At 60.0% G+C, this 50,611-nt stretch carries 67 protein-coding genes and 1 tRNA gene (1 of these 68 only partly in view); 27 read left to right on the forward strand and 41 right to left on the reverse strand.

What is annotated here, in order from left to right; genetic code table 11:
• The 3 genes from OKC30_RS02105 to OKC30_RS02115 all read right to left on the reverse strand — a co-directional run.
• Positions 1 to 1,517 carry the 5' end (the start) of a PLxRFG domain-containing protein gene (locus OKC30_RS02105; RefSeq protein ID WP_270809517.1) on the reverse strand. The gene continues 11,857 nt to the left of window position 1, outside the view, so 1,517 of the gene's 13,374 nt are visible here — the first part of the coding sequence; its start codon is at positions 1,515 to 1,517; the stop codon falls past the left edge of the window.
• A gap of 106 nt (positions 1,518 to 1,623) precedes the next feature.
• Complete coding sequence (locus OKC30_RS02110; protein ID WP_164882981.1) at positions 1,624 to 1,767, reverse strand: hypothetical protein; 144 nt, start codon at positions 1,765 to 1,767, stop codon at positions 1,624 to 1,626.
• Positions 1,764 to 2,561 (reverse strand): antA/AntB antirepressor family protein, encoded by a 798-nt coding sequence (locus OKC30_RS02115; RefSeq protein WP_223918177.1) that lies wholly within the window; start codon positions 2,559 to 2,561, stop codon positions 1,764 to 1,766. Before OKC30_RS02115 ends, OKC30_RS02110 begins: the two co-directional genes overlap by 4 nt.
• Before the next feature lie 345 nt (positions 2,562 to 2,906).
• Between OKC30_RS02115 and OKC30_RS02120 the strand changes: the two genes are divergently transcribed.
• A complete protein-coding gene (locus tag OKC30_RS02120) occupies positions 2,907 to 3,281 on the forward strand; it encodes an Arc family DNA-binding protein (protein ID WP_223918178.1) in 375 nt (124 codons plus the stop codon).
• An 11-nt stretch (positions 3,282 to 3,292) separates the two neighbouring features.
• On the opposite strand, the gene OKC30_RS02125 is transcribed toward OKC30_RS02120, so the two are convergent.
• The 38 genes from OKC30_RS02125 to OKC30_RS02310 form a co-directional block, all read right to left on the reverse strand.
• Positions 3,293 to 4,804 carry a hypothetical protein gene (locus OKC30_RS02125; protein WP_270809518.1) on the reverse strand — a complete coding sequence of 504 codons (1,512 nt, stop codon included), beginning with the start codon at positions 4,802 to 4,804 and terminating at the stop codon, positions 3,293 to 3,295.
• Positions 4,805 to 4,813: 9 nt separating this feature from the next.
• On the reverse strand, positions 4,814 to 5,071 hold the full coding sequence (locus OKC30_RS02130; protein WP_053288653.1) for a hypothetical protein: 258 nt from the start codon (positions 5,069 to 5,071) through the stop codon (positions 4,814 to 4,816).
• Positions 5,071 to 5,451 (reverse strand): hypothetical protein, encoded by a 381-nt coding sequence (locus OKC30_RS02135; RefSeq protein ID WP_103858409.1) that lies wholly within the window; start codon positions 5,449 to 5,451, stop codon positions 5,071 to 5,073. Before OKC30_RS02135 ends, OKC30_RS02130 begins: the two co-directional genes overlap by 1 nt.
• 2 nt (positions 5,452 to 5,453) lie before the next feature.
• Positions 5,454 to 6,131 carry a hypothetical protein gene (locus OKC30_RS02140; protein ID WP_270809519.1) on the reverse strand — a complete coding sequence of 226 codons (678 nt, stop codon included), beginning with the start codon at positions 6,129 to 6,131 and terminating at the stop codon, positions 5,454 to 5,456.
• 8 nt (positions 6,132 to 6,139) lie between these two features.
• Entirely contained in the window at positions 6,140 to 6,508 is a 369-nt protein-coding gene (locus OKC30_RS02145) for a hypothetical protein (RefSeq protein ID WP_270669960.1), read from the reverse strand.
• The gene (locus OKC30_RS02150; RefSeq protein ID WP_270809520.1) at positions 6,501 to 10,271 is read right to left on the reverse strand and encodes a phage tail tip fiber protein; all 3,771 of its coding nucleotides are present in this window, start codon (positions 10,269 to 10,271) and stop codon (positions 6,501 to 6,503) included. The genes OKC30_RS02145 and OKC30_RS02150 overlap by 8 nt, the downstream gene beginning before the upstream one ends.
• Positions 10,271 to 11,932 (reverse strand): hypothetical protein, encoded by a 1,662-nt coding sequence (locus tag OKC30_RS02155; protein WP_270809522.1) that lies wholly within the window; start codon positions 11,930 to 11,932, stop codon positions 10,271 to 10,273. Before OKC30_RS02155 ends, OKC30_RS02150 begins: the two co-directional genes overlap by 1 nt.
• A gap of 103 nt (positions 11,933 to 12,035) precedes the next feature.
• Positions 12,036 to 12,317: a hypothetical protein gene (locus OKC30_RS02160; RefSeq protein ID WP_128297337.1), complete on the reverse strand. Its 282-nt coding sequence runs from the start codon at positions 12,315 to 12,317 to the stop codon at positions 12,036 to 12,038.
• 84 nt (positions 12,318 to 12,401) lie between these two features.
• Complete coding sequence (locus OKC30_RS02165; RefSeq protein ID WP_270809523.1) at positions 12,402 to 13,955, reverse strand: hypothetical protein; 1,554 nt, start codon at positions 13,953 to 13,955, stop codon at positions 12,402 to 12,404.
• Between the two features lie 9 nt (positions 13,956 to 13,964).
• Positions 13,965 to 14,642, reverse strand: coding sequence for a phage adaptor protein (locus tag OKC30_RS02170; RefSeq protein ID WP_270809524.1), 678 nt, complete (start codon positions 14,640 to 14,642; stop codon positions 13,965 to 13,967).
• A 12-nt stretch (positions 14,643 to 14,654) separates the two neighbouring features.
• Positions 14,655 to 15,236 carry a hypothetical protein gene (locus OKC30_RS02175; RefSeq protein ID WP_270665487.1) on the reverse strand — a complete coding sequence of 194 codons (582 nt, stop codon included), beginning with the start codon at positions 15,234 to 15,236 and terminating at the stop codon, positions 14,655 to 14,657.
• Position 15,237: 1 nt separating this feature from the next.
• Complete coding sequence (locus OKC30_RS02180; protein WP_270809525.1) at positions 15,238 to 15,675, reverse strand: hypothetical protein; 438 nt, start codon at positions 15,673 to 15,675, stop codon at positions 15,238 to 15,240.
• Positions 15,676 to 15,741: 66 nt separating this feature from the next.
• Positions 15,742 to 16,131 (reverse strand): hypothetical protein, encoded by a 390-nt coding sequence (locus OKC30_RS02185; protein ID WP_270809526.1) that lies wholly within the window; start codon positions 16,129 to 16,131, stop codon positions 15,742 to 15,744.
• Between the two features lie 68 nt (positions 16,132 to 16,199).
• Positions 16,200 to 17,417 (reverse strand): phage capsid family protein, encoded by a 1,218-nt coding sequence (locus tag OKC30_RS02190; protein WP_270809527.1) that lies wholly within the window; start codon positions 17,415 to 17,417, stop codon positions 16,200 to 16,202.
• A gap of 71 nt (positions 17,418 to 17,488) precedes the next feature.
• A complete protein-coding gene (locus OKC30_RS02195) occupies positions 17,489 to 18,406 on the reverse strand; it encodes a hypothetical protein (RefSeq protein ID WP_270809528.1) in 918 nt (305 codons plus the stop codon).
• 131 nt (positions 18,407 to 18,537) lie between these two features.
• Positions 18,538 to 18,873, reverse strand: coding sequence for a Gp49 family protein (locus OKC30_RS02200; RefSeq protein ID WP_270809529.1), 336 nt, complete (start codon positions 18,871 to 18,873; stop codon positions 18,538 to 18,540).
• Between the two features lie 167 nt (positions 18,874 to 19,040).
• A complete protein-coding gene (locus OKC30_RS02205; RefSeq protein ID WP_270809530.1) occupies positions 19,041 to 21,629 on the reverse strand; it encodes a portal protein in 2,589 nt (862 codons plus the stop codon).
• On the reverse strand, positions 21,629 to 23,329 hold the full coding sequence (locus OKC30_RS02210) for a terminase (protein WP_270809531.1): 1,701 nt from the start codon (positions 23,327 to 23,329) through the stop codon (positions 21,629 to 21,631). Before OKC30_RS02210 ends, OKC30_RS02205 begins: the two co-directional genes overlap by 1 nt.
• On the reverse strand, positions 23,326 to 24,216 hold the full coding sequence (locus OKC30_RS02215) for a terminase (RefSeq protein ID WP_270809532.1): 891 nt from the start codon (positions 24,214 to 24,216) through the stop codon (positions 23,326 to 23,328). The genes OKC30_RS02210 and OKC30_RS02215 overlap by 4 nt, the downstream gene beginning before the upstream one ends.
• Positions 24,217 to 24,449: 233 nt before the next feature.
• On the reverse strand, positions 24,450 to 24,680 hold the full coding sequence (locus OKC30_RS02220) for a hypothetical protein (RefSeq protein WP_043163259.1): 231 nt from the start codon (positions 24,678 to 24,680) through the stop codon (positions 24,450 to 24,452).
• A gap of 1 nt (position 24,681) precedes the next feature.
• Positions 24,682 to 24,906, reverse strand: coding sequence for a hypothetical protein (locus tag OKC30_RS02225; protein WP_201035354.1), 225 nt, complete (start codon positions 24,904 to 24,906; stop codon positions 24,682 to 24,684).
• A gap of 53 nt (positions 24,907 to 24,959) precedes the next feature.
• Positions 24,960 to 25,442: a TIGR02594 family protein gene (locus OKC30_RS02230; protein WP_042880549.1), complete on the reverse strand. Its 483-nt coding sequence runs from the start codon at positions 25,440 to 25,442 to the stop codon at positions 24,960 to 24,962.
• Positions 25,442 to 25,756, reverse strand: coding sequence for a phage holin family protein (locus OKC30_RS02235; RefSeq protein ID WP_270669949.1), 315 nt, complete (start codon positions 25,754 to 25,756; stop codon positions 25,442 to 25,444). The genes OKC30_RS02230 and OKC30_RS02235 overlap by 1 nt, the downstream gene beginning before the upstream one ends.
• 168 nt (positions 25,757 to 25,924) lie before the next feature.
• On the reverse strand, positions 25,925 to 26,626 hold the full coding sequence (locus OKC30_RS02240) for a TIGR02642 family protein (protein ID WP_270669948.1): 702 nt from the start codon (positions 26,624 to 26,626) through the stop codon (positions 25,925 to 25,927).
• A complete protein-coding gene (locus tag OKC30_RS02245; RefSeq protein ID WP_139751064.1) occupies positions 26,623 to 27,045 on the reverse strand; it encodes a hypothetical protein in 423 nt (140 codons plus the stop codon). The genes OKC30_RS02240 and OKC30_RS02245 overlap by 4 nt, the downstream gene beginning before the upstream one ends.
• On the reverse strand, positions 27,042 to 27,371 hold the full coding sequence (locus tag OKC30_RS02250; RefSeq protein WP_042062766.1) for a nuclease domain-containing protein: 330 nt from the start codon (positions 27,369 to 27,371) through the stop codon (positions 27,042 to 27,044). Before OKC30_RS02250 ends, OKC30_RS02245 begins: the two co-directional genes overlap by 4 nt.
• A complete protein-coding gene (locus OKC30_RS02255) occupies positions 27,368 to 27,961 on the reverse strand; it encodes a DUF1367 family protein (RefSeq protein ID WP_053288673.1) in 594 nt (197 codons plus the stop codon). Before OKC30_RS02255 ends, OKC30_RS02250 begins: the two co-directional genes overlap by 4 nt.
• Positions 27,962 to 27,963: 2 nt before the next feature.
• Positions 27,964 to 28,638 carry a GIY-YIG nuclease family protein gene (locus OKC30_RS02260; RefSeq protein WP_270809533.1) on the reverse strand — a complete coding sequence of 225 codons (675 nt, stop codon included), beginning with the start codon at positions 28,636 to 28,638 and terminating at the stop codon, positions 27,964 to 27,966.
• The gene (locus OKC30_RS02265) at positions 28,635 to 28,928 is read right to left on the reverse strand and encodes a hypothetical protein (protein WP_270809534.1); all 294 of its coding nucleotides are present in this window, start codon (positions 28,926 to 28,928) and stop codon (positions 28,635 to 28,637) included. Before OKC30_RS02265 ends, OKC30_RS02260 begins: the two co-directional genes overlap by 4 nt.
• A 76-nt stretch (positions 28,929 to 29,004) precedes the next feature.
• Complete coding sequence (locus OKC30_RS02270) at positions 29,005 to 29,316, reverse strand: hypothetical protein (RefSeq protein ID WP_270809535.1); 312 nt, start codon at positions 29,314 to 29,316, stop codon at positions 29,005 to 29,007.
• Positions 29,309 to 30,721, reverse strand: a complete 1,413-nt coding sequence (locus tag OKC30_RS02275; RefSeq protein ID WP_223945634.1) for a replicative DNA helicase — start codon at positions 30,719 to 30,721, stop codon at positions 29,309 to 29,311. Before OKC30_RS02275 ends, OKC30_RS02270 begins: the two co-directional genes overlap by 8 nt.
• Complete coding sequence (locus OKC30_RS02280) at positions 30,711 to 31,484, reverse strand: replication protein (RefSeq protein WP_270809536.1); 774 nt, start codon at positions 31,482 to 31,484, stop codon at positions 30,711 to 30,713. The genes OKC30_RS02275 and OKC30_RS02280 overlap by 11 nt, the downstream gene beginning before the upstream one ends.
• A 61-nt stretch (positions 31,485 to 31,545) precedes the next feature.
• Positions 31,546 to 31,677 carry an adenylate cyclase gene (locus OKC30_RS02285; protein ID WP_149152961.1) on the reverse strand — a complete coding sequence of 44 codons (132 nt, stop codon included), beginning with the start codon at positions 31,675 to 31,677 and terminating at the stop codon, positions 31,546 to 31,548.
• The gene (locus OKC30_RS02290) at positions 31,670 to 31,825 is read right to left on the reverse strand and encodes a hypothetical protein (protein WP_270809538.1); all 156 of its coding nucleotides are present in this window, start codon (positions 31,823 to 31,825) and stop codon (positions 31,670 to 31,672) included. The genes OKC30_RS02285 and OKC30_RS02290 overlap by 8 nt, the downstream gene beginning before the upstream one ends.
• Positions 31,826 to 31,875: 50 nt before the next feature.
• Positions 31,876 to 32,094 carry a hypothetical protein gene (locus OKC30_RS02295; protein WP_270668435.1) on the reverse strand — a complete coding sequence of 73 codons (219 nt, stop codon included), beginning with the start codon at positions 32,092 to 32,094 and terminating at the stop codon, positions 31,876 to 31,878.
• Positions 32,095 to 32,098: 4 nt separating this feature from the next.
• On the reverse strand, positions 32,099 to 32,488 hold the full coding sequence (locus OKC30_RS02300) for a hypothetical protein (RefSeq protein ID WP_333562784.1): 390 nt from the start codon (positions 32,486 to 32,488) through the stop codon (positions 32,099 to 32,101).
• Positions 32,489 to 32,543: 55 nt separating this feature from the next.
• Positions 32,544 to 33,344, reverse strand: a complete 801-nt coding sequence (locus OKC30_RS02305; RefSeq protein ID WP_270809539.1) for a phage antirepressor — start codon at positions 33,342 to 33,344, stop codon at positions 32,544 to 32,546.
• Positions 33,345 to 33,377: 33 nt separating this feature from the next.
• Entirely contained in the window at positions 33,378 to 33,584 is a 207-nt protein-coding gene (locus OKC30_RS02310; RefSeq protein ID WP_043129257.1) for a Cro/CI family transcriptional regulator, read from the reverse strand.
• A 138-nt stretch (positions 33,585 to 33,722) separates the two neighbouring features.
• Here OKC30_RS02310 and OKC30_RS02315 point away from each other — a divergent pair, with 138 nt between their 5' ends.
• The 26 genes from OKC30_RS02315 (at position 33,723) to OKC30_RS02440 (ending at position 50,468) form a co-directional block, all read left to right on the forward strand.
• Positions 33,723 to 34,337, forward strand: coding sequence for a helix-turn-helix domain-containing protein (locus tag OKC30_RS02315; protein WP_223940122.1), 615 nt, complete (start codon positions 33,723 to 33,725; stop codon positions 34,335 to 34,337).
• A gap of 174 nt (positions 34,338 to 34,511) precedes the next feature.
• Positions 34,512 to 34,586 (forward strand) — tRNA-Pro (locus OKC30_RS02320).
• Positions 34,587 to 34,817: 231 nt separating this feature from the next.
• A complete protein-coding gene (locus OKC30_RS02325) occupies positions 34,818 to 35,063 on the forward strand; it encodes a hypothetical protein (protein ID WP_171274209.1) in 246 nt (81 codons plus the stop codon).
• A gap of 312 nt (positions 35,064 to 35,375) precedes the next feature.
• Positions 35,376 to 35,867, forward strand: a complete 492-nt coding sequence (locus tag OKC30_RS02330; protein ID WP_270792861.1) for a hypothetical protein — start codon at positions 35,376 to 35,378, stop codon at positions 35,865 to 35,867.
• A 76-nt stretch (positions 35,868 to 35,943) separates the two neighbouring features.
• On the forward strand, positions 35,944 to 36,135 hold the full coding sequence (locus OKC30_RS02335) for a PA3496 family putative envelope integrity protein (protein WP_270809540.1): 192 nt from the start codon (positions 35,944 to 35,946) through the stop codon (positions 36,133 to 36,135).
• A gap of 2 nt (positions 36,136 to 36,137) precedes the next feature.
• Positions 36,138 to 36,506, forward strand: coding sequence for a hypothetical protein (locus OKC30_RS02340; RefSeq protein ID WP_270809541.1), 369 nt, complete (start codon positions 36,138 to 36,140; stop codon positions 36,504 to 36,506).
• Entirely contained in the window at positions 36,503 to 37,018 is a 516-nt protein-coding gene (locus OKC30_RS02345) for a hypothetical protein (protein ID WP_270809542.1), read from the forward strand. Before OKC30_RS02340 ends, OKC30_RS02345 begins: the two co-directional genes overlap by 4 nt.
• On the forward strand, positions 37,015 to 37,857 hold the full coding sequence (locus OKC30_RS02350) for a PD-(D/E)XK nuclease-like domain-containing protein (protein WP_270809543.1): 843 nt from the start codon (positions 37,015 to 37,017) through the stop codon (positions 37,855 to 37,857). Before OKC30_RS02345 ends, OKC30_RS02350 begins: the two co-directional genes overlap by 4 nt.
• Entirely contained in the window at positions 37,854 to 38,837 is a 984-nt protein-coding gene (bet, locus tag OKC30_RS02355) for a phage recombination protein Bet (RefSeq protein ID WP_270809544.1), read from the forward strand. The genes OKC30_RS02350 and bet overlap by 4 nt, the downstream gene beginning before the upstream one ends.
• Positions 38,838 to 38,885: 48 nt before the next feature.
• The gene (locus OKC30_RS02360) at positions 38,886 to 39,974 is read left to right on the forward strand and encodes a hypothetical protein (protein ID WP_270809545.1); all 1,089 of its coding nucleotides are present in this window, start codon (positions 38,886 to 38,888) and stop codon (positions 39,972 to 39,974) included.
• A gap of 49 nt (positions 39,975 to 40,023) precedes the next feature.
• Entirely contained in the window at positions 40,024 to 41,064 is a 1,041-nt protein-coding gene (locus OKC30_RS02365; RefSeq protein ID WP_210556673.1) for a hypothetical protein, read from the forward strand.
• Positions 41,061 to 41,645 (forward strand): MT-A70 family methyltransferase, encoded by a 585-nt coding sequence (locus OKC30_RS02370; RefSeq protein WP_182969265.1) that lies wholly within the window; start codon positions 41,061 to 41,063, stop codon positions 41,643 to 41,645. The genes OKC30_RS02365 and OKC30_RS02370 overlap by 4 nt, the downstream gene beginning before the upstream one ends.
• A 59-nt stretch (positions 41,646 to 41,704) precedes the next feature.
• On the forward strand, positions 41,705 to 41,884 hold the full coding sequence (locus OKC30_RS02375; protein ID WP_234676704.1) for a hypothetical protein: 180 nt from the start codon (positions 41,705 to 41,707) through the stop codon (positions 41,882 to 41,884).
• A 20-nt stretch (positions 41,885 to 41,904) separates the two neighbouring features.
• On the forward strand, positions 41,905 to 42,816 hold the full coding sequence (gene rdgC / locus OKC30_RS02380) for a recombination-associated protein RdgC (RefSeq protein ID WP_270809547.1): 912 nt from the start codon (positions 41,905 to 41,907) through the stop codon (positions 42,814 to 42,816).
• A complete protein-coding gene (locus OKC30_RS02385) occupies positions 42,813 to 43,157 on the forward strand; it encodes a hypothetical protein (RefSeq protein WP_270809549.1) in 345 nt (114 codons plus the stop codon). Before rdgC ends, OKC30_RS02385 begins: the two co-directional genes overlap by 4 nt.
• Positions 43,154 to 43,396: a hypothetical protein gene (locus tag OKC30_RS02390; RefSeq protein WP_270663279.1), complete on the forward strand. Its 243-nt coding sequence runs from the start codon at positions 43,154 to 43,156 to the stop codon at positions 43,394 to 43,396. Before OKC30_RS02385 ends, OKC30_RS02390 begins: the two co-directional genes overlap by 4 nt.
• Before the next feature lie 5 nt (positions 43,397 to 43,401).
• Complete coding sequence (locus OKC30_RS02395) at positions 43,402 to 43,827, forward strand: YkgJ family cysteine cluster protein (RefSeq protein ID WP_270663282.1); 426 nt, start codon at positions 43,402 to 43,404, stop codon at positions 43,825 to 43,827.
• Positions 43,824 to 44,183, forward strand: a complete 360-nt coding sequence (locus tag OKC30_RS02400) for a hypothetical protein (RefSeq protein ID WP_270809550.1) — start codon at positions 43,824 to 43,826, stop codon at positions 44,181 to 44,183. Before OKC30_RS02395 ends, OKC30_RS02400 begins: the two co-directional genes overlap by 4 nt.
• Positions 44,147 to 44,365, forward strand: a complete 219-nt coding sequence (locus OKC30_RS02405; RefSeq protein ID WP_201984767.1) for a hypothetical protein — start codon at positions 44,147 to 44,149, stop codon at positions 44,363 to 44,365. The genes OKC30_RS02400 and OKC30_RS02405 overlap by 37 nt, the downstream gene beginning before the upstream one ends.
• 44 nt (positions 44,366 to 44,409) lie before the next feature.
• Entirely contained in the window at positions 44,410 to 44,721 is a 312-nt protein-coding gene (locus OKC30_RS02410) for a DUF4406 domain-containing protein (protein ID WP_270809551.1), read from the forward strand.
• Positions 44,722 to 44,857: 136 nt separating this feature from the next.
• The gene (locus tag OKC30_RS02415; protein ID WP_270809552.1) at positions 44,858 to 45,259 is read left to right on the forward strand and encodes a hypothetical protein; all 402 of its coding nucleotides are present in this window, start codon (positions 44,858 to 44,860) and stop codon (positions 45,257 to 45,259) included.
• The gene (locus OKC30_RS02420; protein ID WP_201035328.1) at positions 45,225 to 45,428 is read left to right on the forward strand and encodes a hypothetical protein; all 204 of its coding nucleotides are present in this window, start codon (positions 45,225 to 45,227) and stop codon (positions 45,426 to 45,428) included. The genes OKC30_RS02415 and OKC30_RS02420 overlap by 35 nt, the downstream gene beginning before the upstream one ends.
• Positions 45,416 to 46,714: a site-specific integrase gene (locus OKC30_RS02425; RefSeq protein ID WP_201035327.1), complete on the forward strand. Its 1,299-nt coding sequence runs from the start codon at positions 45,416 to 45,418 to the stop codon at positions 46,712 to 46,714. The genes OKC30_RS02420 and OKC30_RS02425 overlap by 13 nt, the downstream gene beginning before the upstream one ends.
• 34 nt (positions 46,715 to 46,748) lie before the next feature.
• A complete protein-coding gene (ettA, locus tag OKC30_RS02430; RefSeq protein WP_119197361.1) occupies positions 46,749 to 48,416 on the forward strand; it encodes an energy-dependent translational throttle protein EttA in 1,668 nt (555 codons plus the stop codon).
• 111 nt (positions 48,417 to 48,527) lie between these two features.
• Positions 48,528 to 48,857 (forward strand): hypothetical protein, encoded by a 330-nt coding sequence (locus OKC30_RS02435; protein WP_039040029.1) that lies wholly within the window; start codon positions 48,528 to 48,530, stop codon positions 48,855 to 48,857.
• A 255-nt stretch (positions 48,858 to 49,112) separates the two neighbouring features.
• On the forward strand, positions 49,113 to 50,468 hold the full coding sequence (locus OKC30_RS02440) for an NCS2 family permease (RefSeq protein WP_010673214.1): 1,356 nt from the start codon (positions 49,113 to 49,115) through the stop codon (positions 50,466 to 50,468).
• Positions 50,469 to 50,611 lie beyond the last annotated feature (143 nt).

A 50,611-nucleotide genomic window follows, 5' to 3' on the forward strand; every position in this document is an offset into this window, starting at 1 on the left:
GCGGGGATTGCAATGCCATCACCATCGGTGATGTAGGGCATATCGGCCTGCTCGGCCCATGACGCCAGCGCATCAACATCACCCTTCACGCGCAAGATACCGCGCTGATCACGTTCAAACACACCGGGGAACTGGCTGGCGCTGGGGCCGAGCGGATTCAGCTCCCCCTCGGCCTGCGAGGCGGAGAGCGCCTGCTCGCCGTCTTCCAGTGGAGCAGATGCAAAGTTCGGATCCACTGCCGGACCAGCAGCGTCCTCCGTCACCAGCGCGGAAGGCTCTGCAACCGGATCGGTCCCAACGCCATCTTCCTGGCTGGCATGCTTACCGCCTCGCGCCCCACCGACAGCACCTACCGCACCGCCAGTGCCCATACCGATCAGGCCACCCTCGATCGCGCTCGACATGACCCCCTTCATCGGGTCGATATCAGCGGCGGCCACCTCGTTGAGAGATTCGTTGACGGCGTACTGTTGGACACCCTCTTCCAGGGTCTCACCAACTCCCTCACCTACTGCCCCCTTGCCTGCCCCTTTCAGCACACCACCTGCTGCAGCCTTGCCAGCCAGCATCTTGAACAGCATGGCGTCGCCCATCATGGAGCCCATGGCGGCAGCTCCCCACACCTTGGCGTCGCTCATAGTGGCTCGGCTGGCCAAGTTGGCCGTTTCCTCACGGGCCAGCCCCAGCTTTTCCTCATCAGAGAGATGGGCGGTCTGTTGATCCTGGTCGATGCGAGTGAACGCCTGGCGGAAGGTGTCGCTGCCCGCCAGCTCGTCAAAGCTCATTCCCAGCACAGTGTCGCGGGTGTTCACCCCGGCACTGCCCACCGATCCGGTCGTCCCGGTGGTCACAGCGGCGCCGGTGGCAATTTTGGATACTGCCTTGGCGGCGACCGCTTCGGCTACCTCCTGGGTCGCGCCACGCTTGACCATGGATGCAGTGACAGCCCGGCCGATAGAGGCTTTGGCGGCCACCCCAGTCACCCCGCCAGCGGCGAGTGTCGGTAGCAAAGAGCCAACGCCCTGCGCCATTTTCATCGCCCAGACATCGATATCCCCTGCGCCATCCCCCAGGGTCAACCGGCCTTCTGGCGTTTCATCGACCAGTCGGCGTCCCAGTGCCTCCTTGGCGTCAGCACTCATCCCATCATTCAGAGACTCTGCCCCAGATGCGGCCAGATCGCCTGCACCTGCGACCACATCCAGCAACGGGCTCAGCTTATTGGCCATATTGGCACGAGCCTGTTCCAGGTAGTCGCCCCCCTGCTTCCCGGCATTCTCTTTGCCGAAGTTGCTTGCCTGCCGTGCGAGCTCACCAATGCCACCGACAAGCTCCAACGCGCCAGCGCCTACCGCCTTGGGATAATCACTCCATTCTGTGTCGAGGTCTCGCTTTGGGGCCGCAGCTGCGGGCGGTGATGAAAGCTGACTGTTGATGCCATCCCAGAACTGCTTTCCTCGAGAGTCAGATTGCAGCGGTTGTGGCAGGGATGCGTCACGGAGACTGTACTTGTCCATTCGAGTGGCCTCGGCTGTATTCAAAAGAAAAGCCCCGAGCGGCGAACCGTTCGGGGCTTTTGAGATGGGGCGATCAGCATGCAGACTGACCGACGATGGAGAGATGCTAACGCTGGGCGGGTGAATATTCAACCGGCATCATGCGCTCGATCCGATTGGCAATCAGCCTGCGATCCTCTGGGGTCAGGTCAATAGCATCCAGATCGCCGAGCAAGGCGGTCAGCTCGTCTTGCAGCTGGGTTGCACTCATGCCGCCACCTCCAGCTTGAAACGCTCTATCACACTGACCGGATACGCCTTCACCGTGCCGTAGTTAGGGTCTTCAATGTCGATGATGTCGCCAGCCAATCCCATCTCCAGCGCAATCTTCTTGAGCCGGTTGGCGGTCTGGCGTCGGTTGCCACCCTCATCGATATAGAACTGCTCCAGCCCTGCACCCTTCACGCTCTTGTGCTTGGTGCCAACTCCCAATTGCTCTTTGAGCGCTTCGTTCTCACGTTTGGTATGGCCCAGCTTGGCCATTACGGACGCCTCTCGGCTGCTGGAGATGCAAGCCTTGGTGCGGATCGCCTCGTCTCGCTCACGCTGCACCGCTTCACGCCGCTTAACCTCCCCCATCAACAGGGCCAGTTGATCGCTATTCATGGTAGAAGCGACCAGCATGGGATTGTTGTTCGGTGACTTTGCCACGCGCTCGCACTGGATAAAGTATTGGCGAGCCTGCTTCCCCTTCGCGTTGCGCTCAACCATGGACAGCTCTTTGGCCATGTCCAATGTGAGGGAGTACTCCCGCTGTGGCCTGCCTCCTGATGAGTTTTCGCCAGTTTTGGCGAAAACTACATAGTCCACATGTTCCACAAAACCATACAGGGAAATGCGATCTTTGATCCAGTTGGAGAAATCCTTCCCAACCTCCAGAAACGCATGAAGATCACGGGCGTTGATGGTCTGCACCAGATCATCACCGACCTGGCTCTGGTTAACAGGGATCAGCGCCACTTGGCTGTCAGTATCAGAAGCGTTACACTTCTCGTGTAAATTCATACACAGGTCCTCAACTTGGTTTGATTTACATTCCTCGGCCTTAGCTGCTCGAACAGCTGAGGCCGAATTCTTTCTGGCATCATGCCACTGTGCGTTCATTACTTTCTCTCTCCCGCTCCATCTCGCTATAGAGGATGGAGAGCACCTCCTTGGTCAGGCTTACGCCGTTATCAACAGCTCTGTGCCCTAGCCACCGCTTTAGATCCTCCGGTAGACGTATCGACGTGGGTGGGATTTGATTGCTCACTCTGCGCTCCTTAATCAAGTGATAGTACCGTACTACCATTGATAGCGTAGTACCGTGCGACTATATTCGTCAACGCGTTTTTTGATGGTGATTTGCAGATGGCAAGAAAAGACCCGCAGTTCAACGTTCGCATGCCGCAAGATTTGAAGGATATGATTGAGGCATCAGCCAAGGACAACCAGAGATCCATTAATGCGGAAATCGTGCACCACCTGCGCAATGCCATGGTGTCTGCTGGGTACGTTGCAGAACCGGCAAGCGGCAAGGTGGACACGATTCTTGAAGCTGTTCACCTAAACCCCGGCATTGTGGATCTCAGGCCAAGACCATCCTCCTATCATGAATATCTGCTATCACAGACCAGACTGGGCGCACTGTCGGACAAGGATGACCTGATAGAACGAACCGAGCAGTTACTTGCCGATATCAGAGATATGCTCGGGAAGAGATCAACCGAAGATGAGGGGCATTGAGCCCCTCTATATCATTTCCTTGCCTGGGCCAGGCTCATCGCCTGATAGGCCGCCGCCCCATCTGGTGCCTTGTTGAGCGTCGGCTGTCCATTAGTAAATGGTGCAATAACCGCATTAACGGCCGCCTCTTCTGCTGCGCGGTAGTTGTGCGGTTTATTTTTACCCCCTTCCATATTGCGCACCTTCTCAGCAGACACCGCCGCTTGCTTGGCTGCCTCCTCTTTCGCAACAGCTTGGCGCCAAAGCTCAAAGGCCGTGTTCATCTTGGCCGGGGAATCCAGCAGACTGCTCAGTTTGCCATGTTGGTTGGCCTCCTTGACGAACTGAAGGCGCTCGGGATCGCCCCCGGTCCACGCCTTGAGTGGCGCCTCCTGCTTTGGCTCATCCGTTTTTGTGGTCAGGCCGTAGGTGTCAGCCAGCGCCGCCTTGCTCTGTTCAAGCTGGGCATCCAGCGCATCGAGCTGCAGGTCTTTATCCTCCGCATTGCTGGAGGAGATCCGGGCGCGGTTCTGGCCGTGCTGCTTCTCAAGGTCAGCAACAGCCTTCTTGTATCCCGCCTGATCCGGGCCTGCCGTCAGGCCAAGCGATGCGCGCAGCTGGTCGGCGTTACCGATCATGTGCTTGGCCAGGGCCGCCCGCTGGTAGGCTGGCTTCAGGAAGTCGTTGATGGGGATCACCTTGGGTTGATCGTCAGGCGCCGAGGTGCGGTTATTGGTGACCGGACGAACGGCCTTACCGCCATCGTCATAGGTGACCTCCACCCCCAACACTACGCCACGCCCGTCCGGGGTGATCATGATGTTGTTCAGCTGCTTGCCGGTGATGGTCTTGCCGCTCTCAGGGTCAATGTCGCCGACCCCTTTACTGACTTCATCCTGGTAGAGGGTGCCGGCCGCCTTGATGAAGTCAGGGTTGTTGACGGCGGCATGCCCCTCGGGAGTGGTCGGGTCAAGTTTGCCATCTTGCGCCTGGCGCACCAGGTTGCCCGCGTAGGTGACAAAAGTCTTGCCCGCCTCGGCATAATCCTGCTGCAGGTAGCGCTCCGGGTTAAAGGAGCCAGCCCGCGGATCCCGCACCACGTTCCAGAACTGCTGGCCAGGGTCTTTGCCCTCGGCCACCGCCTGCCAGCCGGACTGGATAATCGGCAGGTTCTCCTGCTGGAAAAGCTGCTTGTCCCGCAGTGTCTTTTGCCACTCATACTCCTGCTGCTGCCGAGCTTCCTGTGCCGCCGCTCGCCGCTCAGCAGCACCGGCTCGCGCCTCTGACGCCTTCATCTGCCGCTCGGTGAGGGTGACCTGCTTTTCATACCTGGCATCCGCCAGCTTATCGCGCCCCTCGCGGTACGCCAGCTCGCTCTGGTAGCGCTCATCTGCCACTTTCTGCCGCTCCTGCTCGTTCTGCCACATGGCATCACGCAGGCTCATGGCCTTATCCATCCGCTCATCTTCTTTCTGGCCACGTTGATAACGGTCCATGGTGTTGAAGCCAGCCAGAAAACCTTCCGCCAATCCCGATACGCTCATCATGCCTCCTTAAAACAAGCTGTCTGCCAGAAAACCAACCCCAGCACCTGCCAGTGCGCCCAGAGGGCCGCCGAGTGAACCCGCCATGCCCAACATGGCGCCCATCGATGCGCCAGTGCCGATGGTGCTCAGGGTTTGCCCCTTGCGAGCGGTCTTGAGACTCTTGTTGGCAGCCTCCATCTCCGACTCTCTGTTGGCCGCATCGCGCAGGCCTGCCAGACCTTGCTGGCGAGTCTGACCGCCGATATCCAAAATGCCGTACCCCATCACACACCCCCTCCGGTTTTAATTGCCTCACGCAGCCCCGCATCCGCGCCGGTCAGGATCCCCATTTGCCGGGTCTGCTCCTGTTCACGCAGGCCGTTCTCGGTGCCTGCCGTCATCAGCGCCATGCGCAGCCCCTGGCTGTTATCATTGGCATTGCTGCTGGTGCCCAGCCCCATCCGCGCATTGCGGTTGGCCGTAGCCTGCTGAGCTGAGCGGAGCGCGTTGGCGTTGTTCTCATCCACCCGTCCAAGTTGCTCCCGCAGAAGCTGACCGTTGGTGGCCAGTTCCATCAGTTCCTGCTGCTTGGGGTAGAAGCGCGTCTTCCAGTCCTGGTACTGCTCTCGGGTGATTTTGGCGTAAGTGTCTGCGGCGTAACCCATGGTTACCTACCTCCCAAATACGTTTTTGCGTTGGGGTTATAGACGCGGTTATCAGCGAGCGTCTTGGTGCTATCGAGATGTGATGCAACATCACTGTTGCTGGTAACCGCCGGCGCTTTCAGGCTGGCCAGCCCATACGAGGTGGCGGCTCCTGCCAGAGTCCCCACCAAGCCAGCTGTCGCCTGCTGGCTTTGATAAGAGCTCTGTGCATCACTGGTTGCCTTGCGCAGGCTGGTCGTGGCCACATCCCCCATACCCGCCAGGGACTCCGCTTTCTGCCCGGCGCCAATGCTCACCACATCCTTGAGCCCAGCAACATACTTGTCCTGCTGGCTGGATTGGGCCCGGTTGGCGGTGTCCGTCTGGCTCAATGCCTGGTCAGTTGCCAGGCCTTCCATTGCCTCCTGGTACCGGCCACTGGTCGGGTCTGCCCCACTGGCCGCCATGGAGTCAGCCAGCCCGGCGCGCGCCTCACCAAAGGATTGAGCAGTGCCAAGCGCTGCCGTGCCTGCCAGTTTGTCGAACTCCCCCTCGCTGTTGAGGTCATCCACCTTCTCCATGAAGAGGTCCTCATACTGCTGCAGGTCGTTCTTGTAGAGATCCCACTGCTCCATGGCCACACTGGCCGCAGCCTTCTGAGCCTCGGTCTCCTTGATTTCGTTCGAGCCACCCTTGCCCATCGCTCACCTCACAAGTTGATCTGAAACACATAGAGCCCATCAGCATCATCCGGCTGACGGACCCATCCCATTCTTGGCGCAACCTTGAGCCACCCCTTACGCGCCGAGTGGAAGCGCAGCCAGCGCGCCCCAATCAGGCGTGCCAGGCGCTTCACTTCCGGCAGGTGCCGCTCAGGTGCCCCACCATCCCCCCACCCCACCCAGACCAGGACACCGATCACGCCATCTTCTGCCTGTGGCTTGAGCACAAACCCGTCATCGCCACGCACAAATAAAAACGCCATCCTGTTTCGGATGGCGTCTTGTAGTTCGGCGGATAGCCTTGGGTTGCCTGTGTCGCTGGCGATGCGGTTGATGTAACCGATAGGGTTACGCAAAGGTCCCGCTACCAGCCTTGGTCACGAGTGCTACAGCCCCGGCCACGCTGACCTTGGTGTACCCCGTCCCGCAGATGAATCGAACGGTCACGTCAGCTCTTGTACCCTTGTGGATAGCGTAATAGAGCGCAGGGAAGGCAACGTCAGAGTCGCCTGAACCGGTGGCTGACACATTGAAGGTGGACACAACTGCGCCGTTTACGATGAATGACACTGTTGCTGACACAGTGCGATCCACGTCCGATTTATCCCCGCCGCCGCCCGTCGTGTACCCCTTCACCATGACGTTGATGCCGTTGATCACCAAATCTCTATCCATGGTAGAGACAGCCGGTACAGAGAACACAATGTCTGTAGACCCAGATATTGTCCGATTCAGGGATTTAGCCGCGACAACGTCGCCAATCATCTTCTCTGCGTAGATGGTGCCTCTGACCGTGCAGTTCTCCTGAATCACGACGTTGCTAAAGTTACCGGAAGTCGCGTTAACCTTGCCTGTAAATGTACCCGAGTCTGCGTAGAGGCTGTTCGTCCTCAATGTGCCATCGGCATAGATGATGGTGTTCCACCCCTCGCCCCAGCCACTATAGGGACCACCCTTACCAAAACCAGCAGCTCCGCCAGCCATAAAGGCATTGCCCATATCGATGGAACCGCCCGAGATCGCAGGCGCCGACATGCTGACACCAGCTTTGATGTAGTCGGCGGTGATCTTCTCTGACTGGATGATCTGGATGGTGGCCTTTCGGATGATGGCCTCGGCAATCACGGCCTGCCCGTTGTCGATGGCAAACAGCGGCGCCATGGGCGTTGAGCTATTCGGGTTGAATACGAACACCTGAGAGGCAGAGATAGCCACCTGACTCGTGCCGTCAGAGTTTGCAATCAACCCTATCCCGGCAGTGATCTGGCCCGCGCTGGCTTTCGCCGTCCACATGGCCTGGGCACCATTTTGCAAGTCGGCAATAGCTTGGCTCTGGAGTTGAACGGCGGCGGCATTGGCTGCAATCCTCGGGTCGTCAGTGGCAACCCAAGCAGTACCACTGTAACGGTACGGCCTGTTGTTGCTGGCAGTATCAAACCACAGGTCGCCAGTCCCCATCCCAGACCCGGGGGCCGTTGCTTGGAAGAACGTTTTATTCTTGCTGCCCGCAACGGCAGACACTGTATTAATCTGACTGCCGAGGGCTTCATATGCCGTTGCCCGAGCCAACTGCTCATTGGTGATCTGCGCCTTCAGATCTGCCGTTTCGGCATCAAACTCTGCGGTCAGTTGTTCAACTGTCCTGGCCTGCGCCTCCTGCTGATTCGCCAGCGTGCTCTGCTGCTGGAGGATGACACCGCGAGCCTTTCGGTTCTCCCGGTCGCGTTCATCCCCGGTCAGGGCACCTTCAACCTGGCTGATGGCACCGATACCGATCTCCGACTCCATCTTGTCTTGGTGTTGGCTGAGCGACTCCTCATTGTTCACCACGGCCTGCCGGAGCTCGGTGATGCTGGCCGAGTTCTCTCCGACCGTCACATCAAGGGTGCTGATCCGCTCCCCCAGCGCTCGGTCTGCATCTGCCAGGGCTTTGCTCGATTCAGCGAGAGATGCAGACAGTGCCGTATCGGCATCCTTGAACGCCGCATCAACAGTACTGATCTGCTGGGCAAGCGCCTCATCTTCTGTTGCCCGAGCCAACTGCTCATTGGTGATCTGCGCCTTCAGATCTGCCGTTTCGGCATCAAACTCTGCGGTCAGTTGTTCAACTGTCCTGGCCTGCGCCTCCTGCTGATTCGCCAGCGTGCTCTGCTGCTGGAGGATGACACCGCGAGCCTTTCGGTTCTCCCGGTCGCGTTCATCCCCGGTCAGGGCACCTTCAACCTGGCTGATGGCACCGATACCGATCTCCGACTCCATCTTGTCTTGGCGTTGGCTGAGCGACTCCTCATTGCTCACCACGACCCGCTGCAGCTCAGTGATGCTGGCCGAGTTCTCTCCGACCTTCACATCAATGGTGCTGATCCGCTCACCAAGCGCCGAGTCTCCATCAGAGGTCACCTTCTCAACCGATGCGATCTTGGCCTGGGTGGCGGCATCCTTTGCGTCAAACTTCACTTCCATCTCGGTTGTGCGTAGCGCTTGGGCCTGCTGCTCCGTCAGGATCACTCTCTGCTCTGTACGGATGGTCCCGAATGCCTTCCTGGTCTCCCGGTCGCGCTCATCCACGGCCAGGGCACCATCGATCGCAGCAGATGCGTTGTCATCGTCCAGTCCACGCTGAAGCTCCAGCTCAGCTATGATCGTGTCGAAGCGGCCAGCAGTGATGCCGCCATCATCTTCAATGATCTCCTCAAGCGCCTGGATCTTGGCCTCTGACGTCCCCGCCCTCACTTCTAGCCCACTGACCCGTTGCGCAGTGACTTGGTCGCTCTCAGCGGTGACTCGCGCCAGCTCTGTGATGTTGGCCTGAAGGGTTTCATCCCCTTCGGTGAGTTGGGCTGCCAGCCCATCAAGGCGCTGCGCCTGTGAACTCAGCTCATCGGTGTGTACCGTCAGCGCACTCTCTGCGTTGGCCAGTCGCACACCCTGGGCATCAACCTCCTGCCTGGTCGCTTTCTGGGTCAGCTCCCCTTTTGTTGCATCAAGCTCTTGCCCGATCTGGGTGACCCGCTGCTGTTCGTCTGTGAACTCCCCCCGGGTGACGGTTTGGCTCAGGCTGGCGTCCAAGCCGTTGATGCGCTGCTCTGCCTCAGTAATCCGCGACCCCTGACTGTCAACGGTGACATTGTCTGCCTTGCTGCTGATCTGGCCGGCCACGGCATCAAGATCTTGCTGCACTTCAGTAATCGAAGTGTGAAGCTCATCTCGCACCGCATTGACGGCATCCATGGTGATGCTGCCGTTTTCAGGATCGACGACAAACACCGCATCGCGGAACGAGTCGAAATCCCCCTTGTACTTGTCGAGCTTGGCATTCAGGCGATCTTGCACCAGGCCGATTTCGATGCTCGACATCCCCAGCTGCTGCTGGGCATCATCCAGCAGCTCTTGCGCTACCTTCTGGCGTTCATCCAGGCCGGCCAGCTCCTGCTCAATGCTGGGGATCTTGTCCTCGATGGCGGCAAGCTTGGGGCGGATCACCTCGATTTCATCAACCTTAGGCTTCAGGATCGCAATGTCGAGCTGGAGTTGGGGAACTTGCTCTATTGGCCGCAGCAGCGCCTGGGCCAGGTGGCTCTCCTCTATCTTCCCCTGCAGTTCGTCGAGAATGTCCTGCACATCTCGGCTGGTTGCAGCCTCAACGCCCTGTGCGCCCTGGAAGGGCCCCCTATCATCCTTGCCGTTGACAAAGCGAACCCAGTAGTAAAATGTGGCGCCTTTGCCAATGGCATCAGAGTAGAGATTGGCCGACGAGGTACCTACCAGAGTGGCCGCGGCTTGGTTGTCACTCTCCGCTCGCCAGATCTCCGCGTGTGCATGCCCCCGATACTGAGGCGGATCCCATTCCACCAGGACGGCGTGAAACGCGCCATTGGCGATCACATTGACCGGAGCGTGGGGGAACTCCATCTGGCCCGGCGGGAAAAGGTCTGGGTTCTTGCCCGGGACATAAACACCGCCAGCACCAGGACGCAACGTAGACAGCCCCAATGCCGCCAGCTCCCGGAAAGTGACTGCCTTATCAAGGCGATCGCCACGCTGCCCGGTGAGCAGCTCCACGTTCTCGGCTGTTGCGGCCTGGTCACGGCCGGCGCGATAAGCGGGTTTCTTGGCCATCAGTTCACCATCTCCGCCATGCTGCTCGCGAGAGTGATGCGGCTCACCACCGAGGTACCGAAGACCTCTATCTGCCAGAACCGGCCACGCACAGGGGGCAACCTGAACGCCCCGGGCACCAGGTTGCCAGGGGACAGCTCCATCACCTGCTCCCCGTCAACGAACAACTTGATCCCGACCAAGCCAACATCCTGAGCCAACACCCGGCAGCAATTGAAAGACGTTCCCTCTGGCACCATAAATGGCTTGGACCGCCAGACGAACTGACCATTGCTGGAGCTCCCGCCGCGCCAAATCTGCAAGCTGCGCCCCTTGGCAATGTAGAGTGAATCGCTCTCCATATCGGATACAGCCGCATCCCACCGGTTCGTCAGCTCACGCAAGTCGCCACTTTTCGGGTCAAAGATGAATGCGTGGGTGTCGGTCATGGCCACATATTTTCCCTCGTGGTGCCATGCCCGCATGGTCTCGGGCTTCATGGCGCGCCACTGCTTGCTGGTGATGACCTGCTCGGTCACCACCTGCCCACCGTTGGCGCCGATGCCGACCAGCCCGTCTGGGGAGGCATAGAGCACCACCCCATCCATGGCGACCATAGAGCGACCACTGACACAGGACTGCGGCAGTTGGCTGAGCTTCTGGGTGGTCACGGATGCCGGGCTCACGCCCTGGGCAAGATAGGGGTATCCCTTGGTCCCAATCACCAAGGTGGTGTCGATGGCAGCGATCGCCACAATGTCGTGCTCGGTGGTCAGCCGGTACTTCTCCGGCCAGGCGTAGGGAAGGTAAGGCTCGCACAGGTAGAGGGAGTTGCCAGCAAACCCCGCACACATGCCATTCGCCATTTGACACAAGCCACGCATGCCATCCGGCGGCATGGTGTAGTCGTAGGTCTCCAGCACAGCGCCCAGCTCCCCATCCTCCCGGATATCGACAAACGATGCTTGGGCAATGGGCAGCTCGGCGACCAACAGGTAATCGGCAAGGCCGCCACCTGACACCGACCGATATATCCGGCGCTTGGTGATGTTACTGTTCTGGGTTGTCGGTGGGCTCAGCATCAAGGTGACGGATGACCCGGGGATCCCGATATTCACCTTTCCGCTGACAGGGCCCGGGGGCCCCTCCTCACCCATCGTAGTAACGAAGGTATCCACGTAGAAGCGAGTTTCGTCATCTGTCAGGTCATCATCCACACCACCAACAGGTGGGGTGATGGTGCCAACCCCGACCGGAACACCTGGGGCTGGAATGCCTAATCGATACCACGCCGTCGGCTTGTTGCTGCCGCCTGTGGCTATCTGGGCATGGGTCACCTTGGGATACTCACCATCCGTGTAGTAAACCCGGCCATACGGGTCCTGAGCTATCGGGGAGCGGATGGCCTCCACCACCTTGTTCCAGGCGAACCAGTGCTGACCATAGTGAAAGAGCGTAGTGGGCACGATAGGCAACTCCACACCAGCACTGGCGTCATCCTCCAGCGGGGAGATAACGCCATGGTCAAAATGGCAGTCACGCGCAATCACCGCGACTTCATCAGACAAGAGGTGTGGCTCCACGCGCGGCATAGTCCCTCGCATGGTGACGATATCGAGTACGGGCATGGGGATCTCGGAGAGGCAGAAACGAAAAAGCCCCACTCGGGAGAGCGGGGCCATGATGGGTAAATCCTAACGCTGACAGCGCCAGGAGGCAAGGCTCACTTGGCTGGTTGCAGCAGCACGGCGACCACGCTCGCCGTGATGGGCTCGAGACGGACGATCACTCTTCCGCCCCACGGGCCACCGGGTAGCGCAGCTTGATCTCCGCCACCTTGTCGCGCCATGCCTGCTCGGCCGCTGCTGTCTTGTCGTATTGCCACTCCAAGAAAAGGGGGTCGGACTCCGCCACGTAGGCGCGCTGGCGGCGCGCCAGTTGCCCCTCTGTCAGCTCATAGTTGTGCTGGGCGAGCACGGAGGCTATGACCTCCTCACTCATGCCCAGCTCCGCCATAAAGGCCGGATCGTAGTTGTCGTGCGTTTCGCCGTCGTATAAGTAGCTCATCTATTTGCCCTCTCGAAATGTTAAACATGCCTCAACCGATTAAGCGCCACTACCGTGGCGCCAACAAAACCCAAGGCGCAAGGCTCAGGCAAAGGCGGGGCGAAACCCAATGCTCGGGTTCGTGTTCACGCGTGAACCGCTCAGATCGAGCGCAGCCAGGCCAGCGTTGGCCCCGCTGCTCCAATTGCCGCCACGATACGGGAGTCGCTCGCCGAAATTGCGCATATAGATGCGCCCCTGCGGCAATGCCCCAGCCGGCTCCAGCAGCAGCCGCTTCATCGCCTGATTGCTGACGTAGCTGCCTGATTTTGTCATTGCTCGCCACTCTACGTTGGCTGAGTTGCCTGCGTTGGCGTTGTCTCCGATGGCTCCCAGTCTGTTGTTGACTGCGTTGGACAGGATGGCCGATCCACCGGTTGGTGTTGACGCATCAAGAAACGCATCAGCGAACGCCCAGTCAACTTCGGCCTGGGTGTTGTAGGCAGAAATCTTAAAGCGCCCATCTTGCAGCAGCAATCCGTCCTGCCACTCCCAGACGTTGCCGACCAGATCCGCAATCCCGCCCAGCGTGCGAGTATGCGTCGCCTCGGACCCCATCGAGCCGGTCTGGGTTCGCCCCGAGCCGGCTGCATCACCCGGCGCTCTATTGTCGGCCCGATCGCCTACCATCCAGGTTTTGGCGTGGCTGCGACCCCAGTTGGTGTTTCCGATTGGCTCGTAGCCGTTGGCCATGCACCACAGGGCGATTGCCGCCCATTCGTGCGCCGTCATCAGATGCCAGCCTGCGCCTTTTGCACTACAGGCGTTGCGGGCGGCGGTGTGATCGAGCGAGGTGCGGGGATCTTGCCGCGGCGCGCTGACAGCGCCGGAGCCGGACGCAAGATATGCGCCGATGAATATCTCGCTCTTGATGCTGCCGCTGCCAAAATCGAACGCCGTCACATCGCCAGTGCCCATATCGGCAGTCATGCCCAGGTCGGCGTAGCTGAAGCGCGGCAGCACGAACATAGCATTGGCGTTGCCAGCGCTGTCGCGAATGATGGTCTGGCTGCCGCCGGTCGCCCGCTCCAGAGAGTAACGCTCCGAGTCAAGGATTGCGGGGCCGCCCACGCGCATCAGCTTGCCGCCGTTCTCTGAGGTCTCAGCATTAATGCTGTCCGCTGCGGCTTTAGCGCGGTCGGCTTCGACCTTGGCGCGGGCCGCCTGGCCCTCCCCTTCACTGGTCACACGCTTCCACGGGATCAGTGTTTGCTTGGTTCCATCCGGTGCAGTCACCTCAACAGTGGTGGCAGTGCTCGTCAGCAGCGCCTGGAAGGCATCGCTCTGATGCTGATAGGCGCTCAGGGTGGCCGTCAGGCGACGGGCGAACTCCGGAACGGAATCCGAAAAGGTCGTGATGATCTCGTAGGCTTTGCCCGTGGCAGTAACGCCACGGTAGGCCTGCACCAGATACAGCTCCGTGTTGGACACCACGTAGTCCACCTCGTAGAAATCCACCGAGGTACCACTGGTGATGCAAAAAAGGTGGCCCTTGGCCACCCCGTTCTTGGTGTCTGCGAAGGTTGTCCCGGTACCGGTCACCTTCTTGTTACCATTGGTGACGGCCACCGTACCGTCACGCTTCCACACTCCAGCCATGCTGCCCCCTTACTGCCCGGTCACGCGGGAGAAGCCTTCGGACTTGCGCTGCTCCAAGTTAGTATCAACCTGGGTCTTTTCACCCAGTTGCTGCAGGTAGGCGTTGTAGTGGCCGATCGCCCGATTGGAGTTGGCGCTGTATTCGGAGTCCTTCGAGAAGGCCCGGTACATGATGAAGTCGATCAGCGGGTTGATGTAAATGTCATCCAGATCGGCCAGTGCCGGCGTGCCAGCATTCTCCACATCCGTCAGCACCTTGGATTGCGGCGCCACGGAGTAGATCACATCCACTTTCACCGCGGCGGCGGGGCCTGGGTAGAGATAGAAGTTCTTGGGATCGCGGTCGTCGTAGGTGTAGGCCGCCACACTGGTGCCATCCTTGCCGGCATGCCAGTCCGGGTAACTGTCATCGAGGGCGCGGCGCGGTACGAAGCGGATCACTTTGCCGTCGGCATTGCGCAGCACCTCGATCAGCCGCAGGGCATCTGCAGGCAGGCTCTGCTTGGTGCCGGCTGCGCAGTTGAACTGCACGTTCTTGGTGTGGGCGTCAGGACGCATCAACACGATCGCTTTGGCAGCATCGTTGTAGTAGTCCAGCAGCTCCTGCTTGGGCCAACGAACCCAGGTGCGATCGTTGAGCAGGGTATTTACCCGCTTCAAGAGCGAGTCAACGGTAACGGTTGCCATGTGTGGAGTCCTTTAGAAAAAAGTGTGTTTGCGGGGCGGGTTGTGGAATTCGACTTGGGTCGGGGCGCTGTGCTCTTTGCGGAACCGGCCAGCGCGACGCCAACCTTCGACAAACTCAGTCCGGTGGTATCCTGCCCGCTTAGGGTCAGACCAAGGGCGGTCTGGCTGGGCATAGAGCAAGGCTGCGACGCCATGGGCAATGGCATCGGCGTGATCGTGGTAGAGCTGGGCTGGGAGCTCGGTGGCGTTCTTGACCGGGGCAGCCACATACCAGATCCGCGCATCGCTGAGATCAGTCAGGATGCTCAGCTCATTGGCCGACATGGCGAAGAAGTCTTGCCCGCTGACAAATGGCGCGCCCCCTTCTCCGGTCAGGTGCAGCACATTGCACGATGTCATCCCGCTGATGTTGCAGACCTCCACCAGGCTGCCGGCTGACGCGCTTGGCAGTAGTCGGTCAAGGGTCAGCAAGGCCGACTCCCGGCAGAACGTGATGGCCGCCTCTGTGACGGCCTCACCCAGCATGACTTCGAGCGGGCCGGTGATGTGCAGCCTGACAGTGGGCAGGAACTGCTCACGCGACACCATCTGCATGCTATTCCCCCTGCTCTGCCAGCTTGGCCTTCAGGGCGTCACGCACGCGCACCCGGTATTCGGGCACCTTCTCCTGCGGGCCCTGCGGCTCGATATCCAGGTCTTCCCCCTCCACCAAGGTGGCCAGTTGGGCAGAGGTCATCTTGGCCAGATCACGCTCACCGACCACCATGCTCTGCTCTTCCGCCAGGCGGGCCTGCTCGGCGGCGAGGCGCTCCTTCTCTTTGGCGGCAGCCTGGGCAGTGGTCTCCTGCCGCTCCAGCTCGCCAGCCAGTGCCTCATGGCGGATCCAGACGCTCGGGAACTCCAGCAGTTGCATGGCGATGTGACTCTCCACATCCACTGCGGTATGGCGCGGGAAGACCAGGCGGCTGCCGGTGACCGTGTCTTTCTTGCTCGGCTTGTCGCCGATGTAAACCACGGCAATCTTGTCGCTCATGGCGATGACTCCTATTTAGAAACGAAAAAGCCCGGCACGGGGCCGGGCGGACAGTGATCGGCAGCCTTACAGGTTGCCGACTACCTCGTAATGCAGTTTGAGCTTGACCGTGCCCGTCGCAGCGCCGCCGCCAACGGTGAGGGTGAGCTCCTGGTCAGGCTCGGTCATCAGGTCATCGACCGGGTAATACTTTGCCACCGCCCCCACCGTACTCTCGGCGTTGATGATGGTGGTCGTGCCGATCTTGGCGGTGATGGTGGTACTCGCGCCCAGCGCAGTGCTGAACATCGTCACACCCACCACTTTCAGGTTGGGCTCCACCTTGTCGCCGTATGCGACAACATCGCCAGCGGGTACTGCAGCCAGCTTGGCCACCAGGGTCGGAGAGATAGAGAGGTTGCCGAACGAACCGACAAACCAGCGGTACGCTCGGGCGAGCAGGGTAGTTTTGGCCATGATATGGCTCCTTGTCTGGTCAGATTTAAACAGGAGGGGGCATCAACCCCCTCGCGCGGGTGGGTGGCTTAGCGGCCGACGGCGCTGACGGCGGTATCCAACACCATGCAGCCATGGTCCTGAATGTTGCCGTTGCGCTGCTTGAAGCGGATCTTCTGCAGGCCGGATACCCAGCTGATGGAGATCTCTGTGCTGTTGCCGTGGTCGGTTTTCTCTTCGTGCATGCCGAAGGAGCCGCCCTGCTCGCCAGAGCCGAAGGCGTTGGCCAGCGCCTGACCGCCCAGCAGCACGGCGCGGTCGATGGTGGTACCAGCAACCTTGTCCACTTCCGCACCGGTTGCTGAGTTGGCTGCGCACACCTTGACGGCGCTGCCCTGGTTGAAGCGGATCGGCATGCCCTTGTAGGGCTTGACCAGGATGCCGCGCCACATCGCACCTTCACCGCGGAAGATGGGGTGGTTCCATCCCTTGCTGCGCTCAATTGAGGCCGACAGCATCGCCTGCCAGTCCTTGCCGGAGGTTGAGGTGTAGAAGTCGTGCCACTGGCGCGGGGTGACATAGAGCACGTAGAGCGGCTCGCCACCGGACGGGTCGGAGACCATGCGGATCGGCTGGATGGGGTTGGCCATCTCGGACAGGAACAGCGACATGTTGTCCACGCAACCCAGATTGAAGCGGTCAGCCGCGTCGATGCCTTCGAAGCTGGTCGCATCACCACCGAAGAAGTGGCGCTCGTAGGTTGGCGCAGTCAGCGGGTTGATCATGATGTCGGCAAATTCCGGGTCATCCGCCAGCGGCAGAATGATATCGGTCGCGGAGTAGTCGCCTCGGGCACCTGCCAGCTGGGCAAAGCCGCGCTGATCAACCAGGCGACCGTAGTAGCCATCACCCAGCAGCACGCGGGCGGTCTTGATCAGGTCGTGCTTGGTGCGGGACTGGCTCATTTTGCCGCCAGCATCAACGCCGTGACGGGTCTGATTGACCTTAAGACCGAAGTCAGCGAAGGACAGGGACTCGAGGCGCCCATCCAGCTTCTTGTCACCCATGGTAGGGCGGCCAGAGAGCTGATGGAACAGCTGCATATCAACGGTGTCGCCCGCAACCTTGGCCAGGTCGGTGATGCGCACCACTGGTGCGCCGGCGCTGGTCTGTTTGCCGCCGTTGATCTTGGCACCCTTTGGGGCCTCTTCGGTCAGCATGTTCACCAGCGAGTGAGAACGGTTGGCCGCCGTAAACAGTGCGGCCTGCAAAATCTTGTTGGCTTGCGCCGAGGTGACTTGGGTCATGGTCCTCTCCTACATGAAAACAAAAACCCCGACACGGTGGCCGGGGTTGGTTGATGTAAACGGGTGGTTGGTTAGAACCCGGATTGCTCCAGCAGCGCCTCCATTTGGGCATCCGTCATGGCGCCCATCTCGCCGATAAGTTCGGTCTGAGACATAGCGCCATAGCGCTCTACTCCGGTGGGTGCTGCATGATGGGTCTGGCCGAGTGCCGAAGGGCTGGACGGGATGAAATCAGCGGGCTTCTCTGCACCCTTGCCGGGCACCTTGGCGGGAGGCGCTTGAACCTCATCACCAAAGGCCAGCTTGGTGCGGCGCGCCGCCTCTGCGAATCGCTCATCCAGCGACTTGCCTTGCCACGCGGGATCAGCCTGGAGCTTCTCATCGACGATGATGGCGAAGTCGAAACGGTCCTGGTCCTTTTCCCGCCAGCTCACCAGATCAGGTACCGCCTGCAGTGCGGCCTGTACCAGGTTGATAGCGGGTTGGGCGGGCTGCTCCAACTTCTGCAACTTGCGGGCGATGGCCGCCAGCGGTTTGCCAAGGTCGGGGTAGTCCTGGGCCAGTTCCTCAATAGCAGCGACATCGATGCTATCGGGATCGCTGGTGTCCAGCTCAATGCCGTTCTGCTCTAACACGGCGGCCAGCTTGTCCCGTTCGGCTTGGGCCTGCTGCGACTGAGCCAGCTGCACACGCAGTTGCTTGGCTTCATTGCGTGCCTGCTCCAGCACTTCATACGGGATGGTGTGTTGACCGCTCTTGGCCAGGATCACCTTCTCAGGCTCCGCGACCCCTTCACCGCCCTGCTCGGTACTGCCCTGTTCGTTACCGGCTGCCACCTCGCCCGCCGACGGCGCGGGTTGTACGTCCGTTTGCTCGGTGCCAGTGCCATCATCCAGCTCGCCATCGGGCTCACGCTCGATCGCTTCCAGCATGGCTTCCAGTTCGTCCAGGCTCTCAGTGCCGGTCAGGTTGTCGATGTTCTTATCCATGGTTGTCCTCGTGGGTTTTCAGTGGGTGGTATCGCTGCCCAAGCGGGGGAAGGCTCTCGGTGAAAGCCCTCCCCGGCTGGAGCTGGGCACAAAAAAGCCCGCACAAGGCGGGCAAGGGTTGCCGTCTATCGCTAAAGATTCGCTAAATGGCACTTGAGCCGCCAGCCTTCCAGCTTCCACAGCTCTTGGCGGGCCTTGGCTTCGGCATCCTTGATGGCGTACTTGGCGCCAAGATCTGCATTGAAGTTGGTCGGGTCGGCGCAGGCGGTCATGCCGATGGCAAGGGTGAATCCGTTGGCAGCAATGGCGGTGGCCAGCGTGGTTGTGGTGCCAGGCACAACCTGCACCTCATAGCGAACGCCACGCATCAGCGCATCGATCTGGTCAGGGGTCACACGCGGCGCTGTCAGCCCGAGAGTCTGGATCTCGCGCTCCATTTCGGCATCAATGTGTTGCTGGTCGGTCATGTCCTGCTCCAAATAAAAAACCCGGCGCAGTGGCCGGGTTCGGAAATGAAAAAGGCCCAATCTCGAGAGACTGGGCCATGATGGGTAAATCCTAACGCTGGCTGTTTGATAAATCAACAACCCATTGATAGCGTTAGTCGCTCACTGAAATAGTCTTGCTATCAAATTTAATCGGCGAACGGAGACTGTCCGATGGACATCCGCTTTGTTGCGTGTTCAACAGCCTTCTGGAGGATTTGTCTTGGCACCTGTTTGCCGTTTGGAATGATGTCATTCGTCATCAGTGACATCTCTTCCTTGGATAGGGTTGGAACTAGGGTTGGTATTTCAAGTTCCTTCCCCCCAAGATTCACCCCAACTGAATACTCTGTAGCAATATTGCCATCTGGCAGCTTAATCTCACCGAAGTATCCAGACCCCTTTTCTGTCCCATCGGCTCGCTTCCCGTATGATTTTCGGCGAGCAAGCCCACTCTTGTTAAGTTGTGCCAGATTTTCACGCCCAGCAATGTCAGCGGCATCTGCGTTTATCACCACTTCCCCATTCGAAAGATTTGCGGGAATACTGTCTGACGTTTTTGTTCCTGGTCCAATCACATCACCGCCATCAGAGAAGCCTCGGCGACCACTTGGCAACTGGATGCTGTCGAGCTGTGCCTCGATGTGCTGGACGATTTGCTGCTGCATCTGCGCGTACTCGAGCTTGAGTCGGTCGTTCTCTGCTGCCAACTGCTCCATCTCCTGCAATGTCTTGCCTGTCTGGGCCTGCTTGAGGGCATCCTCGAACCGGATAGAGTCGGTCAGCTTGGCGATGCGCTGGGCCTCTGCCTGCCACTTGGCGGCCTTGCCTTCCAACTCTGCCAGCTTGGCCTGCATCTCGCGCATGGCCAGCTCCTGCTGCATCTGGGCCTGCTGGGCTTGCTGCTCGTCGGCTGCGCGTTCCTCGTCGCTCATCTCGTCCGGGTCTTTCGGGATGTTCAGGGCATTGCGGATCCGCTCCACGAACTCTGCCTTGCGCGGTACATCCATCAGCTCGACCAGCAGGTCAAAGCAGGCACCTGCAGCCTCTGGCGGAAGTTGGGACATGGCCTGGGTCATCCGCTCGGCCAGTTGTTGCTTGTAGGCGGCAGTCTGCTGGATCGGCGCCAGTGCGATATGGGCCCGCAGCCGGGTCACATCATTGGTGAGCTTGCCATCCTCCTGCTCCACATTGACCACCACGGCCTTGCGGCGGCGGGGGTCATCCCGGTTCACTGTCACCTTGTAGTTGCGCTTGCTGGCCATGTCTTCCAGCAGGTATGCCAGTGCCAACTGCCCCACTTGCTGGCAGCCCATCCGGTAGTTGTCGTTGATCTCGGAAAGCGTGGTTGCCCCCTGCTCCACCAGGTTGCTGATGGCCACACCAGATTGTCCGGTGGAGCCCTGGCCCAGGAAGGCGGCATAAACCCCCATGGTGTCTTGGATCAGCTTCACCGAGTCCTGCATCACCTGAAACTGCTGGGCCGCCACGTTGAAGTCCTGCTCTACCTTGAAGGCATCGCTCACGCTGGTCTTGTTGGCTCGGTCAGGGTTGAGCTCGATATAGCCATCGGGGCGCTCGACTTGCTCCAGCACCTGATCCCGGCTCATGTTGGTGGCGTCCTTATCCATGATGACGCGCTTGGCCTGCAGCAGGAAGGTGAGCTTGATACGCCGCAGGTTCACCTCGTCCTGCGCCGGCATGGCTCGAGCAATCAGCCCATAGGGTTCGCCGGTGCGGTCTTTGCGATACCCCCAGAACGGCACCAGCGGGTACATGTTGTGGGGAGCAGAGCAGGGTCGATCAACCAGATGATGAGGGCCGACGAACCAGGATTCCCGGATCACGGCCACCGGGCAGCGTTCCAGCTTGGCGCGCCCCATGGCCACAGCAGCGAGATGCAGTTGATTGGTCTTGTCGTATTCCAACGCCCGGCCTGAGTCGAGCTTCAGCACCTGACGCATGGTGTAGGTGCGGTAGTAGACCACTTGCAGCAGCACCCGGTCCCGCTCCCGGCTGCACCACTCTATCTCCTTGCCGCTGAACTGACTCCACTCGTCATAGGCACTGACTAGGTTGGGATCCATCCCCTCGATGGCGGTCAGGCTTACCATCCCCTCCCAGTCGTTGACGCCCCACTGCAGCGCCTGTGCCTTGCTCGGGAACATGGTCTTGGCCTCATCCAGATCGACCCAGCGGCGGCGCATCAACCAGCGGCAGTCGCTTAGGTCCGGCTCCCTGCTGTGCCAGTCCCAATAAACCTCGTCTCGGTGGACGTTGCTGAACTTGTAGCGCGGGCCGAACGGGTCATCGCGGCGGCATACCTCAACCCAGCCCACACCGGTCTTTATCTGGCCGCCATACGCCTCACCCCGGGCGCGGTCCAGCCCACCCAGGCGGCACATATCGGCGTATTCAGCGTTGACGGCCTCCGCCAGCTGCTCCAGCTCGTCGTCGTGGTCATCGGCGATCACCATCAGATCGGTGCGGCTCTTGGCCTCCATCCCCAGCACGCCGTCGATAGTCGGGGCGATGAGGTTGTGGATCGTGATGGGCTGCCCGCGTTCATCGAGTGCCTTTTTTACCGCAGGTGGCAGTTGGTCGTTGTCGTAGTAAGCGCAAGCTCGATTGGCAAGGCTTCGCCAGTCCGGCTGGCCGTTGATATCGCTCATCAGTTTGAGCAGGCGCGGGGTATCGAGGCCGCCTTTTTCAGGGGCCTTGGGTTGGGCGTTGATCATCAGTTGGCCATCCAGTGCTTGGGTTTGCGGAAGGATTCAGGTTTGACGATGCGGGCCGGCATCCGGGCACGCATCTCTTGGGCAATCATGTAGCTCATGAGCTGGTCGTCGTAGCAGCCGTCCTGGGCGTTCATGCTGCCGCTCTTGTCGTAGACGTAGGTGGTGGCTTCGGAAATGGTACCGATCCAGCGGATCCCGGACTGCCCGGCACGCAGCAGGGCCTTGAGGCCATCAACCAGGATCGGCTTGGACTGCCGAGTGGTGAGCCAGCCGAGGCGCGGGGTCTCGTCGTCGCGGTCCCGGTCGATGTGCTCCTGGGTGTAGATGCGTCGGGTCGGGTAGATCTCACGGAGCTTGAGCAGCACAGCATGACCGTGGTTGTTGCGCTCTGGGCCGATGTAGGCCGGGCCATGCTCTGCGGTGCCATAGAAGCGGCCAACGTGGGCAAGCAGTTGAGCAAACAGCCCCGGGTCGAGATGCCCGAACCAGTGGGCCACCTGACGGCCGTCGCTCTTGGCCGTGACATCCAGGCTTGAACGATCGCCGTGCTCTAGCCCTTCCGCCACGTCGGCGCCGATGGCGTAATCCTCGTCAGGGTCTGGCAGCTCCCAGACCAGCAGCATGTTCTCGAGCGAGCGCTGCCCCTGCTCGTCCAGCTTCTCCGGTTTGCGGGCTTTCTCACGCCTGCCGGTCACTGGGTCGATGTCGTAGACGATGAGCGGGGCCATGCAATCGCCCTCAGCCTCCATGGTGGCGATGGGGTCGAACACACGGCGCCCGGAGGTGAGGAAGGCTTCCAGCGGCGTGCTGGGGAACTCCTGCTTCATCTCGGCGCCCAAGGTGGACTCTTTCAGCACGTACCATTGCCGCTGCTCGTCGCTGATGGTGCAGCTCATCGCCTTCTCCACCGCGGCGAAGTATTCCGCCTGGGTTTTGCTCATCACCACACCGGAAGCGGGGACGTCGGCGCGATACTTGGGATCCTGCCACCAGGCGAAGAAGTGGAACTTCCAGTCGAGCTGGCTGAGCTCACCGGATGCCCTGGCCAGCTCGAGGGACTTCATGCTCATGGCGTGGAAGTCGCCCCCCACCCCTTCGGCCGTGCTCTCGATGAAAGCCACGGCGCCCGGGTGGATCGCCTGCAGGGTGCCGGTTCGCACCTCCTTGGCCTTCTCCGGGTACTTGGCGCAAATCTTCCCATGCTCGGAGACATGCAGGCGCTGGACGGTACCGGAGCGGAAGGAAGTGGCCACCTGGATGCTGGAGCCATGCCGGAACAGGATGTGCCCGCCATTCGCCCCGCCGCGCCGGGTCACCACCTTGAATTGGGCCTTGAGCCAGCTGGGTAGGTTATCGAACGGGACTTCAATCTTGGTGCGGTAGATCTCGCCGGCGGCCGTCAGGTCCTGGGCGATGATCCCGCACTTGAGGTTCTTGTTGAACAGCGCCTCGTCCAGCAGATAGATATCGATGGCCGTGGAGAATCCGAGCTGGCGTGCCTTGAGGATAATATTCAGGTACCACATGGTCCGGAACAGCAACTCCTGCGCCGGGCGAAGCCGGAAGCGCACCAGCTTGCCCTGTTCGTTCTCGATCATGTAGAGGTTGTTCATCCGCCACCACTTATCGCTGAGCTTCGAGCGGATGTAGGCCATCTGCTCCTGCTCAGTCATGGAAGATGCGTCGATGGGAACAGTCATGACATCAGCCCCCCTGTCCCCATGTCGTGGAGTTCGGAAACCATCTCGCTGACCGGGGTGGCCTCGCTGCCGCCATCCTTCTCGAGCCGATCGGCTTCGGCGGTCAGCTTGCGGGCAGCAGCCCGGATGCGCCGAGTATCTTCCTCAATCTTCGGCACACTCACCTCGTCGATGCGCAGGGCGCTCAGGGTCCGCTCGATGGACTCAATCCGCTGGATGTTGCGGTCTAGGGCCTGCTCTGCTTTCAGGATCTTGTCGTAAAGCGCAATCCGGTCGGTCATCTCGCTGGCTGTGACCAGGTCCTGCTGCAGCCCCTTGAGCAGCTTGGTGACGGAGATGACGCGAGCCCGGGTGAAGTCCAGCTCGTCGCGCAGTTGCAACTCGCGGGCCTGGTCGAACAGCTCCTCGGCATCGAGGTACTTGGCATAACCGCCGTGGGTCAGTGCAGGCCGGTCGCCGGGTTGCCACTTATTCGGTGGGTTCTGGTTGCCTTGGTTGCCTACTGACTCCCGATTTCCCTTGTCAAAGCGCCCATCTGGCTGGCGCCCCGAGTTGGTTTTCGAGTTCTGGTCCAAGCTGGCCGGGGTATAAGTGGATGCCGAGGACTTCTCCCCTCTTCCTTCTCCCCCTTTGGCCTTGGCCTCATTCCCCTTGGCTTGCGCACTTTGCGCAGATTGCGCAGTTTTGCGCACTTCGGAATGCGCAGATTGCGCAGCTACGCGAGATTTATCAGGTTGCGCAGGGGATTGCCCCCGAGATTTCAAATAGCGACGCGCCGAGTTGTAGTTCAGGCCGCGGCTGTCACACCAGTCTTTCGCACTGATGCCGGTCGCTTCATGCTCCTGCAGGAACTCTGCATTGAGCTGTGCCCAGTCGGTCTTTGCCATTTAGAGAGATAGCTCGCCTTCAACGATGGTGTCGCCTGGTGCGGGCTCGTGAGTTGCCGGTACCAGAACGGAGACGCCAGTATTCAGGGTGACCAGAGCCTGACTCCCGTCATACTCCCTCACCTGAGTGATAACACCGGTCACGGTAACGCCATTAACCACTGCATCGCTCCAGTGCATCGAGATAGTCCAGTAGGTCGGCTGTGGATTCCCCAGAAAGACAAACCCCGCCATTAGCGGCGGGGTTCCATGTCAGCCTGGGTGTGGGTGGCGGGCAGTTCGCTGTTTGGCTTGGAGCTGTCTGGCAACTGGCCAGAAGCAGCACCGAAACGCTCAGCAAAACGCCCCTGTGGGTCCGCATGATTCTTGTCATGGCTTTCCTGCACCTCCCTTGCCCTCTCCTGCTTAAGCCAACGGCCCAGAAGGGCCGTTAGAATGTCGAGCAGTTGGAGCAAGCTGTTCATGTTATTGCTTCCGTGCTTTCTCGGCTGGCAGGTTCAATGCCAGCTTGTCCAGCACCTTGGTCAGGCCTACCAGGAAGGCCTGCACCTTCCCGATAACCTCATCGTCCCGGGTGGACGGGGTAACGGCCGCGATCTTGGCCAGCCCCTGCACCACCATGGACGCGCCGCCCACTACAGCCATCAGGATGACAATCCAGTTGATGACCACCTCAACGATGTGTTCCATCGCACTCTCCTCTGCTGTTACCGGTTACCCGGCGATATTGGCAAGGCTTGCGCCTATGCCTCGGACTTCGAGAACTCTGCCGCAGCCATCACAGGCAATTCCCCCACAGGCTTCGGCTCACCGGCAGGCCAGCGGTATGCGGTTACCCTGGAGCGAGGGAACGCCTTCACGTTCACCGCGTCAGCCTGGTTACCGCCCAGCACCAGCAGATTGCCCGCCTTGTCCTGCCCCACTACGAACCCAACGTGTCCGCCACCATCCCGGGAGAACACCACTACGCAGCCTGCCACCGGCTTTTCCAGCTTCTCCCCCCAGGAGGCATAGGAACGCGCACCCTCGAACCGGGTGGACTGAATACCGACCCGCTCTAGGCACGCTCCAACAAAGGCGGCACACCACGGGGTTTCATCATCACGGATGCCACCCCGCTTGATGGCCTTCCACATCGCCACGATCTCGGGGTTGTGTTGGGGCCCCTTAATCTCCGTCAACCCGATATGCCTACGGGCTTCATCTACCCAGCGCATTTTCACCATCACTCCCTCCCTCCCATCCAGCCGGTTGCCCGGCGTTCGTACAGCTCCAGTGCTTTCGACCCCATCAAGCCAGCCAGGCCAGCCATGAAGCCGCACAACGGGAGCGGGGCTGCGATGTACCAGCTCAGCAGCATGGTCAACATCCCGGAGAACCCTGACACCACCACCTGCAGCAGCGCCTCGGCCCATCGGAACTGCCTTCCCTCGCGTTTCACCGTCTGTATGTAGGTCACAAGCCCTCCCCATACGCTCAACCCGCCGAATGCCAGATAGGCGAGCACGCTGTAGTTCTGTGGATCCTTGTCAGGCGTCATCGCCCCTCCAGAAACGACAAAGCCCGCACGAGGCGGGCCAGAAATGAAAAAGGCCAGGGTCACGGGGACTCTGGCCATCTTTGAGCAATACTAACGCCGGGGAGGGGTGGATTCAATCACTGCGTCTATTCATGAGGTTGCGCCTGCTCGGCGGCGAACGCTCCGCGCCTAATCCGCCTGCATCTCCCTCACTTGTCGGCCCATGACTTTGGCCAGATCTGACGCCTGGTGGATCACCTCATCAACAGCACGCTCTACGGCCTGCCTCATCTCCTGCCCGAACCGGCGCGACACCAACTCTACGTGTGGCACGACCCGGCCGGTGCCGTGGCACTTCGGGCAGCCGTCACCCTTGCGCGGGCGGATCCCGGTGCCATTGCAGTGAGGACAGCGCCCTGACTGCATCATCTCGGCGACACAGTGGTCATTGGCCAGGGACAGGATCTCGTTCCGCTCAGCCAGAAGGCGCTGGTACTCGTGATCATTGCCGGACCGGTGGGCGCGCTTGGCCTTCTCCATTACCACGGCGGCCCGGCGGCGCTCCTTGTCATAGTGAGGGTGGCAAAGTACCAGGTGATCCAGCTGCTCAGGCAGCGGGCGGCGCAGCAGGATTGCCATGGCCATACCACCGGCCTCGTCGCTGTCCAGCGTGGTGCTGAAGTGTGCCAGCAATGACGCCAGGGCCTGTTCGTCCCCCAGATGGTCGGCCATGAGGAACTGGAGTCCTTGCGGGTTGCTCTTTGCTGCCACCTGCAGGGCGCCGATAAACTCGTCCCGACCCAGAGCATTGAACTGCCTGCCGGCGGCGGGCTCATGGAGCGCCCCCTTCGGCGAGAATAGGCGCAGAGCCATTTCGATAGCATGGGTCATGGATTGGTCCTCTGGTCTGGGTCCTGATTGAAGGCGGCGAGCAGCCAGGCGCGCAACTGGCCGGATTTGATGTGTTCCGGGGTGACTTCCAGCACGGTCCACCCGAGCAAGGTGGCCTCGTTCATCTTGGCCCGGTCCTCTACGAACCCCCTCCCCCTGGTATGCCGGCCACCGGAGTGGATCCCGCCGTGGACCTCAAGGGCGAGCTTCTGCTCCTCCCAGGCGTAGTCGAAGCGCCATTTGCGCTTGGGGTGAAACAACAGCTCGGTGGCTGGGTCAGGGAAGCCGACCAGCTGGGCCAGCACCTTGCTGTGCAGGGTGTCCACCTGCTGCGCCTTCTTGACCTTGTTCACCACGGCCTTGGCTTTCGGATTGTTGCCGAGCAGGCGGCTGGCATCGATAGCAGAGAGGTGGATCATGCCGCCCCCTTCACACTGACAAGCCCCCGCACCACCCAGCTGTGCAGCTGACGGGTCAGGGCGCTATAGGTGACCTCTTCACGCTCCCCTGGCTGCCAGTCGTAGGCGATACGGCCATCAATGGCGTCATGGCAAGCACAGCACGCCTCAACTGCCACCAAATCATCCCCCTTGAGGGCCATTCCATGCGGGGCGCTAGGTAGGTGAGCCAGCACCGTGGTTTCGGTGCCACCGATGCAGACCCCGGCAAGCTGGATCTTGCAGAGCTGGCCGCGAGCGCCATCGCGCAGGTCGCTGGAGCGGATTGGGCTGGTCTCGAATCTCATCCGGCAAACCCCATCAGCTGGGCGCAGGCGTTCTCAGCCTCCTCCTCGGTGGCAAACTGCTTGCTCAGCACATAGCGCCAGCAGACCCCGAACACAGCCCGGTACAGGTCGGAGAACTCAGTCTGATCCATCTTGGCAAAGCTGACGCTCTTGGCCTCCTTGCGCATGCCGCCATCCGGCAGCATCACCACGGTGTAATAACCGGCCTCGACGGTGAGCCACTTGCGCATCACCTCAAACGACTTCTCAGCCTGGGGGCCGTGGCGCTCGATACGGCTGCTGGCCAGCTGGTCGATAAACTCATCCTTGGCCTTGTTCAGCACGTTGCCAGCGCCGAACTGGGCGAGGTAGCGAACGAACCGGGACAGGATCCCCTGCTCGGCTGGCGATACCATGCCGCCAGTTGGCTCCCAGTAATCGAAAGTCAGGTTGAGCAGGGCGAAGAAGCGGCGATGAAACGCCAGGTTGCGGCGCCCCTTGCCCTTGGCCAGGATGGTGGTACCGATCGGCATCAGCTTGATGGCTTCGGCATCGGCCGGAGTGGATGGGGCAAGTACCCCGCCGGACATTTTCAGAAGGGTCAGCTCCATGGTTATGCCGCCTCCTCGCCACTTGTCCCCATGAGGTCGGCTAAGCGTAAAAGCTCCGCCTCTGACAAGGAAAACCACTCGCCATGATCACGCCGATGGGAGAACTCTTTGTGCAAACGAGACTCCAGCTCGGATCCACCATGCGCTTGATAGACCAAAACAAGATGGCCGGCTGACATAGACTGGACCGTTTTCACCCGGTGAGGAATGTCTATTGCCCTACCTATCTTGAAAAGACCAGTTGATAAACACTTCATTACGTAAACGAAAGATGGTCTTTTAGGTTGAGTGTCGAGCTGTTCCTTCCACTCGGAAAATTTACCGACCAGCACAATTAAGTCAGACAAGCCTTGAATCATGCGTTCAAAATCACAGAGATAACGCCAGACAGCGAAGCTGTGTGGTGGAATTTTCAGGTGCTCAATTAGAGCCAACGCTCCAATAACTGTGAACTCATAGAAACGACAATCACTGAAATCATCGATTGGGCAGAAAACGCTGTGGAGTTCGCTCGTCGCTTCCAAGGCTCGGCATGCGTCATACACAACTTGATGGGGAAGCCCGAACGCAAATGCGGTGCTTTCTGAATCTGAGTAGACAATTTCAGCTTCAAAATTGGTGGCTGATGTCAATCCAGTTCTTCCGAACACGGAATACTGCGATGGGTGATGAGTCATGCTGCCACCGCCTTGGCTGCAACGGCCTCGGTGGTGGGAGGCAGCTCGATGCGGTAATGCCACACCTGCTTGCCGTCGATGACCTGGTTGCTGGAATGCTTCACCCAGCCGTAGCAACAAACTTCACGCAGTCTGGCGCTGATGGCGGCCTGGGTGTCGGCGTGGCCGTAGCGGCTCCAGCACTCGCGCTCGATGTCGCGCAGGGTGCGGGGCTTGCCGTCGCTCATAACGGCAATCACGCGGCCCAACTGGGTCGCGATGGATAGATCTCGGGTATGTGGCTTGGTCATAGTCTAGGTCCTTTGGTTAAACAGCCGGGTGGTCTAGGTCCGGCACTGGCAATGGTACGGGGCGCTACCCCCTGTGTCACTGGTTGGCAAGGCCCTCCTCTTCGAAGTTATCCACAGCCCCAAACGAGACATCACACCGCAACGCCAGCACTGGCGCGGCTCTCAGCCGTGCGGCTTCCTCCGCCACTCGCTCCGGCGTCGTGCTCTGCACCAGCCAATGCCCTGCGCCACGCCGCTGGTCGGTGTATCCCAGCGCATCGATCTCGTCGGCCACCTCGAGCTGCACACGCTCCCCGCACCAACCCCGAACGGGCGGATAGATCACCACTCGGCAGAATTTCGCGGCCTTGACCGCGGCGATCACATCCGGATTGAACAAATCAGCCATCCCATCCCCCTTTCGCAGGCTTGGCCTTGCTGCGTTCCACTTCTGCAGCGTGTGCCATGCGCGCAACCTCTTGCTGGTCGATATTTGAGATCACCCCATCATGGAACTGGCAGTAAGCGGTTCCCGTCTTACCGCCTCGGTTGAGCCTGACCAGCAACTCCATGACTCCTGCCATCGGGGAAGCCTCGTTATAGACCTCATCGCGATAACAGCCGATCCACACATCGCAATCCTGCTCGATCTGGCCGGTGTCACGGCTGTCGCTGGGAACCGGGCGTTTGTCTGCACGCTGCTCCAGCCCTCGATTGAGCTGAGTCAGCAGGATCACCGGGCAACCCATCTCCTTGGCTAGCATCTTGAGCGCCTTGGTTATCGCGCCGTAAGCCAGATCGTTACGCTCAGCCTTGTCGGCAGTCATCAGCGTCAGGTAGTCAACAGCGATCAGCCCGAGCTGACCGAACTGTCGCTTCAGCCGGCGACTCTCACGCACCACCTGGTGCACAGTCAGCCCAGGCAGATCTGCGATATGGAGTTTGGAGTTACCAAGCTCTGCGGCAACAGCGTAGGCCTTGTCCATCTTGCACTGGTCAGACATTGATTTCAGATGCTTGCCGGAGACACCGGACGCTTGCGATACCATGACCTCGAACAGCTCACCCCGTGTCATCTCCAGCGAAAAACCAACCACAGGGAGCTTCTTGACCAGCGACGTGTGGTTACACAGACTCGCCATCAGCGTGGTCTTGCCCATCTTCGGTCGAGCGCCGATACACACCAGCGCCGTAGGGCTGATCCCACCTGGGTAGAGCAACTCATCCAAGGACGCGATCCCCGTGGCATAACCGGTCATCTCCCCTGGGCGGCGGCTTGCCCGGCGATCCAGCTCATCACACCAGTCCCGCACGATTTCGCTGGCGTGTACCGCAATCCCGGTCACCCCCCCAGAGCGCTTGGCATCGACCTCAGACAACAGCGACCCCATCGCAGCGAACCGCTCATCGGTGTTGCTGAATCCAGGCTCCATCATCGCCGCGATACAGTCATGCAGCTTGGCAACAGCGAAGCGCCGCTCTGCAGCGCTACGCACCATCCCCCCATAGGTCACGATGTTCGCCGCGCTTGGGGTGTTCTTGGCGATCTCGACTAGGTAGGCAAACCCGCCGGCAACATCGAGCTCGCCGTCCTGCTCGATACGGTGCTGCACTGTCATGATGTCAACCGGCTGCTTGGCGGCGATCAGTTGGGAGATCGCCCCGAAAATGATCTGGTGCGGGCGACTGTAAAAATCGCGCTCAGACAGGCCCAAGTCGTGGAACGAGTCAGCCCGCAGCATCAGCCCGCCCAGCACAGACTGCTCTGCCTCGAAGTTGTGAGGGGGCACAAACCCCATTGCATCACTCGTCATTGAACCGCCCCTCCCGCACGCCCAGATAACACCTCTCGGTCACCAAAAAATCCAAGTTCTTCGGCTTCCAGGCCGACTCGCCATCGCGGCGCGGGCGGCTCTCGCACATCCAGCGGCAGTTCTTGGCGATGAAATCCAAGTAGGCGCGCCAGCGGGTCTCGTCGAACTTGAACTTGGTCCAGAAGTTCCTGATTTTGGTTTTGCGAGAATCGGTCAGCTCACGGATGGCTGGCATCTCCGGCAGGATGTCGTGATAGGCATCCAGGATCGCCTGGTATGGTGTATTTTTCACTGGTCGCTTTTCGGGGGTTGCTGCTGGGGGTTCAGCGCAAGCTGATGCCCCATCAGTAGTTGTCTTTACTGTCTTTTGAATAGTGTCTTTTGTGTGTCCCTGTTTCGGGGAAACTCGATTCCCTGTTTCGGGGAAATTTTTATACCCTGTTTCGGGTAGCTTTTCCCTGTTTCGGGGAACGTCAAAGTCCCACTCAGAAAGTACCTTGTTGGGTCCTATTTTTCGCCCTTTGTTGACCAGTATTCCCATCTCCAATAATTGGTTTTTGGCGGTGCAAACTCGGGTCTCCGGCAAACCGGTCATCTCGGCTATCTGCCCATTGGTGATGCGATCATGGGTCTGGTTAAAGCCATAGGTCTTGCGGATCACCGCCAGTACGACCTTGAACTGGTGCTTGGTCAAATCAGCGCCAATCAGCGCCTCGTAGAGCTCATTGGCAATGCGGGTATAGCCATCATCAAGGTCTGCCACACGAACCTCCTGTGGGGCACTCTGTGGGCGTCTATCTGGAAACTTCAAAAGCGCCGCCATCTCACACCTCCAATTCATCAGCCAATCGGCGCACAGCCAGCTCGTACTCGTGCTGGGTAAGGCCCTGTTGCTGTAATTCGCGCTTCCTGAGCTCATAGAGCTCCCAGGTGGCAACAGATGACGGATTAGCCATGAGCCACCTCCCGCTCGGTGTAGGCGCAGGCCGGGCACTCAAATGCGTGGTCATCGGTACTGGATCGCAGTTCACTGCCGCACAGCGGGCAATGGTCGAGGTCATGCGGCAAGGGGTGGCCCCCATGGGCCATGGTTGAATTGGTCATTTCTTGGGTCCTGTTCAAAAAAGCCCGGTGGTAAGGCGGGCAGGTGCTACCTATGCGCTGGGTTGTGCCTCGGCGCGCTCCAGAGTGCGGGCTTCGAGCTCGCGGGCCAGACGAACGGCCTGACGATCAGTGCCGGCTGCTTGAGCGGTCGAGATCAGCGGCTCGTCGATGGCCAGGGCCAGTTCGTGCATGACGGCCTTCAAAATGATGTTGTCGCGATCGCTGACATGCTGGGATGCCGGGCGCGGCGGACGGAGTTGCATGGTCATGGGGTTACCTCCCGAGGACGAAGTTGATGAGTTTTTGAAGGGGGCGAAGGGGGCGCTCCTCGTTGTAGGCGGCCTCGTCTTCCTGGCTGAACTGGAGCAGGCCGCGTTCGGGCAGACCGGAGCCATCCAGGATCTCCTCGACGGTCACGGGCGGAAATCCCTGCTCGAGCAGGCTCCGATTGGCCCGTTTGACGGCCCTCGCCAATATGCCGGGCTCATGCTGAGATATGGCCTTGAGCAAGATCAGCAATGAAGCGCGCGCAAATGCGGTTTCTGTCATGCCACACTCGGCGCCGACTTCCTGCCATACCTGGCGCTGGGCCGGGGTGCCGCGCACCCGCAGCGGGGAGCGGGTGCTCATATTTTCATGATCGGGGAGCGTTACTCTTCCCATGGGGTTGGTCCTCTGGTGGTTTTTTTAATCGCCTGACTTTTCAGGAGATTGGGTCTCAATGCTGCGCATAGGTATAGGGGGTCTCCTGCAATGCAGGAACCTGACAATTCAGCTCTTTCTCGACCTGGTGCTTGCCCCATTCACCCGCGATCCACTGCACACCCTTGGCGGTGAACTTGGTCGCAACGAAGGCATGCTGGTTGTGCTCGGCGGTGCCCGTCTTGACCTCAAAGCGGCCCGCATCGATATGCTGGGCGTAAGCGGTCAGCACGCCACCCAGCCGATACATGTACCCCCTGCTGAACAGGAAGGCGCGAAACGCGTTCTCATTGGCCTTGAGCAGCTTGGCGACGGCGCGAAAGCTGAGGGCGCCACCGCTGTAGGCGTAGTTGTCGAAAAACTCGCTCTTATGGGCATTGGCCGCAATGGTCTGCTGGGCGGCTGCCAGCTCTTGGCTTTTCCGGTCGATCACCGACTGCGCCACCATCAGCGCCTTGGCCATGATCAGCTCCGGCGCATCCTGCTCCTGACCGGCAATGTAGCCGCCATGTTTGCGGATGCTGGGCAACACTTCGCCGACCACCCACTCTTCGAAACGCTCTGCACTCTCGAGTTTGGAGCGCATGACGAGGCGGTAAACGTCGCGCTCGGGGATGATAGAGGCTCGTTGCATACCCCCCGTCGTTTCAACGGGGGCTTTAGTCACGCCCTTGCAGTGGCGGCGGATGGCTTGATCGGCATCGTTGTACCCCAAAGCCCTGGCAATATCGGCAGCCACGAACCACGGCTCGCCCTGCTGGTCGGTAATGATGCGAATGTTGTGCCCTTCAAAGGCCTTGCTAATCAGATTGGTCACGATCTTGGGTCCTGTTGGTGGTTGGGCGACTGGTTAGGCGGCCTGCTGGGTTTCATGCTGTTCAGGTCGATAGTCTTCCAGGCAGAAGTCCAGTTTCTCGCCGGATACGAAGTGAATGCGAGCAGCAAACTTCTCAGGGATAACCTCTGGCCACTCGGATACCGTGCTCTTCGCTGCGCCGAGAGCGCGAGCAAGGGCGTTACTGCCGCCAAAGAATTGAATGGCGTCGTTTTTCTTCATTGGTCTGGTCCTCTCATCGTTGTCTGGTGTTTCCTGCCCATTTTGGTTCGGTTACACGAACATGTCAATGATCGACATTGAGGACACGCAATAGGTGAAAATACATTTTGGGTTTTATTACGCGAACGAGAGAGAGATATGACCTCTTTTAGAGATCGACTGGAATACATGATGAAGGAGCGGGGCTACAAGCAGGCAGACCTGGTTCGCAAGTCCGGGATCAGCAAGGCTGTAATCTCCGTCCTATTGTCAGACCCGCTAAAAGACCTGCGGGTTAGTAGCCTACTCTCAATCGCCAAAGCTCTTGGCTGTGATCCACTCTGGCTCTACAGCGGCAAGGAAAGTGGTACCTATGTGACAGATACAAACCTCGGCAAAGTACCAGTATGGGAAATGTCTGAACTTGGTAACCACCCGTCGGATGCGCTTTCCTCTCTGGATAGCGGGCGACATATTTTCAGTGAACTGGACGGGCAACTTATTGGCGTGGTTGCCAACGATGACAATCTTGCCGAATCCGGCATCAAGACTGGTGATATCTGTGTGATCGACTTGGCCGACAGAGAGCCCCGGCATGAAGATATACTACTGGTCCGCCTGGGTGAGAGTAAGCAGCGGAGGCTTCTCAAAGCCCTTGATGGATTATCTGGCATCAGTCTCGTCACCGATGATCAGCGTCTTGGTGCCGTGCCAATCAAAGAGGCGCTGGTTTACGGCCGAATGGTTGAACTCCGTCGTGATGTGAAGGAATAACCGTCCCAACTCTTGCCTAGCCCGCCTTGTGCGGGCTTTTTCATGCCCGCAGCTTTGGGGTAACCGTACCCACATCAAAAAAGTTCGTCATACCGAACATTTCTCATTGACGAAAGCGTTCGCGAATATTAACCTTCACCTTGTTCGGTAAAGCAATCGAATTACCGGCAACATCGGAGATTCGGCAAGCGGTATGCCACCTCATTTGGGATGAGGGCGTCACAGGTTCGATCCCTGTATCTCCGACCAAATTTAGACAACCAGCAACAGGACCCAGCCCCAGCCAGGGCAATAAGAAGAAGGCGCCTCACCAGCGCGTAATAACGACAAAGCCCCGCACAGGGCGGGGCTTTGACGGACCAGGGAACCACCCCCAGTCATTGCGCCGGGGGACCAACCCCAGCAACAGGACCCAGCATGAATATGAATAGTCAGGTGGGTATTAGCGAGGACCAACTCGCCAACAACGGAGACTGTATCATGACCAGACGCCTTTTTTCCAGGGCCGCGAAACGCGCCGACCAGATCGTTGCCGCCATCGCCGACCGCCTGAACGGCAACGCCGCCCGCCGCCGAGCCATCAAACAGCGCCTGCACCTGGCCATGATGGCCACCGAGCGGCACCACATTGTTGCAGCTCGAGCCGCCCAGCTTCGCAACACAGGTTTCACTAGGCACAGCGCCCTCCTCCACTGGCGGGCCGAGTTCCACCGCAACGCCATCTGACCCGGGTCTGGCGCTTCCCTCATAGCGCCGTAGCCAAAGCCTCTTTCTCAAGCACCGCAAGGATGCTTTGGCTTCGCTCACGCCAAATTCGGCTGGGCCTGCTCTTTAACAACCTTGAACCGGCTCACAACCACAAATCCCGATGCCGGTAGGGATGCGCCGATACCCCGTTCAATCCGGAAGGCGGTGCGTGAACGTGAACGCAGGCCACTGGCAACAGTGGCCTGCCTGGAGCCCCTTGCATCAGGGGGTTGCAGGCTGACAGCCGCCCCAAACAGATCCATAATGCCCCCTTCGAAACAAGGAGGGGTTATGAATCGAGTAGGGGGTTGGTGGCATGCAATGCTGCTCAGTGGATCGTTGATGGCATTTGGTATATCCGCGAAGACTGATGAAGATAACTGGTTCGTTGTAGATACCTGCGATTGGGCTCATGGGTTCAATCTTGACCGAGATGGTGGCACCGATAGCCAGATAAGTTTGATTCTATCAGATCAAGGGGTGTTGGCTTTGTCATTGCCGAGCCGGTTTGCCGCTGGTTTCAGAGGTACGGATGGGGCTGTAGATGACATGGTGATTACCATCAACGGTGTGAAGCTCAGGTCTGTAGCTGCTTATGTTAGCGGCAAGAATGAGGGCGTGTTGGTAAAGCCAGTATCAGATGATGGCCAGAACTTTTTATTGAATGCAGTGCATGCCTCAAAGAAAACCGACATTATTTTCCAAGGAAGAACGGCAAGCGCAAAGTTCCCAGAGCTTCAGATCGGCATCGATGCGCTTCGTAAGTGTAAAAAACCTATTTAGCGTATTCACGCAATAACGCTAACAGAGCCCAGCAACTGCTGGGCTTTTTCGTTTTTACAACCACAGGACCCAGACCATGAAAAATCTGACCGAAGCCCAGCTGATGGGCTTTCGCGGCGCAATGGTGCCACCCACCCGCCGCAAGTACCACGTAGACGCCGCCCCATCCGCCGAGCAAAAGCGGATGGCCAAGACCAAGGCCGCCACCCGCCGCGCCATCGAGGAGTATCACGAAGCGCGAGCCCTGCAACTGGAAATGGAGATGTAGCCATGACCAACGAAACCGCCCTGCTCGCCCTGCTGGAGAGCCGCGAGGCCGAGGCCAACGCCAAGGCCGAGTGGATCGCCGAGTGGTGTGAACACCATGCCGCCACCCTGCTGGCTGCCCAACTGGAAGGCGCTGAGCCTGCCACTTTGCTGGCCGAGGTGACCGCCGACCAATGGGATGATCTCAACCAGGCCGCTTACCTGCTGATGGTATGCGGGGACAAACAACCGATCATGGCGCTGCTGCAACAGCTGATGGATAGCAGGCTGGCTAGACTGGCCCGCGACGCATGGCACGAACATGTGGCCCAGTTGCACGACGCCATGAGCGACGACCAGTGGCAACAATACAAAGGCAGGAGCGCAGCATGAATTCTACTAATAGCAACTGCTCTGCAGGTCATGACGCCACGATCGTCTCATTTTTTGAAAAAAATGGGGAAATGTGTCTGAGTGAGGCCATTGATGGCGGCTTGAGAACGGTCAGAGGGTCAAAAGATCGGAAGCTTCTCGGGAAGGCACTCAGGCGACTTGTGGCTGATGGTTATTTAACTCGTCGCACTGATGTAAGGCTATGCCGAGGTGGGTACGGATACCCACAACATCTCATCGTTTACCGCGCGCTAACCACCCAAGAGCGCCGTGTAAGCAAACGAGAGGCCGAGCTGACATCCCAGCGCGACGAGCTGCTGGCTGCGCTGGAAAAACTTTCCGGTGACGTAGAAGCGCTGATGAAAGAGAGCTGCGGCGTCTACGGCCTGCACCAAAATAGCAATCCCGCACCATGGGGTGAGCTTGTTGCAGGGGGTAGGCATGAAGAGTGGCTACTCAGCCTGAGCGATGCAGCAGAGCTTATTGCCAAGCTCAAGGACGGTGCCGCATGAACGCCGCCGTAGATACCAGCCTGGCCCTGCCGCAGGGTCTTGTACTGGGCCTCTCCAACGAGGAGTACCACTCCGGCCCCGGCATCAGCAAATCCCAGCTCGACGACATCGCCGAGAGCCCAGCCACCTACATCTGGCGCAAAAGCGCGCCGGTCGATGAGGAGAAGCTCAAGGCGCTGGATATGGGTACTGCCCTGCACTGCCTGCTGCTCGAGCCGGAGGAGTTCAAGGACCGCTTCATCATCGCCCCTGAGTTCAACCGCCGCACCAACGCTGGCAAGGAGGAAGAAAAGGAGTTTCTGGCCAACTGCGCCGAGCTAGGCAAGACCATCATCTCGTTCGAGGATGACCGTAAGTTACAGCTGATGCGCGAAAGCGTGTTCGCCCATCCTGACGCCCGCTGGCTGCTGGAGCAGGACGGGATCTGCGAGGGGTCGCTCTACTGGACTGACCGCGAGACCGATGAGCTCTGCCGCTGCCGGCCAGACAAGAAGCTCAACAACTACCCCATCCTGGCTGACGTCAAGAAGGTTGACGACATGTCCCGCTTCGAGCGCCACGTAGAGGAGTTCCGCTACCACGTTCAGGACGCCATGTACTCAGACGGCTTTCGCGAAATATACGGCGACACCCCGGACTTCATCTTTATCGCGGTCAGCTCATCCATTGAGTGCGGCCGCTACCCTGTGCGGGTTCGCCCGCTGGAGCAGGAGTGGAAAGAGGCTGGCAAAGACCTCTACCGCCGCGACCTGCGCAAATTCCACGAGTGCCGAGTCAATAACGACTGGCACGACCTGATACCACTTACCCGCCCGGCATGGGCAAGGAGAGCAGCGTGAGCAACATCGCAATCATCAAGCAGCAGGCAGCGGAGAACTTCGCCGCCGAGTTCCCCATCTTGGCCCAGCGTGGTATCGATGAGCCAACCTGGAACGCCCTGTGCAACACCATCTACCCAGGCGCCAACCCTGACTCAGTGGTTATGGCCATTGACTACTGCAAGGCTCGCGGGCTGGACATCCTGCTAAAGCCGGTGCATTTGGTACCCATGCAGGTCACCGATGCTCGCACCAAGGATAAGGTGTGGCGCGATGTGCCAATGCCTGGCATCGGCATGTACCGCATTCAAGCAGACCGCTCCGGAAACTACGCCGGTGCTGATGAGCCAGTGTTTGGCCCTGACGTGACCGAGGAGTTTCAAGACCCATACAACCAGAGCGCCAAGATCAAGGTCACCTATCCGCAGTGGTGCAAATACACCGTCTACAAGATGATTGACGGCCAGCGGGTGGCCTTCCATGCCCTTGAGCGCTGGAAGGAGAACTACGCCACCCAGAGCAGCAAGACCGAGTGCCCCAACGCCATGTGGCGCAAGCGTCCATATGCCCAGCTGGCCAAGTGTACCGAGGCGCAAGCACTGCGTAAGGCATGGCCTGAGATTGGCAGCGAGCCGACCGCCGAAGAGATGGAGGGTAAGGAGATCATCATCAACGAGATCCCGAGCGCCCAGGTACAGCAACAGAAAGCGCCAAACCGCACGCTTGCCGCCATGAAAGGCAGCATGGTTCAACCGGTTACGCTCGAAGCTGAGCCGGAACCAACCATCGAAACAGTCGATCCGGTTGACCACTCCAACGCCTACGCCGACCACTGTGCCGCCATAGAGGGATCCAGCGATACCGCCGAGTGGCAACAGGCCTACACCACCGCCTGGACCTGGGCCAACGAAACCGGCGACCAGAACATCATCGCAGGTATCAAGCAGATCGCCGGCGAGCGCAAGAAGCAGCTCAGTACCGGGCACAGCGCCCAGCAATAACCTACAAGGCCCGCTCACAGCGGGCCTTTTCAATCCTAAGGACCCGCCATGACCGAACAAGCCAAAACAGAGACAACCCAGGCCCAACTGGTTGTCATCGAACCTACCTCCGCCGTCGCCCTGTTCACTGAGGGCCAGGGGATTGCTGAACTGCTGGCTGACATTCGCCAGAAGGCAACCAGCCTGGTGCCCGACATCACCACCGCCAAGGGCCGCAAGGAGGTCGCCAGCATCGCCCATGCCGTCGCCCGCACCAAGACCTACCTGGACGGGCTCGGCAAAGAGCAAACGGACAAGTTCAAGGAGATCCCCAAGCGCATCGACGCCAATCGCAAGCAGATCCGCGACACCCTGGACGCCCTGAAAGACGAGGTGCGCGCCCCGCTCACCCAGTACGAAGCGGCAGAGGAAGCCCGAGTGGCAGCACTGCAATCCCGACTGGCCCGCCTCAATGAACTGGGATCCTCTGCCAGCATCGATATCGCCGCCGCCGACCTGCAGGTCATGCTGCAGGAGGTCGAGCAGAACGCCCTGGACGACACCTGGCAAGAGCTGCTGCCCCAGGCGACCGTCGCCAAGGAGCTCGCAGCCAAGCGCCTCGGCGAGGCCCTGGCAGCCCGCCAGAAGTACGAAGCCGAGCAGGCAGAGCTGGAGCAGCTGCGCCAGAAGCAGGCCGAACAGGATCGCATCGACCGCGAGCGCCTGATAGCCGAGCAGGCGGCGGAGCAAGCCCGCCTTCAGGAAGAGAATCGCCAGCGCTTGGAGCGTGAAGCCGCCCAGCACCGCGAGCAGGAGGCACAGCGCCAAGCCCAGGCCGCCCGTGAACGTGAAGAACAAGCCCGGCGCGATGCCGAAGCCGCCGAGCTGGCCCGCCAGCAGGCCGAAGCCAACGCCGCACACCAGGCGGAAGAGGCTGCCGCCCGCGCCGCAGAACAAGAGCGTCAGCGCATCGCCGACGAGCAGCGCCAGAAAGCCGCAGAGGATGCTGCGCGCGCCGCCGATATGGAGCACCGCCGCACCATCAACAACGCCATCCTGATGGACCTGATGGGCTTGGGGATCGATGAGGGGAAAGCCATCAACCTCATCAAGCACATCGCCAGCAACAAGATCGAGCACCTATCCATCAACTACTGATCACCCGCCCCGCTGCCAACGGGGCTTTTGCTCTCCCAGAGGACCAACCATGACCGAACAAACCACCGGCATCACAGCCGGAGAGGTGGCCAATGCCGCTGCCGCCGCCATTCTGGCCCAGATTGACCTGCTGGCCAGCACCACTAATGACACAACCCGAGCCGCTCTGCAGGGCCTGCGGGCTCTGGTAATCAGCAACTCCGAGGCCATAATCACGGCCTCCAACTGCATGATTGATAGCGAGAATGCACTCTATGATCGCCTTAGTGCTGCCAACCTCGAACTCGATGGCGAGCGCAATCAGCACAACGAACTCAAGATCCAGAGCTCCCGCCTGATTGCAGCCCGACGACAGGACGAGGACAAGGTACGCAAGATAGAAGTAGCAAGCGCCCAGGTGGCGACCCAGCGTGATGCCTATAAGCGCGATGCTGACGAGTGGCACCGCGCAAAGCCAGAGATGAAGAAGCTGCGCGAGCGCATCAAGCGCCTGGAAGACTCAGGCGCCAAGCGCGAAACAGAGCTCAACGAACTGAAAATGAAACTCCAGCGCACCGAAAGCCTGCTCATGCGTGCTACCAGGTCTGTGCTGCAAGCCAAGGATGCGATCACGAACACCCAGCACCGGATGATGCTGGAAGGGCTGCAAGTGGAAAAGATCATCGAGGCTGCTGGCATCCATTACTACCTATACCGGCGCCCGTGCGTGGTGGCTGAAACATTCAAGCCTACAGGTGACGAGCTGATAAGTCGTGATCACATGTATATCTACCGGGTTGAAACATCTGCTGGGTATCACTGGGATGCGGTGCCGCTGCAAAGCGGAGATGTAGGCCTGGTTAAGCAAAAGGCCATGCCGAAAGAGGTCAAGAAGTACCTGTTCGAGCAATACAAAGAAAGCTGCCTGTTTGACGTTGGTGGGGCGACGCTCAAAAACGCCGAGCTGACCAAGGACATGGACGCGCTGTCTGCTGCGCTGGCAGAACTGGACGCCATCGACCACAGTCTGACCCCGCTCAAGGTGAAAGACAGTCTCAAACAGACACGAGCGCGTAAACTGGTGGGGCTCGCCGGGAGAAAAGCGGCATGAAAATCGACATCCACAGCACCAGCCGCAAGTACCGGGTGATCTACGCGGATCCGGCTTGGCAATTCAAATCGAAGAAGTCAGGCGGCTCAATGAAAAGCGGGGCTGCGCAGGTGTACAGCGTCACATCGATAGAGGACATGAAGGCGCTGCCAGTGGCGAGGCTGGCAGACGACAACTGCATGCTGGTCATGTGGTGGGTAGGCAGCATGCCACAAGAGGCCATCGACCTGTGCCAAGCCTGGGGATTCCGGATCATGACCATGACCGGCTTGGTGTGGGAGAAGCGCACCGTAAACGACAACCCCCACTTCGGTATGGGGTGGGCAACCCGGGCCGGTGCGGAGTGCGCCCTGATCGGCATCAAGGGCAAAGTCAGCAACCTGGTAGTAGACAAGGCTGTGCGCTCGGTCATTCGAGCCAAGGTGGGGCGCCACAGCGAAAAGCCGCACGAGTGCCGAGAGGCGATCGAGAAACTGTGCGGTGATGTCCCACGCATCGAGCTCTTTGCCCGCTCTGCAGCCCCAGGCTGGGATTGCTGGGGCAATGAAGCCCCATCACTACCAGAGCAGTCCGCAGCCTGATACCCCCAATCCATCCACCGCCAGCCACACAGGAACGGTGGATAACTCATAGGACTCCCATGCAAAAGACAGAAAGCCCCTACTGCGGTGCAGTAGTCATTGGGCTCGGTGTCGTCATGCCAGATCCCAAGCAGCCCGGCAAGTTCATCCTGCCCGGCGGCGCAACATGCGACCGGCAAACTGCCGAGGCCGCAGCCAAGAAGATCCACGACCTGCAGGCCAAGAAAGCCCGCAACTAACCGACCAAAGGACCCAGACCATGTGGTTTAAAAACCTTCAAGTTTACCGCTTCACCCGCCCGTTCGAGTTGACCGACGAACAGCTGGAAAACCAACTGGAGGCGTGTGCCTTCACCCCCTGCGGCAGCCAGGATATTTCCCGCTTTGGCTGGACCCGACCCTTCGGCAAGCTCGGCCACACCCTGATCCATGCCGCCAACGGCCAGATCCTGCTGTGCGCACGCCGCGAGGACAAGATCCTGCCGACCGCCGTCATCAAGGAAGCGCTGGCAGAGAAGGTGGAGGCCATCGAGTACGAGCAGGGCCGCGCCCTCAAGAAGAAAGAGAAGGAAGCGCTCAAGGAGGAGCTGCTGCACACCCTGCTGCCCCGGGCGTTCAGCCGTACCGCCAACACCTTCGCCTGGATCAACCCGGCCGACGGCCTGCTGATGGTCGATGCCTCCTCCGCCAAGAAGGCAGACGATGTGCTGGCTCTGCTTCGCAAGTCAGTCGGCAGCCTGCCGGTGGTGCCGGTGGCGCTCAAGAACCCACCCGAGATCACCATGACCGCATGGCTGCAAGAGGGCAACCTGCCGGCAGCTTTCACCCTGGAGGATGAATCCGAGCTGCGCAGCGCCATGGAGCACGGCGGGATCGCCCGCTTCAAACAGCAAGACCTGATGACCGACGAGGTAAAAAACCACCTCGCCAACGACAAGCTGGTCACCAAACTGGCCCTGAACTGGGGTGAGCGCCTCAGCTTTGTACTGGGCGACGACCTCTCTATCAAGCGCCTCAAGTTCAGCGAGGACATGCGCGAGCAGAACGACGACATTACCAGCGAAGATCCGGCCGCCCGCCTGGACGCAGACTTTGCCCTGGTGACCGGCGAGCTCTCCCAGTTCATCCCGGCCCTGTTCAATGCCCTGGGTGGTGAGGAGGCTCCGCTATGACCGACATCACCATTACCGACACCAAAGAGGTCTGGGTGGTTTACACCAACACCGACCTCAACGAGGGGCGTGGGCATGAGTACCCGATCCACGTCTGCGGATCAGCATCCACCGCCGCACGCATGTCGATACGCAATGGCGTCCAGGGGAGCGACGCCAACGTCAGCAAGGAGATCGCCGTGAAGGTGCGAGGCAGTTGGCTGGCGCCGGTGAGCATCATCGAGCCCAACGACGCAGATCGCCGCGCTGACGCGCTCAACGCCGAGCGCCTGCGCGTTATGGACAAGGCACGGGCTGCCGGCCTGACGGACGACGAAATCAGAATGCTGGGGGATATATGAGAGAAGCTATGGGGAGGGCCGCCCTGCTGGCCGTGGCGTTTCTGCTGGCCGGCTGCGAGCCGGCCACCAGGATTTCGACTGGTAAGTTTGTATTGCCGCGTGAGCTGAGCGACTGCCAATTTTTCGATATGTATGACGGCAATCGTAACGTACTGGTGGTGCGCTGTCCGCATTCAGATGCATCCGCCAGCCACCTGAGCGGCAAGATAAATCACCGGACGGTGACGGTCGAGGAGTGATCGACATGAACAAAATCCCTATGAAAATCGACATGTTGCCCGGATATGTTAAAAAACCGGCGAAAAATATACATAACGTCAGCGTCCCTTGTGATGGCTGCACTCTCTGTTGTCGTGGGGACGCGATCAGCATTCACCCCGAGCTGGGTGACGATGCCAGTCAATACCAGACCGTCCCGCACTTCATTCCCGAACTGGCCGCCAAGGGGATACTGATGCTGGCGCATAAGCCGGATCACTCCTGTGTCTACCTGGGCGAGCGCGGTTGTACGATCCACGGCAAGGCCCCTGCGCTGTGCCGAGAGTTCGATTGCCGGGGACTGGTGCGTCGCCTCGGATACACCAAGGCTAGAAAGGCGGTAAAGAAAGGGATGCTGAGTGCCGGAATTATGCGGCGCGGGCTTGAGTTGGTTCAACTGGAGGCTGTATGAGCGAAAAGCAACGAATGGCGGAACTGCTGCGGGATGTGCACGAGTACATCGGCACGTCGATACCGCACACCGTGTCAGAGCACTACCGGGGGTGCGACCTGCTTGATCGTATCGATGCTGTGTTGACTGGCAAGCTGCCAGACCATATTGCTGACGTCAGCAATATGGTCGCGCCGGAAGGCTGGCAGCTGGTGCCGGTGGAGCCGACAGAAAGCATGATCGGACATGGCTGCGGCGCAAGCGTCATGGTTGTGAGCGAAGTGGTAATGGCTTGGCGCGCCATGCTCGCCGCCGCACCAAAGCACCAAGGAGGTGAGTCGTGCGCTACCGAGCCCCCATTATCCAGCAAGGCCTGACCCGCACCGAAGCCGAAGAGACCCGCGCCAGATACCTCCGCATCAACCCCGGCGCCCGGGTCACCATCGACAGCCAACCCGATAACCCCCAGCTCAAGACCCTGATAGCCCACCTCCCCGTCCTGCCGTTCAGGCAAGTCATGGATCCCGGCTTTATCGGGTACCGTGGCTGGCGAGCATAACCATAGCCCCGGCAAGTCCGGGGCTTCCAATTCAAGGACTCACCATGGCGAAAATCTACATAGCCGGGCCTATGTCAGGCCTGCCGAACTTCAACCGCGACGCCTTCAACCTGGAGGCAGAACGCCTGCATGCCCTCGGGCATATCGCGCTCAACCCGGCGATCCTGCCGGATGGGCTGAAGCAACACGAGTACATGGCCATCTGCATCGAAATGGTCAAGATGGCAGATCAGCTGGTCATGCTGCCTGGCTGGGAGCGCAGCGCCGGCGCCAGAGCAGAGCACGCCCTGGCCATCAAGATCGGCAAGACCATCATCCTACCCGTGCCGCACTTGGCTGACGAGGTGGCGGCATGACCAGACAGCGGGCAGCCGGGCTCACCATCCTGGCGCTCAACACCCTGGCCGCACTGATGGTGCTGACCCTGCTGTAATAGCGGCCCTTCCTTCAATCCAATTGGCGCCCCATCCTCAAGGACAGGAGGGCCACGCCATGCAACAGCTACAACTCATCGACCAGAGCAGCCAACTGCTGGACGATCTGGTTAATACCGTACTCTCCCCCACCCTTTCCCGATCGGCCAAGCTCGCCGAGATCGGCCGCATCCTGGCGCACTTCGACCTGCCCATCGAAGCGCCCCGGGTTGCCGGCCAGCTCTGGAGCGCGACCGAACTGGGTAAGGAGTTTGGCGTGAGCGCACAAGCCATTGGCCGCCTGGCCAACCGGCACAACCTGAAAACCCCCGCCTGTGGCGAGTACCGACTGGATCAGGCGGCGCACTCCCACAAGCAAGTGCAAACCTTCTATTACAACCCGCTTGGGCGTCACCAGCTTGAGCGACTACTGACGAGGACCAGCCATGAACCAACCCCACACTGTCATGGAGCGCCCTAGCTGGGTGCTGCCTGCGGTCGTTGCCGAAATGACCGGCTACACCGAGAGAGCAATCAAAGAGAAGGTAAAGCAAGGCGCGCTGATTGAAGGCGTCCACTTTACCAAGGCGCCGGACAATAAAATCATCATCAACTGGCGGCGCTTTGAGGATTGGCTGTGCGGAAGGTAACCGAACTTGACGAAATCCTTGCCAGTGCGCAAGGGGTGGAGCGTCACAACAACAGCCTGCGGATCACGTTCCACTACCAGCGCAAGCGCTGCCGGGAGGTACTGAATATCCCTATCACCAAGGCTAACATCAAACACGCCTCCCGCTTGAGGGAGGCCATTCTCCACGACATAGCCGTCGGCACCTTTGATTACCTCAAATACTTTCCAGACAGCAAGCGGGCAATGAACCACACCCGCGCCGAAGCGCTCAGGGAGATCACCCTAAGTGAACTGGTGGCGCGCTATCTGGCGGTGAAAGATGTGGACATTGGCGACAACGCCAAGGGCCGATACCGATCCATCCTGACCATGCTGGCCAAAGACCTTGACCCGTCACGCCGGGTGAGTGCGCTGCGCCAAGAGGATTTGCAACACTGGCGGCGCGACCTGATCGCCAGTCCAAGAGGGCGAACCGGCAAGGTGCTGGCCCCCCGGTCGGTGAACTATTACCTGATGGTGGCCACCGGGCTGTTCGGCTGGGCCAACACCAACGGATACACCAAGCAGGATTTGGCCGCACCACTGTCCAAGGTGGAAGTGCTGCGCGACAAACCCAACCCCTTCACCGCCGACGAAGAGGCGCGCCTGATTGCGGCTGCCCATCACCCCATGGACGCTGCGTGGATCAAGCTGGCTATCTGGACGGGGATGCGCACCGGCGAACTGTGCGCGCTGGCCTGGGAAGATATAGACATGACGCGCGGCGAGCTGACGGTTCGGCGCAACGTCACCCAACTGCGTACCTTCAAATCCCCCAAGACGGGACGGGAAAGAACCCTCGTCCTCCTGCCCCCGGCGCTGGATGCGCTGCGCGAACTGCGCCCCATTACCGCCATGCAAAAACAACACACAATCAAGCGAACCCTGCGCGATGGTCGCACGGTCACGGAAGGCTGTACCTTTGTACTGACTCCGGTTATCACCACCCGCACCCCGACCAGCGCCATTTGCTATACCGCGTTTACCCTTGGCGACAAATGGGATCGCCTGTCACGGCGGGCGGGGATCGCCAGGCGCACCCAGTACCACACCCGCCACACCTTCGCCTCCAGAATGTTAACGGCGGGGGCGAACCCGGAGTGGGTGGGCAGCTACCTTGGCCATGAAGATAGCCACATGGTCAGGACGGTTTATGGCGCGTGGATGCCGGACAATGATCAAGACGAAGTGAGCCGGGTTTGGAGTAGAATTGAGACGGTTTTTTCTGAAAGTGCCCCAAAAATGCCCCCAAAAAAAGCCAAATAAATTTAAGTGATTGAACTTAAAAGGGAATTAGCCAATGGCTCAATTTATTTACACCATGAACAGGGTTGGCAAGGTCGTGCCGCCCAAGCGTCATATTCTCAAGAACATCTCCCTCTCCTTCTTCCCGGGGGCCAAGATAGGCGTGCTGGGTCTGAACGGCGCCGGGAAATCGACCCTGCTGCGCATCATGGCGGGCATCGACACCGAGATCGAAGGGGAAGCCCGTCCGCAGCCCGGCATCAAGATCGGCTACCTGCCCCAGGAGCCGAAGCTGGATCCGGAGCAGACCGTACGCGAAGCGGTCGAAGAGGCGGTCGGCGACGTCAAACGCGCCATGGCGCGCCTCGACGAGGTCTATGCAGCCTACGCCGACCCGGATGCGGATTTTGACAAGCTGGCCCGCGAACAGGGCGAGCTGGAAGCCATCATCACCGCCCAGGGCGGCCACAACATGGAAAACCAGCTGGAGCGCGCGGCCGACGCCCTGCGCCTGCCGGCCTGGGATGCCCAGATCAAGCACCTCTCCGGTGGTGAGCGCCGCCGCGTGGCCCTGTGCCGTCTGCTGCTGGAAAAGCCGGACATGCTGCTGCTGGACGAACCGACCAACCACCTGGATGCGGAATCCGTGGCCTGGCTGGAGCGCTTCCTGCACGACTACGAAGGCACCGTCGTGGCCATCACCCACGACCGCTACTTCCTCGACAACGTGGCGGGCTGGATCCTGGAGCTGGACCGCGGCGAAGGCATCCCCTGGGAGGGCAACTACTCCTCCTGGCTGGAGCAAAAAGATGCCCGTCTGGCCCAGGAAGCGAGTTCCGAGGCCGCCCGTCGCAAGTCCATCGAGAAGGAACTGGAGTGGGTTCGTCAGAACCCGAAAGGCCGTCAGGCCAAATCCAAGGCTCGTATGGCTCGCTTCGAAGAGCTCAACACCAACGACTACCAGAAGCGCAACGAGACCAACGAGCTGTTCATTCCGCCCGGACCGCGCCTCGGCGACAAGGTGGTGGAGGTGGCCAACCTCTGCAAGTCCTATGGCGACCGCCAGCTGATCGACGATCTCTCCTTCTCCATTCCGAAGGGTGCCATCGTCGGCATCATCGGTCCGAACGGTGCCGGTAAATCGACCTTGTTCCGCATGATGTCGGGTCAGGAGCAGCCGGATTCCGGTTCCATCACCCTGGGTGACACCGTGGTGCTGGCCTCCGTGGATCAGTTCCGCGACAGCATGAACGACAAGAAGACGGTGTTCGAGGAAGTCGCCGACGGCCAGGACATCCTGCGCATCGGCAACTACGAGTTCCCGAGCCGCGCCTACATCGGCCGCTTCAACTTCAAGGGTTCCGACCAGCAGAAGCGGGTCGGCGAGCTCTCCGGTGGTGAACGTGGCCGTCTGCACCTGGCCAAGCTGCTGCAGACCGGCGGCAACGTGCTGCTGCTGGATGAACCGACCAACGATCTGGACATCGAAACCCTGCGCGCCCTCGAGAACGCCCTGCTGGAGTTCCCGGGTTGCGCCATGGTCATCTCCCACGACCGCTGGTTCCTCGACCGCATCGCCACCCATATCCTGGACTACCAGGACGAGGGCAAGATCGAATTCTTTGAAGGCAACTTCACCGAATACGAAGAGTGGAAGAAGAAGACCTACGGTGCCGAGGCTATCCAGCCGCGCCGCGCCAAGTACAAGCGCATTGCCAAGTAAGGCGAGGCAACAGCCGCGCCGCCAGGCATGACGTCACAAGGGGAGCCGGGGCTCCCCTTTTTTGCCTCTTCTGACTTACAATCTCCACCTCTACCCCAGCGATAGCGACCCATGACCCAAGCCTCCACCACCAGACTCACCATCCAGATCCGGCTCGAACCCGGCTGTCTGGGGCCGGATGGCAAGCAGCACATCGATACCTTCTGCGCGGCCGCCAACCGGATCCTCGCCGCCATAGAACCCCGACGAGTGCACTGGGTGCTGCTGCCCCGCCATGACAAGCAACTGGCCGAGCAGGCCTACTTCCTCGATGGCCGTCCCTTGAGCGAAACCCAGGCCACCCTGCTGCTCCAACGCATGGGGTTGGCCCTCGATCCCTTGCTGGAGCAGAGCGATGCCGTGCTGAGCCAGCTTATCGAACGCTACCAGAAAAACCGTTGATCCCGATGTGGAAACGGGGCTCTATTGGTCCCCTTTTTCCTGCCTCCGGGGGAAAACGTTTGAATTTTTACTCTATTCATTGATCCGCCTCGCACATCCGGGGTTTGTAAACCTGGCTGCCTGTGTGAAAATGTGCGCGCTGTCACGGTATCAGGACGAGTCTGGTCACTTCACCGCCAGAATCAGGGTCCGTAGCCCCGCATGGATGGGCCGGGCCCCCTGCTGCCTATTTCACGTCACCCATTGGAATCCAACATGAATCAACCACATCACGCTACCGGGCAGACCGCCAGCCCGGCTGCCGGGCAGGGATTGCTCGAGCGCCTGTTTGCCCTGCGCGGTCATGGCACCACGGCCCGCACCGAGGTGATCGCCGGCATCACCACCTTCCTGACCATGGTCTACATCGTCTTCGTCAACCCGCAGATCCTCTCTGCGGCAGGCATGGACACCCAGGCCGTGTTCGTTACCACCTGCCTCATCGCCGGTGTCGGCAGCATCCTGATGGGTCTGCTGGCGAACCTGCCCATCGCCCTGGCTCCCGCCATGGGCCTCAACGCCTTCTTCGCCTTCGTGGTGGTGGCTGGCATGGGCTACTCCTGGCAGGTCGGCATGGGCACCATCTTCTGGGGTGCGCTGGGCCTGCTGATCCTGACCCTGCTGCGGGTACGCTACTGGCTCATCGCCAACATTCCCCTGACCCTGCGGGTCGGCATCACCGCCGGTATCGGTCTGCTCATCGCCCTGCTCGGCCTGCACAATGCCGGCATCGTGGTCGCGAGCCCCGCCACCATGGTGACCGTGGGCAACCTCACCTCCCTGCCCTGCCTGCTGGGATTGTTGGGATTCTTCCTCATCTGCATCTTCTCCGCCCGCGGCGTCCACTCCGCCGTGCTCATCGCCATTGTCGTCACCACCACCCTGGGCTGGCTGTTCGGCGATGTCACCTTCAAGGGCTTCGTCTCCGTGCCGCCGAGCATTGCCCCGGTCTTCGGCCAGCTGGATCTGATGGGATCGCTGGACATCAGCCTCGCCGGGATCATCTTCTCCTTCATGCTGGTCAACCTGTTCGACTCTTCCGGCACCCTGATCGGCGTGACCAACCGTGCCAAGCTGGCCGATGACAAGGGACACTTCCCGCGCATGAAGCAGGCCCTGGTAGTAGACAGCGTCAGCTCCGTCGGCGGCGCCTTCATGGGGACCTCGTCCGTGACGGCCTACATCGAGAGCAGCTCCGGCGTCGCCGTCGGCGGTCGCACCGGTCTGACCGCCATCGTGGTGGGCATCCTGTTCCTGCTGGCCATCTTCTTCTCTCCGGTCGCCGCCATGGTGCCGGCGTATGCCGCAGCGGGGGCCCTCATCTACGTGGGCGTGCTGATGTGCTCCGAGCTGACCCGGGTGAAGTGGGAAGACCTGACCGAAGCGGTGCCGGCCTTCATGACCGCGGTGATGATGCCGTTCAGCTTCTCCATCACCGAGGGGATCGCCGTGGGCTTCATCTCCTACTGCGTGATGAAGGCGGGCACCGGCCGCTGGCGCGAGATCAACCCCTGCGTGCTGGTGGTGGCCCTGCTCTTCGTCCTCAAGTTTGTCTGGGTCGATGCCCACTGATTTTTCTTCCATGAAAAGAAAAACCAGACTCTGAAAACAAAAATGCCCGTCATCGACGGGCATTTATTTGGTTCTTCGCGGGATCTTGGGGAAGTGGAAGTTGACAGACAGGGTGCTGGTAAACTGGCTGTCTCCAAACACAC

The organism is Aeromonas sp. QDB18 (assembly GCF_027705325.1).
In the GTDB taxonomy this organism is placed as follows: Bacteria; Pseudomonadota; Gammaproteobacteria; order Enterobacterales; family Aeromonadaceae; genus Aeromonas; species Aeromonas caviae.

Bases quoted from the DNA above. Each gene is read 5' to 3' on its own strand.
- OKC30_RS02110 (WP_164882981.1), bottom strand. From the start codon at position 1,767: ATGAGTGCAACCCAGCTGCAAGACGAGCTGACCGCCTTGCTCGGCGAT.
- OKC30_RS02115 (WP_223918177.1), bottom strand. From the start codon at position 2,561: ATGAATTTACACGAGAAGTGTAACGCTTCTGATACTGACAGCCAAGTG.
- OKC30_RS02120 (WP_223918178.1), top strand. From the start codon at position 2,907: ATGGCAAGAAAAGACCCGCAGTTCAACGTTCGCATGCCGCAAGATTTG.
- OKC30_RS02125 (WP_270809518.1), bottom strand. From the start codon at position 4,804: ATGAGCGTATCGGGATTGGCGGAAGGTTTTCTGGCTGGCTTCAACACC.
- OKC30_RS02130 (WP_053288653.1), bottom strand. From the start codon at position 5,071: ATGGGGTACGGCATTTTGGATATCGGCGGTCAGACTCGCCAGCAAGGT.
- OKC30_RS02135 (WP_103858409.1), bottom strand. From the start codon at position 5,451: ATGGGTTACGCCGCAGACACTTACGCCAAAATCACCCGAGAGCAGTAC.
- OKC30_RS02140 (WP_270809519.1), bottom strand. From the start codon at position 6,131: ATGGGCAAGGGTGGCTCGAACGAAATCAAGGAGACCGAGGCTCAGAAG.
- OKC30_RS02150 (WP_270809520.1), bottom strand. From the start codon at position 10,271: ATGGCCAAGAAACCCGCTTATCGCGCCGGCCGTGACCAGGCCGCAACA.
- OKC30_RS02155 (WP_270809522.1), bottom strand. From the start codon at position 11,932: ATGGCCCCGCTCTCCCGAGTGGGGCTTTTTCGTTTCTGCCTCTCCGAG.
- OKC30_RS02160 (WP_128297337.1), bottom strand. From the start codon at position 12,317: ATGAGCTACTTATACGACGGCGAAACGCACGACAACTACGATCCGGCC.
- OKC30_RS02165 (WP_270809523.1), bottom strand. From the start codon at position 13,955: ATGGCTGGAGTGTGGAAGCGTGACGGTACGGTGGCCGTCACCAATGGT.
- OKC30_RS02170 (WP_270809524.1), bottom strand. From the start codon at position 14,642: ATGGCAACCGTTACCGTTGACTCGCTCTTGAAGCGGGTAAATACCCTG.
- OKC30_RS02175 (WP_270665487.1), bottom strand. From the start codon at position 15,236: ATGCAGATGGTGTCGCGTGAGCAGTTCCTGCCCACTGTCAGGCTGCAC.
- OKC30_RS02180 (WP_270809525.1), bottom strand. From the start codon at position 15,675: ATGAGCGACAAGATTGCCGTGGTTTACATCGGCGACAAGCCGAGCAAG.
- OKC30_RS02185 (WP_270809526.1), bottom strand. From the start codon at position 16,131: ATGGCCAAAACTACCCTGCTCGCCCGAGCGTACCGCTGGTTTGTCGGT.
- OKC30_RS02190 (WP_270809527.1), bottom strand. From the start codon at position 17,417: ATGACCCAAGTCACCTCGGCGCAAGCCAACAAGATTTTGCAGGCCGCA.
- OKC30_RS02195 (WP_270809528.1), bottom strand. From the start codon at position 18,406: ATGGATAAGAACATCGACAACCTGACCGGCACTGAGAGCCTGGACGAA.
- OKC30_RS02200 (WP_270809529.1), bottom strand. From the start codon at position 18,873: ATGACCGACCAGCAACACATTGATGCCGAAATGGAGCGCGAGATCCAG.
- OKC30_RS02205 (WP_270809530.1), bottom strand. From the start codon at position 21,629: ATGATCAACGCCCAACCCAAGGCCCCTGAAAAAGGCGGCCTCGATACC.
- OKC30_RS02210 (WP_270809531.1), bottom strand. From the start codon at position 23,329: ATGACTGTTCCCATCGACGCATCTTCCATGACTGAGCAGGAGCAGATG.
- OKC30_RS02215 (WP_270809532.1), bottom strand. From the start codon at position 24,216: ATGGCAAAGACCGACTGGGCACAGCTCAATGCAGAGTTCCTGCAGGAG.
- OKC30_RS02220 (WP_043163259.1), bottom strand. From the start codon at position 24,680: ATGAACAGCTTGCTCCAACTGCTCGACATTCTAACGGCCCTTCTGGGC.
- OKC30_RS02225 (WP_201035354.1), bottom strand. From the start codon at position 24,906: ATGGAACACATCGTTGAGGTGGTCATCAACTGGATTGTCATCCTGATG.
- OKC30_RS02230 (WP_042880549.1), bottom strand. From the start codon at position 25,442: ATGGTGAAAATGCGCTGGGTAGATGAAGCCCGTAGGCATATCGGGTTG.
- OKC30_RS02235 (WP_270669949.1), bottom strand. From the start codon at position 25,756: ATGACGCCTGACAAGGATCCACAGAACTACAGCGTGCTCGCCTATCTG.
- OKC30_RS02240 (WP_270669948.1), bottom strand. From the start codon at position 26,626: ATGACCCATGCTATCGAAATGGCTCTGCGCCTATTCTCGCCGAAGGGG.
- OKC30_RS02245 (WP_139751064.1), bottom strand. From the start codon at position 27,045: ATGATCCACCTCTCTGCTATCGATGCCAGCCGCCTGCTCGGCAACAAT.
- OKC30_RS02250 (WP_042062766.1), bottom strand. From the start codon at position 27,371: ATGAGATTCGAGACCAGCCCAATCCGCTCCAGCGACCTGCGCGATGGC.
- OKC30_RS02255 (WP_053288673.1), bottom strand. From the start codon at position 27,961: ATGGAGCTGACCCTTCTGAAAATGTCCGGCGGGGTACTTGCCCCATCC.
- OKC30_RS02260 (WP_270809533.1), bottom strand. From the start codon at position 28,638: ATGACTCATCACCCATCGCAGTATTCCGTGTTCGGAAGAACTGGATTG.
- OKC30_RS02265 (WP_270809534.1), bottom strand. From the start codon at position 28,928: ATGACCAAGCCACATACCCGAGATCTATCCATCGCGACCCAGTTGGGC.
- OKC30_RS02270 (WP_270809535.1), bottom strand. From the start codon at position 29,316: ATGGCTGATTTGTTCAATCCGGATGTGATCGCCGCGGTCAAGGCCGCG.
- OKC30_RS02275 (WP_223945634.1), bottom strand. From the start codon at position 30,721: ATGACGAGTGATGCAATGGGGTTTGTGCCCCCTCACAACTTCGAGGCA.
- OKC30_RS02285 (WP_149152961.1), bottom strand. From the start codon at position 31,677: ATGGCTAATCCGTCATCTGTTGCCACCTGGGAGCTCTATGAGCTCAGG.
- OKC30_RS02290 (WP_270809538.1), bottom strand. From the start codon at position 31,825: ATGACCAATTCAACCATGGCCCATGGGGGCCACCCCTTGCCGCATGAC.
- OKC30_RS02295 (WP_270668435.1), bottom strand. From the start codon at position 32,094: ATGACCATGCAACTCCGTCCGCCGCGCCCGGCATCCCAGCATGTCAGC.
- OKC30_RS02300 (WP_333562784.1), bottom strand. From the start codon at position 32,488: ATGGGAAGAGTAACGCTCCCCGATCATGAAAATATGAGCACCCGCTCC.
- OKC30_RS02310 (WP_043129257.1), bottom strand. From the start codon at position 33,584: ATGAAGAAAAACGACGCCATTCAATTCTTTGGCGGCAGTAACGCCCTT.
- OKC30_RS02315 (WP_223940122.1), top strand. From the start codon at position 33,723: ATGACCTCTTTTAGAGATCGACTGGAATACATGATGAAGGAGCGGGGC.
- OKC30_RS02325 (WP_171274209.1), top strand. From the start codon at position 34,818: ATGACCAGACGCCTTTTTTCCAGGGCCGCGAAACGCGCCGACCAGATC.
- OKC30_RS02330 (WP_270792861.1), top strand. From the start codon at position 35,376: ATGAATCGAGTAGGGGGTTGGTGGCATGCAATGCTGCTCAGTGGATCG.
- OKC30_RS02335 (WP_270809540.1), top strand. From the start codon at position 35,944: ATGAAAAATCTGACCGAAGCCCAGCTGATGGGCTTTCGCGGCGCAATG.
- OKC30_RS02340 (WP_270809541.1), top strand. From the start codon at position 36,138: ATGACCAACGAAACCGCCCTGCTCGCCCTGCTGGAGAGCCGCGAGGCC.
- OKC30_RS02345 (WP_270809542.1), top strand. From the start codon at position 36,503: ATGAATTCTACTAATAGCAACTGCTCTGCAGGTCATGACGCCACGATC.
- OKC30_RS02350 (WP_270809543.1), top strand. From the start codon at position 37,015: ATGAACGCCGCCGTAGATACCAGCCTGGCCCTGCCGCAGGGTCTTGTA.
- OKC30_RS02360 (WP_270809545.1), top strand. From the start codon at position 38,886: ATGACCGAACAAGCCAAAACAGAGACAACCCAGGCCCAACTGGTTGTC.
- OKC30_RS02365 (WP_210556673.1), top strand. From the start codon at position 40,024: ATGACCGAACAAACCACCGGCATCACAGCCGGAGAGGTGGCCAATGCC.
- OKC30_RS02370 (WP_182969265.1), top strand. From the start codon at position 41,061: ATGAAAATCGACATCCACAGCACCAGCCGCAAGTACCGGGTGATCTAC.
- OKC30_RS02375 (WP_234676704.1), top strand. From the start codon at position 41,705: ATGCAAAAGACAGAAAGCCCCTACTGCGGTGCAGTAGTCATTGGGCTC.
- rdgC (WP_270809547.1), top strand. From the start codon at position 41,905: ATGTGGTTTAAAAACCTTCAAGTTTACCGCTTCACCCGCCCGTTCGAG.
- OKC30_RS02385 (WP_270809549.1), top strand. From the start codon at position 42,813: ATGACCGACATCACCATTACCGACACCAAAGAGGTCTGGGTGGTTTAC.
- OKC30_RS02390 (WP_270663279.1), top strand. From the start codon at position 43,154: ATGAGAGAAGCTATGGGGAGGGCCGCCCTGCTGGCCGTGGCGTTTCTG.
- OKC30_RS02395 (WP_270663282.1), top strand. From the start codon at position 43,402: ATGAACAAAATCCCTATGAAAATCGACATGTTGCCCGGATATGTTAAA.
- OKC30_RS02400 (WP_270809550.1), top strand. From the start codon at position 43,824: ATGAGCGAAAAGCAACGAATGGCGGAACTGCTGCGGGATGTGCACGAG.
- OKC30_RS02410 (WP_270809551.1), top strand. From the start codon at position 44,410: ATGGCGAAAATCTACATAGCCGGGCCTATGTCAGGCCTGCCGAACTTC.
- OKC30_RS02415 (WP_270809552.1), top strand. From the start codon at position 44,858: ATGCAACAGCTACAACTCATCGACCAGAGCAGCCAACTGCTGGACGAT.
- OKC30_RS02420 (WP_201035328.1), top strand. From the start codon at position 45,225: ATGAACCAACCCCACACTGTCATGGAGCGCCCTAGCTGGGTGCTGCCT.
- ettA (WP_119197361.1), top strand. From the start codon at position 46,749: ATGGCTCAATTTATTTACACCATGAACAGGGTTGGCAAGGTCGTGCCG.
- OKC30_RS02435 (WP_039040029.1), top strand. From the start codon at position 48,528: ATGACCCAAGCCTCCACCACCAGACTCACCATCCAGATCCGGCTCGAA.
- OKC30_RS02440 (WP_010673214.1), top strand. From the start codon at position 49,113: ATGAATCAACCACATCACGCTACCGGGCAGACCGCCAGCCCGGCTGCC.